This is a genomic window from Bacillus sp. AFS088145 (genome assembly GCF_002564465.1).
Classification (GTDB): domain Bacteria; phylum Bacillota; class Bacilli; order Bacillales; family Bacillaceae_G; genus Gottfriedia.
In genome coordinates this window covers 115343-173013 of record NZ_NUUX01000021.1, presented here as the reverse complement: position 1 = coordinate 173013, position 57671 = coordinate 115343, and the positions used below count along the sequence as shown (strand labels likewise).

Sequence of the window (57671 nt, the reverse complement as noted above, 5' to 3'; positions counted from 1 at the left end):
TCATCGATCATACCTGCAATTGGTAATAGATCAAGTTCATTCCCACCTGTACCATGTAATAATAAAAATGTTGGTTTCGATGGATTACTTCCTCTGTTAAATACGTGCTTCATCGTCATTCTCCTTTCACTTCTCTAACAACAATAGGTTGTAAGTGTTTTTCTATTATTTCACGATGTGGTTCCTGCCACTTTGGTAGCATTAACTGTTCTCCTAAATGGTCTATATCCTCATCAATCATAAATCCTGGTGGATCAGTTGCAATTTCAAATAAAATCCCACCATTTTCACGAAAATAAATTGCATTAAAATAATTTCGATCTTTTACTTCAGTAACTCCATAATGATTGTCATATAACTTATCTTGCCATTTTACATGTTCTTCATCATTACTTGCCCTCCATGCAATATGATGGACAGTTCCTACTCCCATAGCGCCTCTTCCTACTGCTGCTAATTCAATATCGATAATATTTCCGATATCACCGGCAGCTTTAAAACGTAAATAGTTACCCTCTTGACCTAAGCACTCTAATTCCATTACGTTTTCCAACAGTTCAGCTGTTTTATTTGGTGCTCCAGAATATAAAACTGCACCACCAAACCCTTTAATGGCTACATCCTTTGTAACACCATTAAATTCCCAAGTATTTTCCTGGCCAGCTTCCCTTGCTACTAATTCAAGCTGTAAGCCATGAAAGTCTTCAAATTGAAGAAATGTTTCTCCAAATCGACTTACTTTTTTTGTATGAACATTAAATGATGCTAAACGGTTTTCCCAAAATTCCATTGAGTTAGCTGGGATTAAGAACGTTGTGATTCCTACTTGCCCACTTCCCACTTTTCCTCTATATGCATTTGCCCAAGGGAAAAAAGTCATGATCGTACCTGGTTTTGCAGTTTCGTCTCCAAAATAAAAGTGATACGTACCTGGATCATCAAAATTAATTGTTTTTTTCACAAAGCGTAAGCCTAATATCCCAGCGTAGAAATCCATATTTTCTTGTGGATCACCAACTATCGCAGTGATATGATGAATCCCTTTCATTTTCTCCATAAACTCTCCTCCGTTCTAATTCATTTTTTATTTAATTTCCTTAATAAAGTAAGTAATTGTAATTGCTCTTCTTCAGTTAATTTGCTGAATTGAGCTTGTTGAAACTCATCCTGTGTAGGAACGATTTCTTCATACATTTTTTGACCGATCTCTGTTAAAGAGAGATATTTGTTTTTCCATTCTACTTCTCTTTTAATCCATTGTAGCTCTTCCATTTTCTTTAATAGATGAGTCACATTTCCTTTTGTAACAACTAATTTATCGGCTAATTCTTGCTGAGTAAGACGCTTATTTCTCCCAACATGGACTATTACATCAAATTGAGCAGTCGTCAGTCCCCACTTTTTCAATTGATTATTTGATTCTCTAACATTTTTAAGATAAAAACGAGCTAATCGAAACCAAAGTAATACTGCTAAATTTTTTGATTTATTTGCAGAAGCTTCATTATGACTATTTAACATTTTTGCACCTCTTTGATCGATCTTGTTATCAGTTTAATACTAAACTGATAACTTTGCAAGTAGATTGTTTTATCTAAATAAAAACCAATTTTCAAAAATTACTTTCGAATTCATTTCTATTTCATACCTTAAAATACTGTATTACACTACTTCTTCTATCTCTCTTAAATTCCCTTTAATTTCCTTCTTTTATTCTTTTTTTAATTAGTGATGATATAATTATGTTTAATTTTCAATAACTAGAAAGACAGGTAAAATAGATGAAAAAAAGACTACTGAAAATAAGTGCAAGTATTCTAATTTTGTTTCTTATCTTATTTGGATTGTACAAGCTAATGAACGCAAGATCTTTTCAGCTTTTTGGAGGATTAACAAATGAAGTACATACTAACCAAAAAGTAGTCGCTTTAACCTTTGATGACGGTCCAACTAAAAATGTTGATGACATTCTACCACTTTTAGATCAATACAATGCAAAAGCTACTTTTTTTCTAATCGGGAATGAAATTGAAAAGAATCCCGAGGAAACTAAAAAAATTGTGAATGCAGGGCAACAAGTTGGAAACCATACATATTCTCATGACAGAATGGTGCTAAAATCACCTTCATTTATCAAAAATGAAATTGAAAAGACAGATAGACTAATTCGAAAAGCTGGCTATAAAGGAGAAATCGAGTTCCGTCCACCAAATGGGAAAAAAATATTCGGCTTACCGTATTACATGCATAAACATCACCGAGAAACAATTACATGGAATTTAGAGCCAGATACTTTTTACACAAATCCTCAAGACAAAATAAACTATGTAAAGAACAATATTAAACCAGGCTCAATTATTTTAATTCATCCGATGTATGATAAAACTGGTAAAGAATTAGAAACGATTAAGGGTATATTGGATTTATTATCGAAAGATGGATATAAATTTGTGACAGTGAAAGAGCTTCAGAAGTTACAAAAAGACAAGTAGCATTATGCTCCTTGTCTTTTTTATATATTGATTAACGATTTTCTTCTAATAGTCCTGGTTTAATAGATAATTTAGTACTTAAACTAAAGACTACGACTCCTAACACAGTGCCAAATGTATTTAATAATAAATCATCAATGTCGCATGATCGATAATTATATCCAAGAAAAAATCCAGTGGTTCCTTGGATTATTTCAATCCCTAAACTTATAGTAAAGTAAAACCAACTAATATCGTTTTACTTTTCAAGATCTTCGGATAAAGAACTTGCAAAGCAAATCCTAATGGCATAAATAAGAGAATATTTCCGCCAACTTGCTTTAGAGCAATTGAAAATGATCCATATCTTATTGAATCTACAACTACTTTAAAGGGGACAAAATTATTTGTATATCCCATGTGATCCTCAATCATGACTTGAATTAGATATTTTTGATAAGGAAATGGGAACAAAGTAAAATCGACGAGACATATTACTATTTTTTATATAGCACATCTAATCATTTTTGATGTTTTCCATATACAAATGAACTAAATGTAAAAACTTTGAATATTACTTAAAAAAAAATCCAAAATAATACTGGTACTTTTTGAAAACATTTCAAAGGAGACATCTAGATGAAGAAGCAATTACTAAAATTCACATCTCTATTTTTATGTTTTGCACTTGTTTTATCCCCTATTAAATCCAGTGCAGAGCAAGTAGATACACGAGTTCATGGAAGATGCATAAGTAACTCGGCATGTAATTTCAAAGCAGATATGAGAAAGCTTTGGATGGATCATTTAATTTGGACTAGTAAGTATATTGTTAGTGCTGTTGCTGGAATGCCAGATAAGGATGTAGTACTTGCAAGACTCTTAAGAAATCAACAGGATATTGGGAATGCAATTAAACCATTTTATGGTGCTGCCGCTGGAGATCAACTTGCTAAATTACTTACCGACCACATTGTAATCGCTGGTAAGATTATTGATGCTGCGAAAGCAAATGATATGGCAACTTTAAAAACTTTGAACGACACTTGGTTTAAAAATGCAGATGATATTGCAGCACTTTTAAGTAAAGCAAATCAAAATTGGACAAACCAAGCTTTAAAAGACTTACTATATACACATTTAAAAATGGTAACTAATGAAGCTGTAACTAGAATAAAAATGGACTGGGACGGCAATGTAAAAGCATTTGATGCTGGTCTTCAACATATGATTCCTATAGCTGATACAATTTCTTCAGGCATTATTAAGCAATTCCCGAATAAATTTAAATCTTAAACAAACGTTTGATTAATTAGCAAAAAAGATGAATTTAGCGAAACTAAATTCATCTTTTTTCTGCTTATTTTAAATCATGCAATCTTTCCATGATCCGTCTTTTTTTATAAAACATTCTACCAGCCTCGCCAACATCTTCAATAGCTTGTTTATTTACATATGCACCAAATATTAAACCTGCAATTGGAACCATCTGAAATAGCTTTTTCCATCCCATGTTATCACGATATGTATAAAAAACTTCTCTCCAACCTTCAATTTGAGAAAAGGCTTTTTTTCCTTCAATATTTGTTAATTCTTCTAATATCGCCTTTTTACCGACTATATCAGCAGATGTAAATTGTAAGCATTTAATAATGAATACTCTCTCCATTTGATCATTTGGATCATAACCATAAGAAATTGCTATTTCTTGAAGTGTCTTTAATGTAAGTCCTAATAAGATTGGGATATCGATCGCTATCGTAAACATTCCACCAAAACCTGTTGTCGCTCCTTGGACTTTTGCAAATTGTTTACGACTAGCAATAAAATCATTCGAAACACGATCCATTTGCTCAAGACTAAGTTGATTGACCATTTCAATTTCGGTTAGTTCTTCAATAGAAAGCTCCTTACCCATCCTAGTTAGAGTTGAAGGAACACTAACTAAATATTGACCACCAGCATTCACATACTTAGATAGCTCATCTAAAATAATTCCGATCTTATCGTGAACGAACTTAGGTGTAATTTTATCCATGATCATAAATGGAATTCTACCGATTTTCTCCCAAAAAAATACGCTTTTCTGATCCTTCTCCCATTTTTCAATTTCATTAAGCTGCGTTATTAGATACTCTTTCGTTTCCATAAACACTCCTATAATTTTTAATCTAAACATAGTAACTACTAAAACTATAAAGCTTTTTGTGAAAAAAACCAAAAATAAAAAGGGCTATCTCATAAGCCCTTTATGAGTTAAGATATTTCATCTTTCTTACACATGAATATCTTATGAGTTACTAAATCTCTTCTTTTTGCTGTTTTACTTACTCATGAACACCTTATGAGTTACTAAATCTCTTTTTTCCTGCTTATATAAACACAAGGAATCCCATAAAAAGTGGGATCCCCTGTTCTAATGTTTAAAATGTTCCTAGTACTCAACTTAAAAATCTTATTTTTTCAGGATTTCGAAGCATATAAATACTACGATAACGGTCTCCATCTATTTCAAAACAAATTACGGTTGGCTCGTCACCTTCACTTTTAACAATTAAACCAATTTGATTATTGATCAAAACAATATCGGTTTCGGATGGAGAGTTAATTTTCTTCCTAACACCAACAAGGAATGCAACAACATTTTTCTGTAGATTGATTGGGCGAAGAGCAGCTTTCGTTTTGCCACCGGCGTCTGTAATTAGTACGATATCCTCCGTTAAAAGTGATATTAGCATATCTAAATTACCTGTTTCCGCAGCTTCAATAAATCGTTTTGCAATGTCTAGCTCTTGATTTAGATTTCGTTTTTCCACTACATCCTTACTTTGAACTTTGCGCTTAAGTCTGCTGAATATTTTACGGCAATTCAATTCGGTCTTATTTAAAATATTAGCGATTGTCCGGAAGTCAAACTGAAAGGCTTCACGTAATACAAATACTGCTCTTTCGGTTGGATTTAACTGTTCAAGTAAAACTAAAAATGCATAGGTTATCGTTTCATCTAAAATCATCTTTTCCATCGGATCATCATTTAAATCTTCAGGTAGGTTTTGAATAATCGGTTCTGGAAGCCACGGTCCTATATAAACTTCGCGTTTATTTTTTGAGGATTTTAATAGATCCAAGCAACGATTTGTCATTATTTTACATAAGAATGCTTTTATATTATTCGGCTGTTCTTTTTTGATGGATTGATTCATCTTTTGAACTGTGAGAAAAGTATCCTGTACCAAATCCTCCGAATCCTCAACCGATCCTAGCATACTATATCCGATTGAAAATAAAAGTGGCTTATATTGAGAATATAGATAGTCTACTTCCATGAAGTATCTTCTCCTCTATTTTAAAATAGTTGAAGTTCAAGCTTCTCATTTATTAGTTTAGTAGCATTTTTAACACTTGTTAGAGATGCATTCAATAGAAGTTCTGTCTCACCCACCCAGTCTCCTGCAATATAAATGCCTTCCAAGCCAATATCACTATTTGATAAATGATTGTCTAATTTATGAAATGGCTTTTTTATATCGTTAGAAACGATAAGCTTAGGAAGATAGCGTCGTGAAATTACATAGTCTCTCCAACCTGGTTGAAGCAAATCAAGTAAGCTTTCTAGTTCTTCCTCATCTTTTCGAGAATCTGTTTCGTTGACTGAGTTTAAATATTTCATTAGATGAACTACAATTTCGCCTTCTTTATTCGATAATTTAGCTACTGATGAATGATTTGAAAAATACCATGGTTGATCAACACCTAAAGCAAAGTTAAGTTTTGGATTTGGTAAGCCTTTCATTACAAGGTCAAGGCATGCAGCTTTTACTGGAATCATTTGATTACATTTTTGCAAAAATGAATCAGAGATTGGCTCATCTATTAACTTAACTAAATCAATCGGATTAATTGTTGATAACAAACAGCTGGTGTTGATTCTAGTATCATTTTTCAAGATAAGATTTATGTTTGGATAAGAGCCAGTAATTTTAGACACTACTGTACTATTTTGAATCGTAACACCAAGTTGATTCGCCTTTTTAATGAGGTCGTTAACAATTGATTGCCATCCTTCGTTTATATATAATACTTTAGCACTACGAAGCTGACCAATTGCCACTCTTGCACTTATCAATTCAGAATTACTTGTAAACGTAGATACGCGAATAAAAGCTAAAATTAAATTCTTTACTCGACGACTTGTTAGTTTACTATTTAAAAATTCTTCTAAACTAATATGATTGATTTCATCCAAATCCATTTTACGAATATGTCGGTAAAATCGAATAAATTCCATTTTTTCTTTCCATTTTAAATGATTACCTAAAAATAAATTGAATGCCTCGATTATTTTCATTTGATTAGATTGATCGCCAAGAATAAATGCACCACTCAATTTTGGAAGTTTGCCAGAAACAGTAACACCTACTTCATTTAAAATGTCGATACAGTTTGTATATAATGCGTGTGCTCCAAGATTTAAATGTGCATCGCCAATTGTATTCGAAATACCTCTCCCACCTAATTTAGATGCTTTATCCAATAGAAGTACTTTTTTACCTGCTTGAGCTAAGTAGATCGCTGCAGTTAACCCAGCAATCCCTCCACCTAATACAGTAACATCCCATTTTTGATGACCATCTATTTGATTTAAATTCATAATAATCTCTCCCTTTCCTTTTCTTCACTAATTAAGACGAATGAAATACAAAAAATGTGACATATAGTAGAGCAGGACTAGGAAAAATAATTTTTTTTAGGCTTCGGACGGGCTTATTTCATTTCTGTCGAATAGTCATAAGCAGAATCAGATAAAATTACTTTGACAGATAGAGTAATCATTGTTAACATTACTCTATCAGATAGAATAATATTATAGAAGGGGTGAATTGGTGAATTATGGTTAGAAGTGACATCATACGCGGGCATCTGGACTCAATCATATTAAAACTTATTTCTGAGAAAGACCGCTATGGATATGAGATTTCTCAAGAAATTGGGTTACGGACAGATAATCGGTTTCAAATAAAAGAAGCAACTTTATATGCTGTATTTCAGCGCTTAGAAAAAAAGGAATTAGTGGAAGCTTATTTTGGTGATATTACACACGGTGGAAAAAGAAAATATTACAAAATTACTTCATTAGGTAAAGCATATTTAAGTGAATTAGTAAAAGAATGGCAAGAAGTAAAAGAAATTATTGATCTATTCATGGAGGAGATAGAATGAAAAAAATTAGAAATCATATTGAAGAACTATTTAAAGATGTTCCTAAAACTGAACAGTCAGAAATAGTTAAACAAGAGATCATTCAAAACTTAGAAGAAAAAGTCATGTTTTTAATGGAAAATGGTAAGGAAGAAGAAGATGCTATAAACAAAGCAATTGTAGAATTTGGAGACATCGAGGAATTAAAGAGAGAACTTGGTGTTAAAAAACCAGATAGCAAGAAAGCAAATTTTGCAAAACTAAATTTATCCTATTCAATTTGGGGTAGTGGCTTACTAATCGCTTTCTTCTTATTTATTAATTTTTACTACACTCCGAAGACTATATGGTTTGTGTATCCAACGTTTGGTCTATTGTGGTGGCCTCTTTCAATGTATTTCTACTGGCAACGTAAAAAGTGAGGTGAAGAACAGTGAAAAATTATATCGGTTTTGCAACTGCAGGCTGTATTATGACGATGGTCTTTTTTATGCTCGTTAATTTTATTACATCTCCTAGCACGATTTGGTTCATTTACCCATGTTTTTTCATTTTATTTTGGCCAATTAGTTTATATTTCATTGGCAAAAGATCGATGAAGCAATTCTCACTCTTTAGTAGCATCGTACTCCTAGCTTTCTTGTTAACGGAGAACTTAATTCACTCACCTGATTATCTTTGGTTTTTCTATGCTGCTTTTCCAATTATTAGTTGGCCAATTCTCATGTATTTAGGTAAGAATGCAAGAACACGACCGATTGCTCTCCTTGGCAGTATCATTACGATCGCATACTATGGGTTTTTGAATTTTATCGCTTCTCCAGATTATCCTTGGGTCATATATCCGGCATTTGCAATTATTTGGTGGCCGTTATCCATTTATCATGCGAATAGAAATTCTTTTGTAGCATTTTCATTTACAGCTAGCATACTAATTAGTCTTTTCTTTACCATTGTAAATATCATTTCATCCCCAGATACAATTTGGGCTGTATATCCAATTTTTGCAGTTATTTGGTGGCCTCTAAGTATGTATTTTTATGGTTATCAAAAGAAACAAATATAAGCAATAGTTGGTGGACTTCATTCTATAGGGTCCATTTTATTTTTACAAATAAAAAAAGCGATTCTCATAAAGAATCGCTTCTTTGTATAGACAAAGTCCCAAAAACTAGATTTCATCGAGGCGTGAAGCCTGGTATGGAGCGGAGTTACCTTAGTAGGTAATGAGCACCGCTCAACAGCCGAAGCAACGCAGAAAGCGAGCGTTTGGCGGGCATCTGAAACTTATTCTGCTTCAGAAACCAAAGTAAATCGTTCATTAATATGCTGTGGATTTTCAATCTCGTCTAATAATGCAATTGCATAGTCAGCATAACTTACGTAGCTACTACCTTTTTTATTAACAATAAAATTGTCTTTTCCTTTTTGATAAGCCCCAGTACGTTTACCATTCGGATCAAAAAATGCCGCTGGACTAATAAATGTCCATTTAATATCAGTTGTTTTTTGTAAGTCGTGAAGACCTTTAGTCATATTTGATGCAGTAGCATAATATTCTTTTGGAAATTCAGGTGTGTCAACTAATTGAATCGTTTTTTCTTCATCAACATACAAGCTTCCAGCTCCACCAACTACGATTAATCTAGTATCGTTAACACCTTTTAAAGCATTTATTAAAACATTCCCAGCTTCAATATAAAGATTCTCGTGACCTTCTGCTGCTTTAAATGCACTTACAACAACATCAAATTGTTTTAAGTCAGCTGAATTTAAATCTAATAAATCCTTTTCCAATACAGATACTTCATTATTTGTTAATTTAGATGCATTTCTTACAATTGCTGTTACCTCATGTCCTCTTTCTACTGCTTCTTTTAAAATAAGGTTCCCTGCTTTTCCTGTTGCTCCAATAATACCAATTTTCATGTTTTTTCTTCCTCCTTAAATTTTTTAAAGTTGTTTTGAACTCAAAGTCGTAACTAAAATAGTTACAACTAGTTTAAAAAAATATAATTTATAGATGTAACAACAATAGTTACATCATTTACAAAAAAAATTGAATGATATTATCCAATTTTTTTACTTAATACTGTAACTAATTCTTCCATAGTAATTTCATCCAGTATTTTTTCCATTGCTTCTTGTGCTCGATTTAAAATTAGTTCTAGCACTGCTTGAATATTAGCACCGACTGGACAATTTGGGTTCGGTTTCTCATGAAATTGAAAAAGTTCTCCTTCTTCTACAACTTCAACCGCTCTATAAACATCTAAAAGAGTAATTTCATTTAAAGGCTTATGAAGTGAAGCTCCACCGGTTCCTCGACGGACTTGAATTAAGCCAGCATTCTTAAGTTTTCCCATTACTCTTCTAATTACGACCGGATTTGTATTTACACTTCCAGCAATCCATTCGGAAGTACAGAGCGCACTATTCTCAATCGTTACCAAAGATAAAATATGAACAGCAACGGTAAAACGACTACTGATTTTCATAGGATTCAACCTCCGATGTAACTATTATAGTTACAACGCTTATTAATTGTCAATACTATTTATTTTACACAAACTTAAAGGAAAGAAGCTACTAGTAAATAGATTCTTTCTTTACTTAATAAATGATGTAATTCCTAAACTTTTTATTAATAACATCTAAATCCCCTCTTACGCTTACTTTACATTAATCCATATAAAGCTATACCACCAAAAATAATAATAATAATACCTGATAAACGGTTAATTAATGTTAAAGACCGATCATTGATTCGAGATCTAAATAGTCCCACACCACTGCTTAATATTACCCACCACAAACTTGAACCACAAAAAACACCTAATACTAAAATGACGGAAGAAACAATATTGCTATTTGAATTCGAGATTCCTAATCCTGCAAAAATGGCGATAAATGATAGAATCGTCATTGGGTTTGTTAGCGTTAAAAATAAAACGGATAAAAACGCATTAATTATATTTTTCTTTTGCGTATCAGATTGAGTATAACTGGCTTTTGAAATAAGTGTTTTTACACCTAAATAGCAGAGGAAGAAACCACCGATTAACTGAATCCAAAAATGCTGACCAATTAAAAAATTCATAATAACAGTTAATCCAAAGCCTGCAACTAAACCATAAATACCATCAGCAGTAGCAGCCCCAAGACCAGAAACTAAACCAACCATTCTTCCATACGCTAGAGTTCTACGGATACACAGTACTCCAATCGGACCAACAGGTGCAGCAATTGATAAGCCAATTATTAATCCTTTAATATAAAATTCAAGATTCATGTTGCCCTCCCTACTCTATAGAAAATTTATGTTTTTGTAGTGGCAGTCGAAATGTTTCTTTCGTTGTATCCATTACAATTGTTGTTTTTGTTCTTATTACTCCCTTTAACCCTTTTATTTCATGGCTAATTACTCGATCTAAGTCTTTTGTATTTCTACTTCTAATTTTTAGTAAATAATCATCTTCACCCGCAATATGGTGACATTCCTGCACTTCCTCTAATTGATTAACAAGCTCTAAAAAAGGAGCTCGATTTTCGGGTCGCTCAAGCGAAACAGCTACAAACGCAGTTAATTCACTTCCAACTTTTTCTGCATCAACTAGCACACCAAACCCTTTAATCACACCTTGTTCAACTAATCGGTTAACACGTTCAGCAGTAGCCGGAGCTGACAAGCCAACCTCACTAGCTAAATCCGCCCACTTTATTCTAGAATTATCCATTAAACGATTAATAATTTTCAAATCGAAAGTATCCATCCGTTCTAACCTTCTTTTTATAAGTATTTATTTTATTTTACTTACTTTATGAAAGTTTTTCAATATTTCTTAATAAAAAAATCTCTAAATATTAACGTTTTATATACATATTTATTTACCGGTCATAATAAGATGAAAAAAGAAGACAATCTTTATTGAAGGGGGCGTCATTTTGTGAAAAGAGACCCGTTTGAATATCGAAAAAGGCTAAGGGAAAGAGAAAGAGAAAGAGAAAGAGAAAGAGAGTCTAATGAAGAAGTAGAAAAAGTATCAAACGAAGAGGCAGAAGAAAAACAGAAAGAAGAAAAACCTCAAACACATGTACATGAATTTGTAGCTAGTACTAAATTAGCAGAAGAAGATGACGATCGACATAATCATCGATTTGCTGGAGTAACAAGTGAAGTCATTCCCAAAGGAAGACACAGTCATATACACCGAATTGTAGTAAATACAGATTTTCTAGATCACCATCACGAAGTTATTATTGAAACTGGCCCCCCAATACCTGTAGGAAATGGTAAGCATGTTCACTTTGTCAAAGGGATGACAACGATCAATGATGGTCATGAACACGATCTTGAATTCGCAACATTAATTGATAGACCATTAGTATAGAGCTGATTTAATTTTCTTTTTATGTATATTTTATTAGATATAATATACATAAATTTCATTTCTCAATAAATTAGGGTCCTTAAATATAGGGTCCTTTTATCAACAAATTTTAACGATATATCAACTAAAACCTCTACTTTATAAGCAAAAAATACCACCATATCAACGAAGATCACAATTTTAGTGTTCGCATTTTTAATATTGAATACGTTATATAATCAACACGTTGAGAGGACCTTGCATAGAAGGTCCTCTCAACGTGTCCTTTTTATTTACAGCTAGAATGAAATCCTAAGTATTCCGCAATCCTTCAGTATTCATTAACACAATTCTCCATCCATCTGGGTCTTCAAATGTAATACTTTTTCCGAGCCAATAAGGATTCTCAGGTTCAACTTCAATATAACCCATATGATTTAATCGGTTTTTGACAAGATCTATTTCAGCTTTATGAGGATATAAAATACTAAAAGATTATCCTTTGTTGGGGCAGGGCATGGGCTTCCATCAATATGTTGAGTAAATTCTAAATGGTATTCAACATTAGGTAATCCAAACATGATTCCATCGTACCCATCGTGATTTTGAAAACCGCCCACACGTTTTAAGCCTAGCCCCTCTCCATAGAACTTACTTATTTCAGCTAATTGCTTTGTAGGTCTTGCAATTCTAAACTGAACCCAGTTTTTCATTGTCATCACCTGTTCCTTTAATAGTTTGATGCTGCCCATTCTTCATTTAGCTTTTTTGATATTTGTATATAGAGCTTCAATTCTTGAAATAAGCTATCTACTGAATAAGATGTATTTTCTTCTAACGCAGTACCTTCTGATATAAAATCTGAGGGATCAATCACAACTTGTTTCGATAAAACATTTGCATATAATGCTCTTAAAACAATTCTCATATTGTTAAGTGCATTAATGCCACCCTTTCCTCCACCGGCTACAGCCAATATTGCAACTGGCTTATCTTTAAAATGCTTACTACCTAAAAAGTCAAAAGCGTTTTTTAATGCTCCGCTCATTCCACCATGATATTCCGGTGTTGCAATGATCATAGCATCAGCATTTTCTAGCTGTAATCTTAGTTTTTGGATATTTGCTATTTCGGTTTGCTCCTCTTGACCATTGTAAATTGGTAAGACCAGTTCACTTAAATCAATTGTTTTCACATTGTATTTTTTCGAGATAATTGTAGTTAATTTACCTGTACGACCTTCTTTTCTTGGACTACCATTAATCATTATAATATTCATATTTTCCACTCCTTTAATTCGTACCTTTAGTATAGTCAATTAATAAAGTCCGAACTTCAGTCGTTTGATAGAACTTTTCTACACGTTTAGGAGTATATAAAAATGAAAAAAATCTACAACTAAAGTTGTAGATTTCATACAGATAAACGTTCGGTTTCTCGATTACTACGATCTTGATTCATTTTTTGATAAACTTTAATATTTTGATAAACTAATTCAAGTAATTTAGCAGCTATATCCTTTTTCTTTGCAAGTTCTAGTAAATACCCTTGCAAATGATCCCCCTCTACCGATGACCATTTTTCCATATCCCTCTGTAAAGAGGACTTCATATCATATCCAAGAGCATCGATTGATTTCATATGCTCATCCACAATATTTTCAGAAATAGGTGCACCATGAGCTCTCATAATATTAGCGCATTCTTCAAATAACTCACGGATCGTTGCTCTTCCACCGTCACTTTCTCTAATTGGACCGATTGGGGCACGCATAAGTGACGTAACGCCAGACATTACAGTAATAAACAAATATTTATGCCACATATCGCGTTCAATCTGCTTACTTTGGACAAAGTCAGCTTTTGAACCGCTAAATGCGTCAGCAATTGTTTTAATACGATCAGTTTCTTTGCTTAAGAATTCACCAAATACAAGTCTTGCAGCTTTACTTGTTTGAACAACTTCCCCAGCTTCATTCAAAGTTGTTTCGATAAAACATAAACCGCCTATAACCTTTTCGTCACCAAATGCCTGCTTTAAAGGATTTAGATGAGCAATACCATTCAAAAGAGGTAAAATAACAGTTTGATCACCTACGAACGGTTTTACATCCAAAATAGCGTCGCTTAAATGATATGACTTAGTCGAGAAAAGCACGATGTCAAAAATCTCGGCAGGACTCTTTGCAGTAATTAGATTCGGTTGAAATGAAAAATCACCATTCACACTACGAATAACTAAACCATTTTCCTCTAGCTGTTTTTTCCGATTAGCTCGTACTAAAAATGTAACATCTTCTCCTTTTTCTACTAAGCGTCCTCCAAAATAGCCGCCAATTCCTCCAGCTCCTAATACAAGAATTCGCATAACACTCTTCCTTTCTATTAATATCTAATTCATAATCCCATTTCGTACTGCATATAGTGCCAATTGAGTTCGATCTTGAAGCTGAGTCTTGGCTAATATATTCGAAACATGGGTTTTTACAGTTTTTTCTGTAATAAATAATGATGCTGCAATTTCTTTATTACTCTTTCCCCTCGTAATTTCCTTCAATACATCCATTTCTCGCTTAGTTAATTTGTCTTGAAATGACTCATCGTTCTTCGTTTCGATCTTCCCAGTTAATGCAGAAACTAATTGCGTCGTAACCTTCGAATGAAACTGTTTTTCCCCATCGTGTATCTTTCGAATCGCAGAAACGAGCTCATCTGGGTCACTATCCTTTAAATAATATCCGGCTGCACCTGCTTCAATTGCAGGTAAAATATGATCTTGATCATAAAAACTAGTTAAAATCATTACTTTAACTGTTAAGCCCTCTATTTTTATTCTTTTGGTTGCTTCAATTCCATCTAGAACTGGCATCGCTAAATCCATGATGACAATATCAGGTTTTAACTCTTTAACTAATCTTAATGCCTCTTCTCCGTTCGATGCTTCCCCAATAACTTCGATATCATCTTGCGTATTTAAGAAGAAAATAAGTCCTCTCCTAACTACATGATGATCATCAGCAATTACTATTTTAATAGACATAAAACGCTCCTTTTTAAAAAGGGATATTCGTCGTAATTTTTGTTCCTTTATTCAAATCACTTTCAACTAAAAACGACCCTTTTATCGATTCGACTCTTTCCTTCATGCTTTTCAAACCTAATGTTGGAATTTGTACATCCTTTGGGCATATAAAACCGACACCTTGATCTCGAATCGTCATTTTTACTTTCTTTGTACTGATTGATAATTGTAAATATACCGTATTTTGTCCTGAATGTTTTCTACAATTATTAAACGCTTCCTGACCTACACGCCATAACGTTTCTTCTATTTTAGAAGGTAATATCGTTGTTCCTTTTACATTACTAATTACTTTTAAGCCTAGCATTTCACCATAATTAATTAATGCACTAACTATTCCTTTTTCAATACCCTGTGGTCTAAGCTGCCATATTAAGGCTTTCATTTCTGCTTGTGCTTCTTGGGCAATTTGTTGAATATGATTAAATGTATCCTTTGATTTCAGATTGTCGGATACATTTGCACCTGCTTTGGCAGTTACATTAATCGAAAACAATAATTGACTAACTGAGTCGTGTAAGTCCTTTGCAAGACGATTTCTTTCTTGAATCACCTCAAACTCTTTTACCTGTTCTGTTAATTGAATTCGTTTAATTGCTGTTCCAATTTGCAACGCAACTGCACCTAGTAAATTCAATTCTTCCTGATCAAATTTTAATTTATTAGAAGCAGCAACATTTAATAAACCAAAAGATTCTTCACCTGCTTGCAGTGGTACAGTCGCATGATGAGTGACACCATTTGTTTCTCCCCAATTATGAATAACTGAGTCTTCTAATCTTTTACATTCCATAATGTTTGATGCCTTATTGAGTCTTCCGGTATTATATTTATCTACACACCAACAATCTCCATTGCACATTGGCTTAGCCTCTTCGTTCATAAGAGCAGGAGGTAATTCATGTGAAGCGACTAATTCGAAGCCCCCATTTTTATCAATTAAAAAAATCCATCCTGTATCTAGACCCGTAACTTGAATTAATTTGGCTAAGGCACAATTGAGGGTACTGTGTAAATTAGTACCCTCGTTTAATATTTCAGCAATTTCTTTTAATACTTGTAGCTCTAAAAGAAATGATTCTTTTTTCATACTTATGCTAATTCCTTCATTCGACGATCAAGTTGTTCAAGCACCATCGGCCATGCTTGCTCGTGTTGGTCTCTTGATAATTCATCTGGGAATCCTGCATGTGTCAATCTAATAACTGCAGCTCCACTTTCATTTGTTGAAAACTCCACAGTTATTACAGTCTCCGTTTTGGATCCAGAAGTGAACCAAGTAATCTCAACAAGTTGATTGTGCTCAAGCTTTAAAAAGCGACCATAATGTGGATGACGTTTATCCTCAAAATGCGTCTCAAAGAAAAATACAGAATTAACCTCTGCCTTCATAATCACTGAACCAGGCGCAGCAAACCAATCACCAAATCTTTTTGTCCAAGCTTCATACAACACATCTATAGAATTTTCCATTACTCGTTCCACAGTGAGACTATGTGGCCTACTTGATAAATCTGGATAACTAATAATATTCATATTAATCCCTCCAAAAGTTTTATAGTTATTCTTTTTCATTAATTATAGCTAGCATTTGGTGATCTTCCCATTTCCCATTTATACGAACGTTTTTCTTAGCAATTCCCTCTTTATGGAAACCTGCTTTTTCTAATACTCTTATTGAACCAATGTTATGCGGCATTACTCCTGCTTCAATTCGATGCAATTTTAATTCATTAAAGGCATATTCTACAACTAACTTTGCTGCTTCAGTTGTATATCCTTTACCATTTTGTTGTTCATCTAAAGAATAACCAACGAAACAACTTTGTAAGTCTCCTCTTAAAACCTCTGCTAGCATCGTAAAACCTATAAAAGCGTCTGTTTCCTTTAAAAAAATACCAAAGCCATAATACAGATCATTGTCGCTTTTCTCTTTATATGACTTAATGCGATCCTGCTGAGCTTCCAAAGTATAGAAACTCTCGTCTTTTATATATGTAAAAGGTTTAAAAAACTCTCTATTTCGAACTTCGTATGATAAAAAATCCTCTGCATCTGCAACTTCTAAATGTCTTAAATATATATTATTACCAACTAATTTCATCTGTTTCCTACACTCCCTAATTTCCCTGCTTTTTCCTGACCCATTAAACGCCTGTTGCCCATATTATTCTTGGATCAATCTTACGGACTAGACGATACGCTATCGGTTTAAAACCATTTTTTGGCCAGAATCTCGAGGATTCTAAATTCGTTATTCTCCAATCTGTTTCGCAAAGTTTATAGCCTTCTTTGTCAGCAAAAGTAAGTCCATGCTGTAATAAGGCCGTACTAACACCCATTCCACGAAAAGATTCGACCGTTGCTCCTACTACTAAACTAATGCAAAATTCAGGTGTTAATAAATTCTCATCAGATGCTGCCGCTGATTCAAATACTTGGAAACCTACAATCTCTTTTTGATAGAGTGCTAACCATAACGTTGCTGCTTCATCATTAATAATTTCTGCGTAACCTTCCTGATAGTCATCTCTTTCTTCAATAAACCCTGGCGCAAATACCGGTGATTTCGCTTGGTGTTCCATGATCACAGTTGCTAAATCACGTATTCTTTTTTCATCTTCACTAGTAGCCACTCGCATCTGTATATCTTTAAATACTTTATCCGAAGAAACCGACAAATCACGTATACCATGAACCTGCTCAAAGGCAAATCCTAAATGAAGCCAAGCATCTAAAGTAGACCTATTTCCACTTGGTACCATTACGTAATGATTAAACGAACCAAGCTCTACCATTTTCTTGGCAAACACTGCATATAATTCACGATATAATTCTTCATCTTCACTTTCTGCTATAGCCATTCCTGCATATTTAATCCAAGTATGACGTTCCCGATTTTTATCTGTTTGAATAGCGCCAATCATATAGCCAACTAACTCGGAACCATTCATCGCAGCAATACCAAAACTATCCTTTTCATTTAAAAGCGCCTCAATAGCTTTCTTAGCATACGTAGCCTCTTCAAATTTAGATGGTAATTCATGGTTTATACTTCGGTCATACATATGACGGATAGCCAAAAGACTAGCCGCTTCATCTAAATGTATATTTTCGAACGCGATAAATTTCATAACAAACCTCCTTGCAACTTTTACAAGTATAACTACTTAATAATTCTGACTATTTAAATTATCTTTTCATTTACTCATAACTAGTTCCATAAAAAGAGCACTACTTCCTGCTTATAGCTGGATAATGCTCTCTTTCATCAAGTAAAATTCAACAACAATCCCATGTGTATAGCACATTCGTAAAATCCTTTTTTAACAAATCCTCTTTTTTAATAAAGAAGTTCGCTACACCAACGTCGCCAAACATACAATCAATTTTATCATCACTATCAATTTGTAATAACAAGATAGAGTGATTTTCAGTTTTTTTAATATATTCTCTTGGATCTGATTGTGTAAAGTATGGATATCCTCCAATTCGATGACCATCTCCACTAAAATATTCAAAATAAAGCTCACCAAGTTCTTCATAATCGTCATTGTCAATTTCTGCGTCAAACGGTACGTCTAAGTTTATTTTTTCAAAGTCCATTGCTTCAGGGGATATTGGTTGGGCTGTTAATTCAAAATGCATTGCAGCTTCTTTCCCAATTGGAAATTCATCTTCTACAGTTATAAAAGAGAAGTCCTCAATTAAGTTTGTTTCATTTAAACTTTCATGATAGATAACTCTAAAGCTCTTTTGACTAGTTGGATGATCAAAATCTTGCCCATACAGATCATCAATAGCAATATAAAATTGAAGTAATCCTGATGTTGGAAAATTTTCTAATTTTGGTAACTCAGAAAAATTAATCTGAGCAAGTAATTTCATAGGCACATCATTTTCATCCTTTGGATACTCCATACTAACTGGAAAATAAGGGTGCCCTGAAAATTTACTTTCTATTAAAGAAGTCTTTCTTACGATTGGCTCAATTTCAACTGAATCTTTAACAGTAGACTCAATTGTTTCTTTATAAATTTGTAATTCTTTCGGTAAAATTAATTGTTTAACCATGAAGCACCTTCTTTTATATTTGTTAATTAAATCATATCAATTTTCTTAAAATTAACAATTTAATTTAATTAAAAATAAAAACCACTGTCAATTTACAGTGGTTAATCAATTATTGCTTAATGAAATTCTAAAAACTCGACTCTATTCCCAAACGGATCATTTACAAAAAATCGAGTACGACCTTCTATTGGTGGTTCCTCTTTGATTTCAAATTTGAGTTGAAGAAGTTGCTCTCTTAATGCCTCTATGTTTGTAACAATTATACCAGGGTGAGCTTTTTTAGGTGCTATAAAATCTTCTTGAATACTAATATGAATTTCTTGATTACCACAAATAAACCAGCATCCACCTCTGCCTTTTAAATTTTCCGGCTTTGGCAATTCCTTCATACCTAAAATTTCATTATAAAATTTTCTAGCTTCGTCCTCTCCACCCTTTGGACAAACTAATTGAATATGATCAATTCCTTTTATTTCAAATCCCACTGTTAACACCTCTCTCATTATGAAATGATACCTTTAGATTACCAGAACTAATACATAAGAAAAGCATTACTTCTATAGAAGTAACGCTTTTCCTAATATTCTTACATATTATACTAGCTCTAAGCCATTTGTAATAAGATTCTTTAAAGAATCCTCTTTTCTTAATGCTTCCAATTCAGCTTTTAGTGGCTCAACAATTTGCTCTAATTTAGCATTAACTGTTGCAATTTCAAGTAATTCTAAACGTAATAACCAATCACTTTGGTGTTCACGATTAAGCTCATTATGCACAGCAATTAATTTAGAAATACAGTCATCACAGAATGTATTCTTTTCTCTAATTACTCTAACTTCTTTATATAATTTTTCTAATTCAGTTAATGGGGCTGGTGCTTCCATTTTGAACTCTACTTCTTTAATTGAATCACTAAAGTAAGATGTTGGGTCAGCTGCACCAGGGTATGCTGATTCAATTCGAGAACCAACTGCCATATCAAAAGTTCCCCACTCTTTTTTGAATAATTCTTTTCCTTCGTAAGTAACAGTGCAGTCTTCAAATGAGATTAATGCAACTTTGTCTTCATTTTTAATGATATTTACAATCCTACCGGAAGCGCTTACATTGCTTAAGAATTCTAAATCAACAAAGTTCCCTACGACAATACCTAAATTTTCAAGTGCAGCATCGTCACATTCTTCTAATTCAATATTTCCTTTTAGAAGTCCAATTGGCGTACCAAATCCTTTAGCATGGTAGTCTTTTCCGTGACCTTCTAATTGCTTATTCTTTATTGAAAGTGCTGTTTCGCCAGTTGTATTAACGTAAATTGCTTCACCGTTTTCGTCTTTTACGATTGCATGAACAATTCCAGTTACACTTAATCCAGAATTTAATTCAAATGTAGCAACGCTTTTCGATTTAAGAGCTTTATCTAAGCTTTCTGTACCACCTACACGGAATGCCATAGTGCTTGCCAATTCTTCAGCACCTTGCATTAACTCATCGAAATCTTTGCATACAAATAATTGTGCTTGCATTTCAGTTATATTTTTCGGTTGTAATGTAGAAGCTTCAATCGAAAACGGTAGTCTTTCAACTGCATCTGTAAAGCAATGTGTGCTTTCACCTACTGATGATAATAAACCAGCACCGTAAATTTTTGGATTATCTAGTTCACCTATTAGACCATATTCAACTGTTCTCCAGAATACGCGTGAAATTTTTTCAGCTTCTGAAATTCCAACTATTGCTTTTTGTCTTTCTTCAACTAATTTTTGTGCAGCAGCTTTTTCTTCTGGAGTCGATTTTGGATCTTCCATTACAATCGTTAAATTTCTAACTGCTTCAAATAGTTCTTGTTTTTCTTTTGTAGCAAATGCCTTTGCACCAATTGAACCAATTTTTTGTACGTATTCTCTAAATACAGGATCAAATAATATTGGCGCATGTCCTGCAGCCTCATGAATAATATCTGGAGCAGGTGTATATTCTATATTCGTGATTTGTCTAATTTCAGTTGCGATTGGTAAAATACCATTTGCTAACAGTTCAAAAAATGCAGCGCCTGGAATTAATCCATTAACGATCCCTGCGCCCCAATCGATTTTTGAAAGGCACTCGTTCATTTCAGCTACATTTGGAATTTTTTCCGTTTCAATTCCTGACATCTTTAGTCCATCGACAAATGCAGAATGTGCTTTATCTTTTAATGCGTGATGATTTTGTCTCATTACATAGCGCCATACAGCATGATCAATCGGCGTGTAAAGATCATAATTTTGCTCCGATAAGTATTGTTTCAAATGAGGTGGTATTATTTTTGTTTCAAAAGCTGCTTCTTTCATGTCATCAATTCCCCTTTTTAAAATTATTTCACTTAAAAATCTATTACTCTACTTTCTTAAAAATACCCGTTCTATCTATATCTTGCTAAAAGCTTTTTTGAGCATTTTTAAGCAAGTTTCCATCATTTAACCATTTCTACTTTTTCCAAATTACTCCTTCTTTCTACAAAATCTTTTTTTATTCGGTATACATAGTCATAATCAACCAAACACATCACCCCTTTCAAACATGAAATGTGGAAGGCGTTTGCTAAAGCCCCGACAAGCATAAGACAAAGGCCGATAAAGGTTGGTTTTTACCTTTATTGGACTTTGGCTTATGACCTCGAGGGGCTAACGCCTGGAACTAGACAACTCAAAAAAAAGACAAGCATATATTTCACCTTAGTTCTTCTCACACTAGTAGCTTATTCCGTTACATCTATACATGAATCCAAGTTTTTTGAACATAAAAAAATCCCTACTGTTTGCACAGTAGGGACGAACTTTAAATTCGCGGTACCACCCTAGTTATTAGCTGTTTTACTAAAACTTACTAATATCTTCATTTCATAACGGCTCTTCACCGTCTTCCCCTCACAATTTTGTTTCGAAGAAGATGCTCGTGGATTGTAATTCATGTCGTTTTATGTACTGATTTGCAGCAACCATCAGCTCTCTGTTACAGGGAAAACTTCACTACTTTAGTTCCATTCATTGCTTATTATTTAATTAAATTATTTTCTTAAAATAAAAAAGTCCCTACTGTTTGCACAGTAGGGACGAAATAGTCTATTCGCGGTACCACCCTAAATTATTAGTATTAAAAACAATACTAATATCTTCATTTCATAACGGCTCTTCACCGTCTTCCCCTCACAATTCGTTTCGAGGAAGATGCTCTAGGATCGTAATTCATGTGTTTTATGTACTGGTTTGCAGCAACCACCAGCTCTCTGTTACAGGGAAAACTCCACTACTAAAATTCCTATCATTGCTTTTCGCGATTCAATTAATACATACTTTATTCCTATTTTCCGGAAATGTCAACACTAATACATATTATTTTTTTTTGAAGTTTTTATTATTTTAATATAATTAAAACCCTTACCTATAGAAATATTTAATTAGAAATATATACTTTAGACTCACAAACTAAATGTTAATTACGTATCTCGATTTTATAGTAGTAACACACTTTTTCTGTCTAGCCTAAACAAGGATTTGGCAATCAATAAAACGAAAAAATCTATTATCTAGGTTATTTACTAGTACCATAATCTTATTCATGCCAATGCTATTTTCGCTCTTTAATATTTACTTAATTTCCCATTGAAAATTTACACATATTCTATTTAGCTTCATCTTTTTGAAAGAAAAGAAGATAATGTTATATTAATAAAATTTACCCCTGGCATATTTACTAACTTCTCTAATAAATATCTAGATCTGTTTCCTTTTATTGAGTTAACTAACATATGGTATTGGTGTTTGAGTAAACATACTGCAATTTAAAATTACATGCTCAAAATGGGTCGATTAGTTTACATAGTTTTTTCAGATTTAAAAATTAATACATTTCTTTTGAATATTGAATACTTTGGAAATATTTGGTTTTGTATACTTAATTACTGAGGAATATTTATCCAATTATATATTAGAGTGAATGTTGCCTGTGATGAAAAAGATAATATAACAAAATCACCTATTCTTAAATTGGGGAGTAATAAAATATTAGGAATGATAGTAGTTTTACCAGTTGCAATTTTAATGATTGCTGGAATTATTTATGGTGTAATCAAATCAATTAAAAGAACTCGCTCTTAATTAAATTATGCAGAAAAAAATAATAGATTTAAAAGGAGAGTAATCGTATTCGAATTACTCTTTTTTTATCTATTCTTGCTCATCAAATCTTTTCGATTATTTCCCTTCATTTAAAACTTCTGAAAATTAATGATTTTATACCCTTTATATTTAATCATATTGACAATCTTCTTATATAAAATATAATTAATTTATAATATGTTAACTAACAAGTAAAATAAGTTAACATAATGAGAGGGAGATTTTGTAATGCAACAAGAAAGATTAAAAATGCTTATTAATTCAGCTTTATTTGCAGCAATTATTGGTATTCTATCTCAAGTATCTATTCCTTTGCCCTTTTCTCCTGTTCCAATCACAGGACAAACATTAGCAATTGGCTTAGCGGCTACGATTTTAGGTAAAAAATACGGAACAATCTCGTTACTTCTTTATTTAGCACTTGGCGCAATCGGAATCCCGGTTTTCGCAGGTGGTGCTGCGGGGTTTGGCGTACTAGTCGGTTCAACAGGTGGTTATTTAATTGGATTTATTCCAACTATTTTCATCATCGCTTACTATATTGAAAAAACTAAGTTCACAGTCTTAAATGCAATGATTGCAAACACAATCGGAATGTTTGTAACGTTAATTTTTGGTACTGTGTGGTTAAAAATTGCAGCTTCTCTAAGCTGGCACGATGCAATGGCTTTCGGTTTTTATCCTTTCATTATTCTTGGATTAGTTAAAGCCTATGTAGCATCTGCATTAGGCGTTATTATCGGAAAACGTTTAGCAAAAGCTAATTTATTAAAACGTGATGAAATTTCAGCGTAATACAAAAAGAGCTCACTCTTATGATGTGAACTCTTTTTTTTAAATGATATTTCATTGAACATCAACAGCTTTAACGACTGATCGATCTCCTTTTTGTTGGACTGTAACAATATACTTAGATCCGCTTCGATTGTATTTGTCCATTTGGCTTTCGGGAATGTAAAAACGACTTAGATTATGGTTGATTACAATTTCATTTTCTTCTCCAATATATGTGTACTGAATAGTTGCTTTAATATATTTTGTATGTTTTGGACGATGATCCGTTACATAATCTAATTGATAAATATCGTTTTGTCCCTTTTGAAAGACAATATAAACGTTTTCCCCTTCTTTCGGTTTACCATTACCTTTCCAATTCTTCATTGTTATAGAGTCAAAGTCATACGAAAGGGCTGCATAATGTCCTAATAAAGGTTCTACTGGGTCCAAACTCTGTGAATTTATTTTAAACGTATCGGCTGATTGCTTAAAGTACATTATGTTTCCAAGTAAAGCTAGTAATAAAACAAATTGAATGATTGAAAGCAAAAGTAATTTCTTCTTATTTTGCATGTTCATCACCTCTTGCTTTTTTCGATTGGGTATAGACGAAATATAATACTACTGCAAGGATAATAAACACTATTGATTTACTTATAAATGAAATGGCAAATCCTGTATAAATTCCAATTACGAGTGAAGCAAATGTTATAAAACCAATAATAATGCTTCCCTTTTCCTGGCCTGATACACCTTTAAATAAACGTATACATGAATAAGCAAATAATATTAATACACCTACGATCATATTGGCTAATTGATCTTTTACCCCTAATATTGGTAATACGAATATAAACAAGAAGATCCAAAGATAATTATTAAACAGTATATTGTCCTTCCACTTCTTGTACACAGTATAGATTGCTAATAAAAGGATTAATAGAATGATCGTATCAAACAGTGGCACTGCAATCGGCTTTAAAAATCCATGTGAAAATTCCTTTTGTAACTCGTGGATTACATCATATGATCCTCCAAATAATGAAGTGAAAAATGTGAATAGCCATATAAATATAGTAAATACAGGTAAAATAACATAATTAATCATCCCACGTTCATTTAAATACCAAAGAATAAACACTACTAGAATAATCGGCGTCATATATTGGCGATCTGAAAATGTCTGGAAAAACATAATGACAATATAGCCTAGAAATGTGTAATTAAAGCTAGCATTCCATCGATTCTTCATTATTTTCAAGAAATAAATGGAGCAAAGTAGCAATGGAATTTGAAGAAGATAAACATGGGACGTTTCTATTCCTGCACTATAACTTAAACTAAAAAATCCGATTCCTAAGAAAAGATAATAGAACATGTTATGTTTCAATACATAATAGTAGAGGAACGCGAGCATTGTCCAAGTGATCAAAAATACTGGACTGTCACTAGTAAATTGATACATTTGTACAATTAAAACAAATGCACATGCATACCCAATCACGTTAATAAAATTTAAACAATGTCCAAACAATTCTTTACCCTTTTGATAGCTTATAAAAGCAACTGCATGGAAAACTAATAGTGTTACAAAAATAATAACTAACCTCATAGTTTGACTAAATTCGTTCCAGTTACTACCCACAAGTGCTAATATTGAAAATGCTACAAGTAATGCAATTAAAAATGGCACAATATCTCCTAAAAATGATTGTTTTTCAGCTTTAGCTCGATGCCTTTCATACTCAACTATTCGATTTAATGATTCTTCATCTAGTAAGTTATGATTGTGCCATTCTTTTAGCTTCTGATCTATTTTACTCATGTAATCCCCCCTTTTAGTAGCAGTTTATAAAACTACTTCCATTACTATTATAATTTCTTAATAAAACATAAATTACTTTTAAATCTAAAATTTTAGGAGAATATGTTTAAATCTATATTTGATGGTTAATCAAACGTTTGTTTAAATTGTAAATTCTTCCACTAAGAGTTAAATATGCCCACCTGAATTTTCATTTGGATATTTTTGAAGTATGTCTTCTAATTAATCATTTCATTTTACATCGATACAAAAAACAGCCCTATCTATAGGGCTGTTTCATCATCTTTTATACAGGATAAACACCATGCTTTTTCGTAGCAGGAGTTTCATATGATTCTGAGTAATAAGCAAAACGCTTAATTAGCTCTGTACGTAGCTCTTCTGGCTGAATGACTACATCTACTACTAGCTCAGATGCTAAGCGGTAAATATCGATATCTTCAGCATACTCTTTACGTTTTTCTTGGATAAAGGCAGCTTGTTCTTCTTTTGGTAAGCTTGCAATTTTCTTTGCATACACTGCGTTTACTGCTGCTTCAGGACCCATTACAGCGATTTGAGCAGATGGGAATGCAATGACACAGTCTGTTTCAAATGCAGGGCCTGCCATTGCGTAAAGTCCAGCACCGTATGCTTTACGAACGATAACTGAGATTTTTGGAACAGATGCATTACTCATGCTATAAAGCATTTTTGCACCATGGCGGATAATCCCTGCACGCTCTACTTTTGTACCAATCATGAAACCAGGTACGTCCATTAAGAATAATAAAGGAATATGGTAAGCATCACATAAATTAATAAATTTAGCTGCTTTATCCGCTGAATCATGGAATAATACGCCACCTTTAACTCTCGGTTGGTTTGCGATAATTCCTACGCTACGTCCATCTAATCTAGCAAAACCAGTTACTAGTTCAGGTGCAAATAGCTTTTTAATTTCAAAGAATGAATCTTCATCAACTACTCGGTCAATAAATTCATAAATAGAAAATGGTACGTTTTGATTGCTTGGTATAATTTCTGCTAAAGACTTCTCCTTTTGAACAGGATTTTTAGCCTCAACAACAGGAGCCCCTTGCTTGAAATTAGTTGGTAAGTAAGATAAATAATCTTTTAACTTAGCAATTGCTTCTTCTTCTGACTCACACAATACATCTCCGCAGCCTGAAACTGAACAGTGCATTCTAGCTCCACCCATTTCTTCGAGTGACACTTTTTCACCAATTACCATTTCAGCCATACGAGGTGAACCTAAGTACATTGAAGAATTACCTTCAATCATAAATACAGAATCACAGAATGCAGGAATATAAGCTCCACCTGCTGCAGATGGTCCAAATAATAAGCAGATTTGAGGTACTTGACCTGATAGCTTAATTTGGTTGTGGAATATACGTCCAGCACCACGTCTACCTGGGAACATAAATACTTGGTCCGTAATACGTGCTCCTGCAGAGTCCACTAAATAAATTAAAGGTACAAGCATTTTTAAACATGTTTCTTGAATGCGGATGATTTTTTCTACTGTTTTTTCGCCCCATGAACCTGCTTTTACAGTTGAATCATTCGCCATTACACATACGGTACGGCCATTAATTTTACCGATTCCTGTTACGATGCCATCTGCTGGAAATTCGTCATTCATACAGTTCGCAAAGAAACCATCTTCCACAAAACTGTCTTTATCTAAAAGTTGATTAATTCTTTCTCTTGCAAAGAGTTTACCAATTTTTGCATTGCTCTCATGATATTTTTCTTTCCCACCAGAAAGTATTTGTTCTTTTCGAGCTTGATATGTTGCTTCGTTTGACATGCAATTACTCTCCTTTATATTGCGGCTTACGCTTTTCTTGAAATGCTACTAAACCTTCCATACGGTCGTTTGTATGCAGTAAAGTTTCATATTCATAAGTTTCTAATCTTAGCCCTAAATCTAAAGGAAGATCGAAACCGCGTTGAATTGCCTTTTTTGCTGCACGGATTGCAAGAGGACCTTTACTTGCGATTGTTTCGCATAGTTCAAGCGCCTTATTTTGTAATTCATCTATTTCAACAACATGTTCTAGAATGCCGTAGCCTTCAGCCTCATGTGCATTTAAACGTTTGCCAGTAAAGATTAGTTCCTTCGCTCTTCCAAGTCCAATTAATCGTGGAAGTCTTTGTGTACCACCAGCACCTGGAATAATCGCTAAAGATGTTTCTGGTAAACCAACGATTGCTTCTTTATGCGCAATTCTTAAATCACATGCTAAAGCAAGTTCAAGTCCTCCACCTAGGGCAACTCCATTGATTGCTGCTATTGTTGGCATAGGTAATCTTTCAACTTTTTCAAAAAGTGTCCCGATTTTTTCAACAGTTTCTCGAGCCTCACTCTCAGTCATGCCTCTTCTTTCTTTTAAATCAGCACCACTACAGAAGTAAGATGAACCACTACCAGTAAATATAACAGCACGTACAGATGATTTCTTTAACTCATCCATTTGGCTATGAAGAGCATCTAGTAACTCACGTGATAATGAATTAGCTGCATTTGTACGATTTAATGTAAGAATTCTAATATGACCGATATCACTTACTAATAAACTTGATTCCATTTAAATACTCTCCTTTGAACCATTCCATACGGAAAATAGCTTACTAACTGGTGTTAAGTTCATTTGTTCAGAGATATATGAAGTAGCCTGATGAAGTTTCTTTTCATCCACATTAGTTGTAATACCTAAATTATGAAGTAGTGAAACAACATCTTCAGTAGCTACATTTCCACTAGCTCCTGGTGCATATGGACAACCACCTAGTCCACCATTTGATGAATCAAATTTTTCAATTCCGAATAGTAAAGAAGTATATAAATTTGAAACAGCACGACCATATGTATCATGGAAGTGCATTGCAATTCGATTAACTGGTACTTCTTTAACTAGATTTTCTAAAAATTGATTTACCTGAAGCGGATTAGCAATTCCAATTGTATCGCCTAGAGAAATTTCATCTATTCCACACTCAAGTAATTGGTTTGCAAGTTGGATCACCTTCATTTGGTCTACAGCACCCTCATATGGGCAACCAAATACAGTTGAAATATATGCTCTTGTAGTCTTTTTATTATTTTTACATTCTGTAATCATTGAGCGAATATCGCTCATTGAATGCTCGATACTCGCGTTTTTATTTTTTAAATTATGTGTTTCGCTAGCAGATACAAAGAAATTAATTTCATCTGCATCTACTTCAAATGCACTCATTAACCCTCTTTTATTAGGAACAAGAGCTGCATAAGTAACCCCATCTTTTTTCTTAAGCCTTGTAAATAGCTCTACCGAGTCACTTAATTGAGGAATCCAGTCTGGTCTCACAAACGAAGAAACTTCAATATAAGATAAACCACTCTCTACTAATAAATTGATCCACTCAAGCTTCTTTTCAGTGGAAACAAACTGTTTTTCATTTTGCAAGCCATCACGTGGACCTACTTCTCTTATAAAAGCCGATTGAGGTAGCTTCATCACTAATAACTCCTAACCTAGTTTTTCAACTTGAATTAAAGAGTCGCCCTCGTTTACAAAATCGCCTTCGTTAACGAACACATTTACGACTTTACATTTATAAGGAGCAGCATGAGGAATTTCCATTTTCATTGATTCTAAGATTACATAATCTTGATCACTACTAATTTCGTCCCCTACAGATACAAGACATTTCCATACGCTTCCAGCCATCATTGCAGTTAAGTTTTCCATTTTTAATTACCTCATTTCACTTTTTGATATTCACTAATAAAACTTGTTGTATAGTCGCCTTCTTGGAATGCATTCGTTGAAAGAATATCAATCAAAAACGGCAGATTTGTTTTAATACCTTCAATTTCTACCTTTTTAAGATAATTGTGCAGTTGAATTACTGCTTCTTTTCTTGTATTAGCCGTAACAATCACTTTCGCTAAAAGTGGATCATAAAACGGTGATACAACCCATCCATCATAAAGATGCGTATCAATTCGTACACCAATCTCCTCTGGGAAGTTACAGTGTTGAATTGTTCCTGGTGATGGGAAGAAAGTTTTAGGATCCTCAGCATATACCCTTACTTCGATAGAGTGACCATTCATTTCTACATGAGTAGGACGAATTGGAAGTGTTTCACCAAATGTGATACGGAACTGCCATTCAACTAGGTCAATTCCTGTAATTCCTTCCGTTACACCGTGCTCAACTTGTAATCTAGTATTCATTTCTAAGAAATAAATATTTTCTTTTTCATCAACTAAAAATTCAATTGTCCCCACGTTTACATATTTCATTTGGTTAGCAATCGTAAGGGCATATTCTTCAAGTTTCTTTCTACCTTGTGGAGAAAGGAACGGTGATGGTGCTTCCTCAACAACTTTTTGGTTTCTTCTTTGAATTGAACAATCCCTTTCAAATAAGAAAACAGCGTTGCCATGAGTATCAGCAGCGATTTGTGCTTCAATATGTCTAGGTTTAATAATCGCTTTTTCAATGAATACATCATCATTCGCAAAAAATTGAAGTGCTCTCGTTTGTGTTGTTAAAAATTCTTTTTCTAGCTGTGCCTCGTTTTCGATTAACTTCATACCAATACCGCCGCCACCACTAGAAGCTTTTAACATAACAGGATAGCCAATTTGTTCTGCTATTTCTCTTGCTTCTTCAACCGATTGAATTGGATGAGAATTTCCTTTAATTAATGGAATGTTTAATTGCTCCATTATTTGTCTAGCTCTAATTTTTTCGCCCATCATCTCTAAATGCTCTGGCGTAGGACCAACAAATAAAATACCTGCTTCTTTACATTTTCTAGCAAAATCACTATTTTCTGATAGGAAGCCATATCCAGGATGAATTGCAGTTACATTATTTTCTTTTGCAATTTGTATAATTAAATCTGCGTTTAAATACGTGTCTTTCGTATGATTTCCTTTTAAAGAAAAAGCTTCATCACTTAACTTAACATGCAAACTTTCTTTATCAGCATCTGAATAAACTGCTACAGTTTGATAACGAAGCTTTTTACATGTTTCGATAATTCTACATGCGATTTCCCCGCGGTTTGCAATAAGTATTTTGATCATATTCTCTCTCCTTATCGGCATCCTAATTGACGTGCAATTACCATACGTTGAATTTCTGACGTACCTTCACCAATTTCAAGTAACTTAGCATCACGTACTAAACGCTCGATGCCATACTCTTTCATATAGCCATATCCACCATGAATTTGTAATGATTCATTCGCAATTTTGGAAGCGATTTCAGATGCGTATAACTTAGCGAATGCCGCTTCTTTTGTAAACGGTTTTCCATTGTCTTTTAACCATGCAGCTTTATGCACCATATTTCTCGCTAACTCAATTCCCATTGCCATATCAGCTAATTTAAATTGAATAGCTTGGAAACTAGATAAAGGTTGTTTAAATTGTTTACGTTCTTTCGCATATACTAATGCTTTATCAAAAGCTTTTTGTGCAATACCTACTGCAAGTGCTGCAATTGAAATCCTACCACCATCTAATGTATATAAGAATTGGCCAAAACCTTTATCAGGATTGCCAAGAATATTTTCTTTTGGAACACGTACGCCATCTAATACAATTTGAGTCGTATTAGAAGCACGAACACCCATCTTGTCATAAGGATCTGTAATTGTTAATCCTTCTGAGTCAGTTGGTACGATAAACGCACAAATATTTTTCTTTCCTTTTTCATCAATAGAAGTATAAGCAGTTACGATAATTGTGTTAGAATACTGAGCATTTGTGATCCAGCATTTTTCACCAGTAATCACATACTCATCACCTTCTAAAACTGCTTTTGTTTGTGTTCCACCAGCATCAGAACCTGCATTTGGCTCAGTTAAACCGAAAGCTCCAAGTGTTTTTCCTTGCGCCATTGGAACTAAGTATTTTTGCTTTTGTTCCTCTGTACCAAAATAGTAAATTGGAGAGGCACCTAATGAACATGTTGCAGCAAAACTTAAACCTGTTCCTCCACATGCACGCCCTATTTCCTCTACAGCTAACGCATAACTAATTGTATCGCCACCGCTACCGCCATATTCTTCCGGGAACGGAATTCCTAATAAACCTAATTCACCCATTTTTTTGAACGTTTCAATTGGGAATTTGCTATCACGATCAAGTTCCTCTGCAAAAGGCTCAATTTCCTTCGCTGCGAAATCTCGTACCATTTCTTGAATCATTTGCTGTTCTTTAGATAATAAAAAATCCATGTGTTAGTCACTCTCCTTTTAATATTTAGGTACGTTTAAAAAAACGTAAGAATGTCTCCAACTGCAGCATATAGCAGTGGAGTCTCATATTTCGTGTATAAGAAATAAATATTTTAGTCTTACAATTGATAATATTCGCTATTTTCTACCATTTCCCTTTAATCTATGTTCGACAAATTGAGACAAGAGAGGAAATGATAGGAAAATTTGAGGAGTGGTGGGAAGATAGTTGAAGTGCTACTGAACGGTGGACTTCAAGTAAGTATTAGGGGGTTGCAAATGAGTTCTGATTCACTGCAAATAAGAAGTCCGTACGTGAAATAAACGAGGTTACGTTGCAAATAAACGGCGTGCTGCAAATAAAAATGGCAAATCTGCAATTAAAGTTACGATATCTGCAATTAAAAATATCAAAACTACAATTAAATTTGTTAAAAATGCAATTAAAATGATAAATTACCTATACGAGTTGGGGTATTAAACACTAAAAATCGCACGATCCTTTCATACGGAAAACTAGCCAATTGTTCAAATTCTTTTTAAATCAATTAAAGAATTGATATGAATCTATGATTTATAAATAGATGCATGACAATCATGTTTTCCTCTTAAAAAACAAAAATCACTTCATTTTTTAATGAAGTGACTTATTTCTAGTTAGTAATTATTCCTTTAATGGAACAATAACAGAACCCATTAAATACTTTTGTCCACTACTATTCTTCTGAACTACTAAAACTTCATAGGAACCAGCCTCTTTGGTTGAACTAGTTGCAGAGTATTTAAAGTATAAAGTATTACTCTTTTCTTTAAATGTGGGAATTTCTACCACACTAAATCCTTTTAACTTTTTATATGCCGAATTTAACTCATACTTTGTTTTTTGAGAATTTTTCCTACTAAGATTAGCATCCATTTCAAATTTAAAATTATCTTCACCTGTGTTATAACTTTCTAAGTACCACCGGTAATCATTTTCTATATTATTTGCCAGATCGACCAATTCAAAATGATAATCGCCTGTTTTTAATTTTAAAAGTCTACCATTATTATTACTTAATTCGATACTATTAAAGAAAGGTATATACTCACGTAATTCAAATGTAAATATACCATTATCATGAATTGATGTATCAATTACTTTCGTTTTTTTACTAACTAATACATTATCACGAAATAATCTAACATTTGTAATCGGTGCTTTATTGTAATTATCGTAGAAATATAAAGTTATTCTTTTCGTATACTCATTTTTATTAAAGAATAAATAATTTTTTTCTTTTTTAATTTCTCCTTCTAATTTAGCAACAGCAGAAAGCATGGGATGCGTAGGGTGATTATTTTTCGGGGAGTTGCATGCTGTAAATATAGCAATGAGTGTAGCGGTTAGTATAAATAAACAAAGCTGTTTTTTCAATAATATTCCTCACTTCTTTTTTTCCTAATTTAAATTTCAAAATTAAAAGAATAAACTATTTGCGAGGATATCTGAAAAACCATTTATACGTTCCGTCACGATCATTCGCCCTGCTGTACAAAGTCTTTTTTGAGCCAAGTAAAGGTTTGTATGTGTATTTGTACTTTTCTACTTTAATTTTATTAGCACTCCATAATTCATAGATATAACCTTTTTGTGCAGTAAATTCTACAGTTGATGTTTTTCCCCAACTCTTACCAAATGTTCCTCCCAGATTTGCTTCGGCAATTTTTTTGATTCCAAATTCAGTAGAACCGGAAAGGGTATATGTAGAATTTGAAGTAGAAGATAATGTAACTGTCGCTTGTGCATTTACAGTTTCAAATGCATCTTTATCCCATCCATTATATTTATATGAGTATGCGTAATAATTCCACTTTGTATCTTTCCAGGGACCTAAAAGTTCAGAACTGCCAAATTCATTAGTCGATCCATAAGTAACACTAGGACGACTATTTGAAGGAACAACTGCTGCCAGTGCAGATAGTGGGCCGAATGTAGAAAAAATAATTCCATATGATAAAATTAATCCAAGTCTTTTTTTCTTAAATTGTTTCACTAAAATTCTACCTCCTTCTATATTTATTTCGGTATGTTTCAATAGTAATTAACAAATATTTTTGTATAATTTGTTACAGATGATATTCAATAAACAACATTGAAACGTTAATTTACATTAGTTAAGGACGGTTTAGAATATAGTAATTGTTACTATGTTTGAATGAGTATGTATAAAATACAAAAAGGGCACCTATCCATCAAATAACGATGAAAAAGACACCCTAAACATAATTTTATTACTTATTAACAAGCATACTCAAATGCTCAGCAGCCGATTTAATATCTTCTTTCCCTAATATCGCAGAAACAATCGCAACACCATCAATATTTGTTTCCATTAATTCAGAAACGTTTTTTTCATTAATTCCACCGATGCCTACGATTGGAATTTTTACTGCTTCACGTATTCTTCGTAACTCATCTAGTGCTAAATATTTTGCATCTAGTTTGGTACTCGTCGGATACACTGAACCAATACCAACATAATCCGCACCTTGTTCCTGTGCAATCATAGCTTCTTCTAATGTTGATGCAGAAACGCCAATGATCATGTCTTCTCCAACAATCTTTCTAGCTACGGTTAAAGGTAAGTCTTCTTGTCCGATGTGTAATCCATCCGCTTTAATTGCCAAAGCGATATCTAAACGGTCATTAATAATCAATGGAACGTTATATTTTGAAGTTACTTCTTTTACTTGCATAGCAATTTTGTAAAAGTCTAGACTACTACAATTCTTTTCTCTTATTTGTACGATTGTTGTTCCACCTTTAATTGCTTCCTCAACAGATTGAACTAATTCTCTTGATCCTAATACATCTCGATCCGTTACTAAATAAAGCTTATAATCTATTTTACTTTTAATTATAGCCATTCGATTTTCACCCCTGTTAGAAGTGTATCAACAGAAGCTTTAGATACTTCATCAAATAAGTTTACTTTAAATGTGCCAATTCCTTGTCCTTCAGTTAGGCGAGCCTTAGCAAACTCTCCACATAGGCCCATTGTAGTAATACCGGAAACAGCTGCTAGGAAATAATCATTCGTTGCACCAGCATAAGTTCCAATTAATGATGTACTCATACATCCAGTTCCAGTTACATCAGCCAGCATTTTATCTCCATTTGAAATGGTACATACTCGGTCTTGTTCTGCAATAATATCTACCGCACCTGTAATGGCAACTACTGAGCCTAATTTCGCTGAAAGAGATTTCGCAATTTCAATACCGTCTTCTTCGCCGGCTACAGAATCAACACCTTTAATTTGAACATTTAAGCCAGCAATCATTTTAATCTCTGACATATTTCCACGAACTACAGCAAAACGTACTTCTTTCAATAATTTAGCTGCCGTTTCTGTACGTAGAGTTGTTGCTCCTACACCAACAGGATCTAATATTACTGGTACGCCTAATTGATTAGCTTTTTTACCAGCTTTAATCATTGATTGAATTGTTCTTTCATTTAATGTTCCAATATTAATAACAAGTGCTGAAGCAAAAGATACCATTTCTTCTACTTCGGCTAAATCATCGGCCATAACTGGTGATCCACCTAGAGCTAAAACCATATTTGCACAGTCATTTACAGTTACATAATTTGTAATGTGATGAACTAAAGGCTTTTTCTCTTTCACGCTTTCAAGAATTTGACTCATTTCATTCATAGTTAACATTTTTTTCTCCCCCGATTCGCTTTGGAACAAGCTTATTAATAACAAACTGGACAACTATATAAATCACACAAATTAAAATCATACTTGGAACAGTAGCCCCAAGGAAGAAATCTAATTGGACAAACTTGCGATAAATGAAAACTCCTAAAATCCATGTAATAAATGCAAGCCAATCTATTTTCAACGATTTTCTTATATTTGTTCTTTTTAGAATAAAGTAATCTGTTAATAAAACTGCGTACAACGGTGCAAAAAATGAACCTATTGTATATAAGAATCCTTCATATTTCTCGATTGGGAAAATAACAGCCAATATTGTTCCAATGGCGGTAACGATAAGAGCTATCTGTTTTCCATTTAACTTCGGAAAAATGGTTGTAACTGATATTCCAGCAGAATAAGCATCCATGAAAGTCGTTGTAACAGTCGCTAAGACAACGATACCGACTGCAAATAATCCTAGATTTGCACTCATTAAAACAGCAACCGGGTCTACTTCATTAAATGCTAATGCTGCGCCTAATCCAATAATATACATCCAAGAGCTACCAAACATATAACCTATAAAACTACCAATTGCACCATCCTTTGTTGTCTTCGCAAATCGAGTATAATCACTAATTAAGGGAATCCAAGATAATGGCATAATCACCGACAATTCAACTGCTTCTCCAAAAGATAATCCAGAAGTGCTTGGTTGAGTTAAGATTTTATCACTTTTAAAAATGACAAAACAAAGCACAATTGTTAAAACAAATAGTAAACCAACCGCTAAACTATTAAGTTTTTTAGAAGCATTTTGTCCAAAGTACAACCAGATTGCGATTAATACTCCAATTACTAAACACCAAACCCATAGGTGGTCAAACCGATAATCTTTTATTGTAACTAAATTGATTGAGCGAGCTCCAGTTAAAATCATAATTGCTGTCCAGCCTAGTAACTGTAGAACATTCAAAATCGAAAACAAATAGCTACCATAGTTACCAAATGAAATTTTTGTAGATTCCATGGCTGACAATCTTTGCTGTGAACCAATGACTCCACCTAAAATAAGCAATAATGTTCCAAGTAAATGCCCTACTAAAATGGCCGTCAAACCTTTCTTAAAACCTAGTGGTGCTACTAGAGCACCAGTCATAATTTCTGCTACAGAAACTGCCGCACCAAACCAAAGTGTTGTAAAGTTCCACTTCGTCATTTTTGCATTTTGATTAGACATATTGAACTCCTGCCTTTTCATACAATGAGTAGAAATGATGTACAGGACCTACACCTTTTCCGATTGAAAAGGAATGTTGGATTGCTAATGTTATATAGTTTTTCGCTTCTCTAATTGCCTCATTTAATTCAAGTTCATTTGCTAAATTAGATGTAATGGCTGAAGATAAAGTACAACCTGTACCATGGGTATTAATTGTATTGATTCTCACGCTATTAAAGCTTGTGAGCTCCTCACCATTAAAACAAATATCAGTAGCTTCCCCTTCTAGATGACCACCCTTTACAAGGACGTTCTTAGCACCTAACGAGTGAATTTGAATAGCAGCTTCTTTCATCTCTTCAATCGTTGTAATTTTTCTACCAGTAATAACTTCTGCTTCAGGAAGATTTGGCGTAATAACAGTTGCTAACGGAATCAACTCTTGAATTAAAACTTCCTTTGCATCCGGACTTAATAAGTCAAATCCACTTTTTGAAACCATAACTGGATCAACTACGATTTGCTTTGGTTTATATTGCTTTAGTTTCTCAGCAATGACTTTAATCGTCTCTATTTGAGATACCATTCCAATTTTTACAGCATCGACTTCAATATCAGTAAAAATTGCATCTAACTGACTAGCAATCATCTCTGGTGTCATATCTTGTACTGCAAACACTCCTTGCGTATTTTGAGCTGTTACTGCCGTGATAACACTCATTCCAAAAACACGATGAGCTGAAAAAGTCTTCAAATCCGCTTGAATACCTGCACCACCACTTGAATCAGACCCTGCTATTGTTAATACTTTCTTCAATTTTCTTCCCCCTATTTCATGAATAGAACTCTTTGATCTTACAGATAGAAGATGAAACTTGATTTTAAATACAAAAAAGCACAAATCCCATAAGGACTTGTGCTCGAACAAATCAATGTTATGAATACAAAATATGCATTCTACCGTTCACTTTCCTACGCTGGCATTATCCAGATCAGGTTAAAGGGTCAAAGACTTCACGTGTCTTAATCTCAGCCGAACATTTACGGCACCCCTAGTACTATTCAATTATTTAAGTTGATTACTTTATCATCTTAATGAATCCTTCTACTTTATTCAAGTATTTAGACAGATTACTTTAAATTTAATCTTTTCTAGTTAACGCTATATTTCTATTTTCGAATAATTTGTATCACAATTTGAACTACAAGTTTTTGCGATTGAGCAAGAACCACATTTACCTTTTTTTGTTTTCTTTACATAGCGTAAAAGTGTCCACCCTGCATATCCAAAAATAAGAGCCCCTATTATAATATTGACAATCATAAGTAGATACCCCTTTCTTTAGTAGCCTAAGAGACTTCCAACTTGATAGATAATTAGCGCTAATATATACGCTATAACTAATGCATATCCAACTGAGAAATACGTCCATTTAGTTGAACCTGTCTCTTTACGAATTGTCGCAACAGTTGCAAGACAGGGTACATACAATAAGACAAATACCATAAAGCTAAAAGCAGAAAGTGCAGAAAACTGTGTAGACAATATTCCTTGTAAAGAATGTGCATTTGGCACATGATAGATAATATTCATGGCAGAAACGACAACCTCTTTCGCTAAAAATCCTGTTAGTAAAGAAGCACCTGCTTGCCATGTCCCGAAACCTAAAGGTGCAAGTATTGGTGTAAGTATTCCCCCAATCATTGCTAAAAAGCTATCATCCATCGAAACACCTAAACCACTTGGTCCCATATAAGATAATAACCAAATTACTACAGAACCACCAAAAATAAACGTACCTGCTTTTCGAATAAACCCTTTACCTTTATCCCATGTGCTTCTAAACAAAGCTTTACCTTGTGGCATACGGTACGGTGGGAGTTCTACGACAAATAATGAAAACTCACCCTTTAATATAGTAGATGAAAAGATCTTAGCTAATACTAATGCAACTACTATTCCGAGTATATACAGTGAAAAAACAACTATTGCTTGATTTTTCGCAAAAAACGCGCCAACGAAAAGTGCATATACTGGTAAACGCGCCGAACAAGACATTAATGGTGTTAACAAAATGGTGAGTAATCTCTCTCTAGGCTGTTCAATCGTTCTAGCAGCCATAACTCCAGGTACATTACAACCAAACCCTATAATCATAGGTATAAATGCCTTTCCTGTTAAACCAACCATTTCCATCGAGCGATCCATTACTAAAGCCGCTCGAGACATATATCCAAAATCTTCAAGGAATGATATTAGTAAAAACAAAATAAAAATTTGTGGAACAAAGACTAAAACTCCACCAACCCCGGCAACAATACCGTCAAGAATAACTGCTTTTATAAAACCTGATGCATGTATTGCATTTAAGCCGTTTGTTAGCCAGTCTGTTACAGGTCCTGATAAAAAACCATCTAATGCGTCAGATAAGGGTAACCCCAACCAATCAAAAGTAAGCTTAAACATTAAAAACATTGTCACTAGGAAAATAGGAATACCCAAAATTGGGTGTGTAACAAATCGATCAATGCGATCAGTTAAAGTAACTGCTTCATTAGATTCTTTCTCTACAGATCTACCAATTAAATTTGAAATCACTTCTTTTCTTACAGAATAAATCCATTTTGAAGGTGACACACCATGTTCACTGTTTAATTGTTCCTCTGTTATGTTAATTACTTGGTCAATTTTACTAAAATCGTAGGATGAAGCTATAAATTCTATTACCTCTTTATTGCCCTCTAAGATTTGTATTGCAGTCCATCTTTTAGGAATAGATAAAGTTGAAGGTAATAGAGTCATAATATTTTTAATACCGTCTTCAATAATTATTCCATAATCAATTACAAACTCAACTTCAGATTGAGGAATTGTCTCTATTAATTCATTTACCTCGTTTATTCCCTTACCCGATCTAGCATCAATTGGAATAACTGGTACTTGTAATATCTTTGAGATACTAGAAGGATCAACTGAAATTCCTCTCCTTTTAGCAACATCGACCATATTTAGACCAATAATCATTGATTTATTAAACTCTAGAAGTTGAAGAGTGAGCATTAAATTTCTCTCTAATTGAGCAGCGTCAACAATATTAATCATCCCATCAAATGTTTCATTTACAAAAAAATGTGAAACAACGGCCTCATCTTTTGAAAGAGGGCTTAGAGAATAGATACCTGGTAAATCAATTAGATTTCCAAGTTTATTTTTAATAGTCCCTACCTTTTTTTCAACGGTAACCCCACTCCAATTTCCTACGTATTGGTATGTACCTGTTAAATTATTAAATAGAGAAGTTTTTCCTGTATTTGGATTTCCAATAAGCGCTATATTTAACATATTTTTTCTACCTTTATCCCTGATGCATCTAGAAATCGAATGCCAAGTGATTGTCCGCAATTTTCAATCATACAAGGTCCCTTGAACGGCATTGTACATTGTAAGCAGACCATAGACCCTTCACTTATCCCTAGATCTAAAAGACGTCTCTTCACTGCCTCACCTAGTGATGACAAATCTGTTATTTTAGCTTTTTCGCCTTTTTTTAATTCTGAAAGTAACATAAGTGATTCCTCCGGATCAAAACTTATTATATATAAACAATCAATAATGATAATCCTTATCAATATCTTTATCTTAAGTTAAGTCAAGTTAATTGTCTACCTGCTTTTATGAAAAGGTTACCTTTAGAAAAAACCCCAAAAATTGAGTGAATAAAACCAAGAAAAAACCTACAAAGATCATTCAATGTAGGTTTTTTTGGAAAACAATGATTAATTAATTGTTTATTATTTTAGATCTTTAACTTCTTTTAATACACTTTCTAATTCGTCACCAGCTTGGTTAAGTGTATCTGCATTCAATGGGGTTACTTTTACTCCTGCTTCAATAATATGAAGTGGCGTTTCAACTTTTTCATAAAGTGATTTGTCTTTATCTTTTACCGAGTCTTCGAATTTTTCCCATGATTTTTCAAGTGCTTCTCCGCTATCTTTCGCTTTTGCTTCATCATTATTCGAAATTTGTGTTTTTAATTCTGAAATCGTTTTGATCATATCATCAGAACCAGTTTTAATTGCATCGTCTGTTTTCGTTCCACATGCAGATAAAGTTAAAGATAGTCCTAAAGCCATTGCTGCGACTAGTTTTTTGTTAGATAACATTTTTCGTTCCCCCCGAATTTTCACTACTTTTTTTATTGTTTTTATTTGAGAATCTATTATAAATCACTGCAATACAAGCTATTAATAACAAGATCATTTGGGGTATAAAGCTCTCCCAAGTTGAATAAATCGCAAAGAAATCAATTGTTGGAATAGGAGCCTGCGTCGCCGGAAGTAATCCAGATAGCTGTAAACCATGAATTCCCATACCCGCAAATTTAAAGCATAAATAGAACATTAAAATACTTGAGACAAGGAAAAACGGTCTCATTGGAATTTTCAGGCCAACCTTTAAGATTAAATAGCTTAGTATTGCTAAAATTGCGAATCCTAACCCAATTCCTATTAATAAAGTTGATAGCTTAATTGAAGATGCCATTCCAATAAAGAATAGTACAGTTTCAGTTCCCTCACGGAAAACTGCTAAAAACGCAAGAATTGATAAAGATAATAAACTACCCGTATTTAATGCTTTATCACTCTTAGTTTTAATATATTGTTGCCATTGCTTCGTATTAGATTTGCTATGTAACCAGTAACTCATATATAAGAGCATGACAGCAGCAAATACTCCAGTCCAGCCTGCGATTAAGAAGTTATTACTTCCAAAAGCACCTGCTGAGAATAAAATGTTTACGATAACACCTAGTATGATACTGACACCTAATCCGGCTCCAACACCAAACCAGATCCACTTACTTTTCTTTTCTTGTCCAGACTTTTTAATAAAACCTAATAATGCTACAACTACTAGTAATGCTTCTAAGCCTTCTCTAAGTAAAATTGTTATAGCATCTAACATTGTATAACTAGTTTTAGACGCTAATGGTAATAGATAATCACGCATATCTGTAATTGTTTTTGTAGCCGCTTTTACATCAGGCGTTTTAGCAGTTAGCATTGCATATGAAGTAACCATATCTCTTTCAGCGTCAGTGTAAACTGTTTGAGATTGTGTTAATACAACACCTTCAATATTGATCCAAGATTTTCTAAACTGATCAATCTCCGAAGTTGCTCCTGATACATTATTATCTTTTAAATCTGATAACGCTTTGTTTAATATTTCGATTAAATCTTCAACACTACCAGTACTTTTTGAATCTAATTTTGAACTAGCGAACTGATGAGAAATAAACTTTTCATTTACATCTTCTAATTCTTTAAGTGCAGTAACAAGTGCACTTTGATTCACTGTCTTTTGAGCTAGGTTATACTGAACCATTCCCATAGCTTCCTCGATTTTGCCATACGCATCAATCGATCTATTTTTTATTCCATCCTCTTTATCAAGCCACTCGTCGTTGAATTTTTTATATTCCTGCTCAGCAGATTTAAAATCTCCTTTTTGAGCAGATTGGATTGCACTTTCTACAAAAGAATTTGCATGTGTTAAATCCTCTTCAGGGCTTGCAGCAAAGGTTTTGAACGGTAAAACTAATAATAGTAAAGCTGTTAAAGTTACATTAATAAGAGCCTGCTTCATCGTTGATTTTCCCCTTAAATATAATGATAATCATTATCACCTCTTGATAATAAAGCTATTTCAGATTTTAGTCAATTATATTTTTATTAACTATTTTTAATATGACATTCCTTCATTTACAAAATCATACTGTCTAATTAAAGAATCACGGTCTACATAAATTCGTTCAGGATGTGGATGACTTAGAAAATTATGATGTGAGATTGCCCAGCCATACGCTCCCGCATAGCTAAACAGCAAAATGTCGCCTACCCGTAATTTAGAAATGATGACTTCTCTAGCTAATACATCATTTGGTGTACAAAGTTCTCCGGCTACTGTAATCTTTTCATCGATTACTTCAGGTCTTTCAAAAGAATATGGCCACTTTCCTACTGGGATGACGGTAAATGGATGGCTTTGCTTCCAAGCTGCAGGAAGTCTTAAATGATGACTTCCACCTCGTAGAATACAAAAATACTCACCATGATTTTGTTTAATATCTAGGACTTCCGCTGCATAATAGCCACACGAAGAAGTAAGATATCGACCGCACTCAAATAAAGTATTCCAACTTTTATCATTATGTTTTTCGAGTACTTTTTCCAATTGTTCCGTAAAATCTTCCCAATCAAATTGCTTATCTACCTGTAAGTAATTTATTCCAATTCCCCCACCGACATTTACGTATGTGATGTCTAAGTTCCACTTATTACTCCACTCTTTTGTTAATCCATAGCAATGATCTACAAAAGATGCATGTGATTTTGAATCCGTATTATTCGACATAGCATGGTAATGAAAACCTTCTAATTTCAAGTTTGGTAATCCCTCTATCAAGGAAATCGCCTTATCTATTTCTGTCTCATCAATACCAAATTGTGTTGGCACTCCAGCCATTTTTAGTTTAGCTGACGGTACAGAATGACGTAAATTAACTCGTAATAATATTGAAACAGAGACATGTTTTTGCATTGCTATATAATTAACAAGTTTTATTTCATGTAAGCTTTCAACATGAAGTAAGGTTACTCCATACTCTATTGCCATTTCGATTTCATGACGTGTTTTTCCAGGGCCACCGAATAGAATTGGTATATTACAATCAATATTCCTTACCTTTTCAATTTCTCCTAACGAGGCTACTTCAAAACCATTCACAATAGGTGCCAATGCTTTAAGAATCATTTCATCTGAATTTGCTTTTATTGCATAAAATAATCGACAGCTTGAAGGAAGAGTTGTCATTAATGAATTTACATGATTTCGTAATTTTGTTAGGTCATAAAGATATGCACAAAATGGACGATCTTGCTCTCGACTTTGTGTTTGCACAATATTTGCAATCATTTTCTTACACTCCTATGAATAATAAAGTTATACTTTTAAGATTTCTCTTCTTTTCAACACAATCATTAAAGTAGTTAAGATGCAACCAAGCCCCATTACACTTCCCGCCCAGAGAATTCCCAAACTTGATGCTATTGCTCCAATTAATAATGCACCTAATGGAATAAATCCACGATCCATTAAAGCAATACTCATAATTCTTCCCCTGAGATGATCTGGAACCTGCTTTTGCAGTGTAATTCGACTCAACGTTCTGTATGTTTGACTCGTTAAACCAACAAGGAACATTGCCAAACCTGCAACTAGATAATTATTTGTTCCAATAAATAATAGCAATGATAGACCAAATCCAATATTTGAATAAATTAGCCATTTACCCGTTTCGATAATCTCTTTCCCAATAGATAACCAGCTTGTCCCAATTATTGCACCAATGGAAGAAATCGATAATAAAACACCAAATCCTTCAGGACCGAGATGCAATAACTCTTTAGCAAACAGTGGCATCATTGTCGTATATGGAAAACCAAATACCATTGGAACAATTGCTAATATAAGCAATGATTGGACTGATGGCTTCTTCCTTACAAAATCGACAGCTTCTTTTATTGTTATTTTTTCATCTTTATCTTTATATTTAATCAATTGGTAGTCTGCCCGAATAATTGCTAAAGAGATTAAGACAGCAAATGTACCCCAAGCATTGATATAAAATAAATTTGCTATATTTATAATACCTAACAAGATACCAGCAATTGCAGGTCCAATAATTCGCGATAGATTAATAATCATTGTATTAACTGCAAGTGCGCTCGCCATTGAACTTTCCGGTACAAGGTTTGGTATAAGCGCATTTCGAATTGGTGGATCCATAGCTGCAAGCATCGAGCGTATCGCCACAATTAGTGCAAACAGCCAAAATGACGGACCTTTTGCGACAAGAAATCCGATCACAAATGTTAACAGCATCATTCCAACTTGAAGCCATATTAACAATTTTCGACGATCAAACCTGTCAGCCATTATTCCCGCTGGAACACTCAATAAAAATGTTGGAACTAATCTACAAGCGTTCATAATGCCTAAATGAATTGGAGAATTTGTAAATTGCAAGACAGCCCAATTTAATGCAACTAAATCCATCCAATCTCCAACTCTTGAAATTAAGCTTCCTGTCATAAAAATATTGAAGGATTTTGATTGAAAAGCAAAACGTGAATTTTTTTTATTCTGTACTTCAATTTGTGCCATTGTCATTTCGTTCCTTTTTACTTAAATTCATGAAGAGGATTTGGAACAATTGCGTAAGAATATCCTTTCTTCGCAGGATCTAGTCGCATTTTTGTAAGTGCCTTATGCTCAACTTTCATTTGATAAAGAGCTTCACGGTCACATGCCACATTTTCTGTTAACGTCGGGTCTGCCTTTAATTTGTCAAAAACTTTATTACAGATTCGATGGATTTCTTGCCATAGTTCTCTTTCATTAATACCGAACTCATTACAAACTTGTAAAATTAACTCTCCTAAATGGTTTTGAAATACCGTATAAAATAATTTATTGTGCACTTCTTTCAAGTCATCTGTCGCCGTTATCGAACCGGCGTAAAGCTCTACATGTAAATTGTTTTTCTTAAGCCTTTCTTTATAAATTCGTAGACCACCCCAATCACGGAAAAGCATCCGGACAGGTTGACCGTTCTTAAATACCATCACACTATTTTGCAAATGTCCCTCTAAACCGATGCCATATTTAACTAATAGTGTTAAAAATCCAGGTAACGCAATATTTACATATTCTGAAACAAATTGATAAGCAGCCTGTGTAATTGATTCATTTGTCGTTTTAGCATACTGTTCAATTAATTCCGAGACGATGATCTTTTCTGAAATTGGTGATTCTGAAAATAGAGAACTTCCGACAATTGCAACTTCATCATTGAAAGTAAATGACTCAATATTTTCGCGTAATACTGCAGATAAATTCCTATTTTTTTGCTTGTCATTTTTTTTTTTGAAATTGTAACCAGCAATCTCATAAACTGGTACAAACTGTTTACTTAATACTTGCTCAATTTCCATAATGGACTTTATTAATCTAGTAACAATCGTAGAATTATTCGTTGTATTTGCAGAAATTGTACGAACAGTTGAGGTCATTTGACTGTTAACTGCAACTTTAATTGCATAGTTCATGCTCCCTTGGTTCCCGAGTGGTACAACAGTTCGGAAAGAAGATGTTGATCCACAAGGAACGTGAAATGATTGGATTGGAACAATAGTCTGATCATTCAATTCTTGCTTATAAACTACAGAAATAGCGTTTTCTAGTTGCCATGGATGCACTGGAACGATTACATATTCTTCTAAACGATGGCCTTGTAGCTGAAATTGTTGCTCAACTACATTTCTTAATTCAGGGTAAACCTTAAATAGTAATTTATTTGCATCTTCTTCTAATTCATCTTTCACACACCATTCAACACGTTCTTTTAAAATGCCGACAAATTGAATTGCAGCTACTCCATCAAACTCAGGTGCATATTGAAAAACATCCTCAGCTTTCATATCGATTTTCGTCTTTGTACCTGGATGAAGATTATGCCCTTCAACCGAAAGTTGTTCAAAAAATAAGCTACTGTCGAATGCTGAATTTAATTTTTTCTCAAACAGAACCCAGTCTAAAACATTCGTAATCTTAAATTCTGAAGCTCTCTTTTGAAGCTCTTTTTTCTTTTGATCCCAATACGCGTAGGATAATGCAAGATTCGCACTTCCATTAATTAGTTCCTTTGCAAGCTGCTCCCAAGCAAATTTTTCACTTTCGTATTGGAACTCTTTTTTGTGACGAACAATTTCCAACAGTTCAACCGAGTGATTTATTGGTGTTACTTCTTTCTCAGTAACAAATAATATTTCACCGTCGACCTCAATTCGATTAAACGCATAAGTACGACTTACCGGAATAACCAAACATTCATCCTCATTTAGAGAATATAGTTTATAAGTTTTGCCTGATTGTAGGTTATAAGATTGAATCTGTTGAATAACCATTCTCCAAAAACTTGTAATAGCTGGTACATTTAGTGCATAGATCGAGTCAATAACGTATAAATCATGTGAGTTTGTAGAAAAATTAAGTATGTTTTCTCTTAACATTGAACCTACGAGACGGTTTAAAATACCACGTCTTCCTTTTTCCAGGTTTACCATATAATTTGGAATTAGATTTGGCATATTGCCTACTAAAAAAGTAAGATTCGCAGCTTCATCTCCCAATAGTTCTCCGTTACGTAGTTTTTCAAATGATTCATATAAAAAATCTTTTTCTAATAATACTTGGCTTAAACTTGCGCTCATTCTCCGATTTCTCCTTTCCAGTACTTCATTGGATTTGGAACTTTCATAAATGAATAAGCAGTACTATCTCCTTGTAATCGCATCGTTGCTAAAGCTTTTAAGTTAATCATTGGTTGGAAAAATGCTTTTTCATCCAATGATGCTTGTACTTTAATCAAGGGATCCTTTTTTAATTCCTTGAATATCTCTCTACTAATGTTAACAATTTCTTCCCATAGCTCTCCTTCATCGAACTCTAATGTACGTACTATACAAGTTATTAGCTCAGCAAAATGATTCTGCATAACTGAATACGAAATTATATTATGTAACTGGCTTTCCTCATCTGTAACAATAGATGAACCAGGATAAAATTCTGCTTCAAAACCTTGTTTCCACATTCTTGACGGAAGTATTCGAATTCCACCAAAATCTCTCACTAAAATGCGTACTAGCTCACCTTCTCTAAAGACCGTGACACTATTTTGCATATGACCTTCCAGACTAATTCCATAACGTACCATCATTGTTAAAAAGCCAGGTAATGACGTTCTTGCATATTTACGAATAAATAGTTTAGCAGCATCGTTCATATCATCTAAACGATTTACACTAGCTAATTCTTCAATTAACTCGATTACAATTGGCTTTTTACTTATTGGGGATTTTGAAATTAATGACGCTGCCGCCATTGGAATTTCATCCTCAAGTAGGACATAGTTTTCGGGATTTTCTCTTAAAATAGAAGCTAAATTTGCTTGAAGTTTCCATTGCTCTTCCTCAGAAACATTTAAACTTTCGTGCTTAAAATGAGTTCCCGCTCGTTCTTCTAGCACAATAAATCTCCCATCAAATCCATATTCTTTTTCTTGAATTGCTTTAAATATTTTTGAAAGCATTGGACCATTTACGACAGAATTAGGTGATACTGTACGTATGGCACTTGTTGTTTGCACGTTAACTGCCGTTTTTATATGATGTTTTTTCTCTCCTAAATTTTGAATCGGAGCTAAAGAACGAAATGACACTAATGATTGAGTTGGAATTACAAAATCACTGATTGGAATTATTTTTCCTTGCTTAAACTCTTTTTCATAGAATACATTCAGTGTATTTTCAAATTGCCATGGATGAACTGGTATCAATTCAAAATCACTAAGCTGTAAACCTTTATTATGTAAAACCGCTTCAACAGCAGGCTGTAAACTTTCATACTCTTTATATAGCCAATTTGTAATAGTAGTTTGATCAAAAGATGTCGTTCGACAAAGGTCTTTTGATACTGCAATAACGACTACTTCTGGTTTGCCACCCCATTCTGGTGAGTATTGAATTACCTCTTCTACACTAAGGCCAAACTTTGTTTTTGCACCAGGGTGTAAAGGATGCCCTTCAACTACACATTGTTCAAAAAATGCAAGTGGACTAAATTTTTTGTCCTGTTTCTTTTGATGTAGAGCCCATTCTATTGAAGAATGAACCGAAAATTGTTTAGCCTTTTCCGCTAATTCATGATGATTTAACGTAGCACCAGTTAAAGCCAACGTTAGATTAGCAACACCGTTTTGAATTTCGTGTTTAAATTGTTCATACTGCTCTGTAGTTGCATCCTCCAACATACCTTCATTCTTTAATAACTCAATCAGTTCAACAGGATGCATTAGTTCGTTATACAATGTTTTGTCAATTACAATTACATCACCAGTTAGATCGAATCTTCCAAGTGAGTGTAATTTGCAAACAGAAACTTGCAGAAGTCTTCCACTAGGTAGATTTACGTTAATTTTTGACACTTCGCCATTTATCCAAGTAATTCTTTCATCTGGTATTAATTTTTCTCTTATAAACGCTTGGAAAAGACGTTGAAAAATTCCTCTTCTTCCTGCTTTCACATTAGAAAGATAGCCTACCAATAATTCAGGTTTTTCGCTTTTAAGATAATCCAAAGTTTTTAACTCTTCCTGATCTAAGTGATCATAATTTGTTAATCCATCTTTGTTCTGAATATTAATCATTTCTACACATCCTCTAATGATTTTCATTTAAGTCCAAACAGATGATAATGATAATTATTATCAACAAAAACACATTTATTATATTAAGTGATAATGATTATCAGTGTCAATAATTTTTATTCCAATATTTTCTAATTTATGCAAAATAAAAAAGCAAAAAGTATATAACTTTTTGCTTTAAGTGTGTAAACTAAATTCAAAAATCAACGATCCGATTGAGTGAAAAACTTTGCTTTTTAAGGGGGTCTTAGTTAAATGAAGTAGCTAAAACCTTCTGTTCAATATTTAAAATCTTATAAAGTTCATCAAGTTTTTGAATTTCATAGGTTGGAATTATATCTGATTCATTTGAAAACATTTTTGGATTGACCCAGCAAGTATCAATTCCTGACCCTGCCCCACCAATTATATCCGCGCTAAATGAATCTCCAATTATCAATGTCTTATCTAATTCAAAATTTGGAATTCGATCAAATACATATTGGAAGTATTCATTCATCGGTTTTTGATAACCAGTATCCTCAGAAACGAAAATGTCTTTAAAGAAAGGATAAATACCCGCCGCATTCAAACGTTTATATTGTGTCTTTGAAACTCCGTTTGTGACAATATATAATTCGAACTCATGCTGAAGACTTGTAAGTAATTCATATGCACCTTCAACTAATTGATTTCCCTCTCCTAAATAACTTTGGTAAGATTGTTCCAGCAGAAAACCGTCAACTTCAATACCAAACTCTTTAAATAAGGTTGAAAAACGTATGTTAACCACATCATCCCGACTTATTTTACCTTCTTCAAATGACTTCCAAAGTCCATGGTTAATCTCTTTATACCTTGATTTGATTTCATCTGTTAATGGTATATTTTGATCTATAAATAGAGATTGTAATGCTACTTTTTCCGCTGCACCAAAATCTAATAATGTATCATCTACATCTAATAATAATGTTTTGTATGTTTTCATAACATTTCCCCATCTCTATTTATTTAATTCATATTTTACTAGATTGATTTTTAACTAGCTTAATACGTTTCAAACTTATTCCGCTTAATTTAAAAATTAATATACCACTTATAATAAGCAAAACACCAATTAGATGCTTAGGAGAAAACGGAACTTTCTCAAGACCTAGCCATCCCATAGAATCAAATAACATTGCAAAAAATAATTGAGATGTGAGAACAATTGATATCGCATAAGTTGGTCCAAGAATTTTAGTACTATTCGTTAAGCAGAAAACAACACCTACACCGACTATTCCGCTAATCCAATACCAATTTTTCATATTATGCAAAACAAATAATTCCTTACCTTCAAATAAAAGCCCCATTCCGAAAGAAGCTAAAAAGCCCATTCCTAATACAAATGTAGTTGTTACCCATATTCCCGCCCGTTCATTAACTTTACTATTGAATATATTTTGTAAACCAATTAGTGATCCTGCTATTAAAGATAATATTAATCCATAAAGCATAAATTGCACCTCCCAAAAATTTCTGTATGATTCCTAAAACTATCATTCGTATATATTATTACTTGCAAGAATACTCAAACCGGCTCGATCTTTAATAAGGATACTCCCTTTTTTTCGCTCTACTAGGTCATCCTTACAGAACTGTTGAATAACTCGATTAACATGTCGATAACTCGTTCCGATTAGATTTGCTGCGTCTTTAAGATTGATTGGATTTAAATTATCGTTTTGTAAAGAATTCGCTTCATGGTATGAAACCGATAATAAGTAACTTGCTAGTCTAACTTCTACTGGATACATTAAATTAAAGCTCATTGAATTCGACTTAATAAGAAACTTTTCCGTTATGATGTCTAATAAGAATTGAAGAAACGGTGCATAGTCTTTACCAAATTTTTTTAGCCAGCGATAATCTACAGCAATCATCTCAACCGCAGATATGGCTTCAACCGTATTTATATAGTTAGAGCCTCTTACATATTCAATGTCGCCAATTAATTCAAGAGGCGTCTTAAATGATAGAATTAATGTTTTACCCTCCGCTGAAGAAGTATAAACTTTGATTTTCCCTTTTACTAAAATAAACAAATTTTTTGGTGAGTCTCCTTGAGAACAAATAAGGTCTCCTTGCATGAATTGTTTAAGAGTCATATGAGCTTTTAAATCCTCATTAAAAACTGCTTCAATATTATGTTCAGCTAAAAAATGATTAATTTGTTCAATATCACTAGTGATTTTCAAGTTAACTTCACCTCCTGTAAATTTACTTTTAAGAACCTAACACAATCACACCGATCAACATCATACCAATTCCAATAAATTGTGACGGACTAATAGTAAGCTTTTTGACTCCGAACCAGCCTCTACTATCAATGATAAATGTTAAACTTAGCTGTGCGATTAAAAGAACAGAAATTGAAAATGTCACACCAATAATATGAATTGATGTCACATTACAAAAGATAACAAATGCTCCAAGTGCCCCACTTAATAAATAAATTGGATTCACTTTTTTAACTTCAGCTAATTTTTTATCTTTTATTAAAAGTAGTATGAATAAAGCTACAATAAAACCTGTAAACTGTGTAATTGTAGCTGCTTGCCACGTGCCAATATCACTACTAATTTGCGAATTTGCAACTCCCTGTAGTGTAATGAATGCTCCGCCGATAATTGCTAATAAAATTCCTTTCATATTTTTCTCTCCTGACATTTTGATTTCTTCATTATTAAACGATATTGGATGGTTGTTTGGGAAGGACATATGTCCTAAAGAGAAAAAGCGCGTACTTTGCAATTGTGGAAAACTTTTTTAAATCATATAAATTTCTGTGGATAGTTTGTAGTTATATTTTTTGGGAGTGAATTTTTTGTGGATATTCCGCTATTATGTGGAAAACTTCCCATAAAAATGTGGAGAACTGTAAAATTAGTGGATAGTTTGTAGTTGAGTTTTTTTAGGAACACTCCTTTATTTGTGGATACTTTTGGATCATTTTGAAATATTGAGGATCTGAAAATAAATTTCGATAATCGCAATTAAACGATAACTATACCCATACCGCTTACCGTATTTATGATGAAATCCACTAAAAACAGATGATATTATTTATCCTAATCAATCTTTTCATCTAAAAAGCTTAACACAGACTAATTATTAACTAGATTCCGTTATATTTCAGAGCTTAGCAAGGCTAAGATCAATAATATACCCCAAAAATTACATAAAAAAATCAGGCCACTAATTAATATAGCCTGATTCGCTTTTTATTAAATTACTTCTTCACTTACTAAACTTGATTCCATTAAAAGTTTTATTTCATTGATCTTATTTTGATTAAATAAATCAACAATTTTACTACCAACAATGACTCCATCACAATCTTGGCTTAATTCCTTTACTTGTTCTGGGGTAGATACACCGAATCCAGCTATGACAGGTTTATTACTAATTTCTTTAACACTTTTTAAAAAGGATGATAGGCTGTCTTCTAGCTCATTTCGAACACCAGTAATCCCTTTTACTGTTACTGTGTATAAGAAACCTCTTCCTTTTTCAGCAATTTTAATGATTCGATCTTTTGGCGTAGCCATTGTGACTAAACGAATTAGTTCTACTCCAAAGTCTTCAAGTTGATGAATGATAATTTCTTCTTCTTCGATTGGTAGATCAGGAATAATACAGCCGTCTACTCCTGCTTGCTGAAGGTCAGATACGAACCTGTCAATTCCATAAGCTAAAATGGGATTCATATATGTCATGACGATTAAAGGTACAGAGATTAATTTACGAACTTCTTTTATTTTTTCAATTACAGCTTGTAATGTTGTACCAGCTTGTAATGCTCGAATTCCTGCTTTTTGAATTACTGGTCCGTCTGCTACTGGGTCTGAGAATGGAATACCTATTTCGATTGCCGATGCGCCAAATTTTTCTAGTAAAGCAAGTCTTCCCCCTAATACTTCAAGACCACCATCTCCTGCCATTACATAAGGAATAAATAGCTTTTCACCTTTTTTAAGTCGTTCTGAAAATTGGAATTCAATTCGATTCATTATTATTTCCCCTCCTTTAATCTCTCACGAACGGTATGAACATCTTTATCGCCTCTGCCAGATAAACAAATGACTAAATTTTCATCTTTCTGCATCGTTGCTGCTAGCTTTATTGCATAAGCCACTGCATGTGCACTTTCCAATGCTGGGATTATTCCCTCTAATCTTGCTAGTAATTGGAATGCTTCAAGTGCTTCTTCATCTGTGATTGATTCATATTTTACTCGCTCAATATCTTTCAAATAGCAATGCTCAGGACCTACCCCTGGGTAGTCAAGTCCTGCAGAAATTGAATGGGCTTCTTGTATTTGACCATCTTCATCTTGAAGTAAATACATTAATGCACCGTGTAATACCCCTGGTACGCCTTTAGTTAAAGATGCTGCTTGCTTATCTGTATTGATTCCATGCCCAGCTGCCTCTACTCCAAATAACTTTACACTTTCGTCCGTTATAAATGAATGGAACATACCAATTGCATTACTTCCCCCGCCAATACAAGCTACTACCGCATCAGGTAGTTTGCCTTCCTTCGCTAAAAATTGTTGTCTTGTTTCTTTTCCAATTACACTTTGGAAATCTCGTACCATCATAGGAAAAGGGTGTGGCCCCATTACTGATCCTAATAAATAATGAGTGTCATCTACATTTGCAACCCAGTAACGAAGGGCTTCATTTACTGCATCCTTTAATGTCGCACTTCCGGATTCAACACTAATCACTTTTGCGCCTAGTAATTCCATTCGGAAAACATTCAGTTCTTGTCTTCGAACATCCTCAGCACCCATGAAAATAACACATTCTAAATTTAATAAAGCACAAATTGTTGCAGTTGCTACACCATGTTGTCCCGCTCCTGTTTCAGCAACGATTTTTCGTTTACCCATTCGAATCGCAAGTAATGCCTGACCTATTGCGTTGTTAATTTTGTGGGCACCAGTATGATTTAAATCCTCACGCTTTAAATAAATATTAGCTCCGTTAGCATGCTTAGTTAAATTTTCTGCAAAGTAAAGAGGTGTTTGGCGACCGACATAATCCTTTAACAAGCTTTCAATTTCCTCATTAAACGCTGGATCATCTTTAATAGTTGAATAAGCCTCTTCTAATTCTGTTATGGCTTGAACAAGCGTTTCAGGTATATATTTCCCTCCATACATACCGAAATGACCTTTTACATCTGGAAGTGTGTACGTAGACATTTAAATTCCTCCTAATTTAACTTTTTTTATAAAACTTTTTATTTTTTCTTCATCTTTTTTCCCGTTCGTTTCGACTCCACTACTTACATCAACCATTATTGGTTTTACGAGGCTAGTTGCATGTATTACATTCTCAATTGTCAATCCACCAGCTAAAATCAAGTTATCTGTTTTCCTTGATTTAACAAGGCCCCAGTTAAATGTTGTTCCATTTCCGCCACGATATTTTCCACTCGGGCTATCTACTAAAATATAATCACAATCATATTCTGCGATTTTTTCAACGTCCTTTTCCGATTGAACTCGTAATGCTTTGATTACTGGAAAGGATAATGAACGACAAAATTCTGGCGTTTCATCTCCATGTAGCTGAAGATGTGTTAAACCAACTTCCTCGTAGATTGATTCTAATGTCTCCTTTGTTTCATTTACAAAAACGCCAATCTTCAACACCGAATCTGGCAGTGACTCAATGATTTTTTTCGCCTCAGAAACTTCAATTTGACGCTTACTTTCTGCAAATACAAATCCAATGGCATCAGCTCCTGCATTTATTGCACATTTAGCTGTTTTTAAATCGGTTATGCCACAAATTTTCACTTTCACTGCTTAGCCTCCTTTAGTATAGGAACCATCAGCTCGCTCATGTTTGATGATAATTCATTGCTCCTCATTAATGCCTCTCCGACTAAAATTCCGTTTGCCCCAACATCTCTTACGCGTTTTGCATCATACTGATTGAAAATTCCACTTTCACTAATAATGAAACCTCCATCTGCTTGAATAAGTGGTGCTAGCCTTTCTGTCACACCCAGATTCACTTCAAATGTTTTTAAGTTTCGGTTATTAATTCCGTATAGATCGGGCCTAATTTTTAGTGCTTTTTCTAAATCTTCCTCGTCATGTACTTCCATCAATACTTCGAGATTTTGCTGCTTCGCATATTGATATAAATTAGTTAGTTTTGTAAAAGGTAATGCAGCAGCAATTAGTAAAATAATGTTTGCTCCATGCTCTTTTGCGATATCTATTTGAACTGGATCGATAATAAAATCCTTGCATAATATCGGAATATTAACGGAATCACGCACGATTTTCAGATCTTTAAAGGAACCTTTGAAGAAAGTCGTATCAGTTAAAACAGATATTGCTGCTGCTCCATTTTTTTCATATTTTTTTGCTTGTTCTGCGGGATTAAGATTTGTATTAATATCACCTTTTGATGGTGATGCTCGTTTAAACTCTGCAATAATCGTTAAATGGTCTGCAACTTTTAATTTTTCAATTAATGATAAATTCTTTGCTTGGTCCGTTATTTTCTGGCTAATCGCTCTTAAACTTTTAATTTCGATTTGTTTTTGAGAAATGATTCGATCTAAAATGGTTTCCATTTAAATAACCTCTCTTTTTAGTTTGCTAGTTTTTTCAACTAGTTTTTGTAATTTCTCATAAGCTGCACCAGAATCGATGCTCTCTTCAGCCTTCCTAATACCATCTGTAATTTGATTGACAATCCCTGAAGTATAAATTGCTAAACCAGCATTTAATAAAACCGTATCTCTAAAGGCTCCTTTTTCTCCTTTTAATACTCGAAGAAGAATATCTGCATTCCTCTTTGCATCTCCACCTTTGATTTCTGTATTTGGATAATAAGTTAATCCAACTTCTTCTGGATGAAGTGTCATCTTTTTCATCTCATTATTTTCTAGTAGGACGATATGATTCTCACCAGCTAACGATGCTTCATCTAAATGCCCTGCACCGTTTAATACAATCGCTCGTTTACGTCCTAATTTATTTAGCACTTCTGCAAAAACTTCTAAATAATCTCTTCTGTAAATTCCTAATAGTTGGGTCTCTAATTCAACTGGATTTGTTAAAGGTCCAATTAAGTTAAAAATGGTCGGAATTTGCAGCTCACGTCTAACCTTCATAACTTTTTTCAATCTTGGATGTACATATGGAGCAAATAAAAAGGTAATGCCTATTTCATCTAAAAGCTCCTCGGAAGCTTGTGTTGGGATCGATAACTCCACACCTAATTGTTCTAATACATCGGCGCTACCTGTTTTGCTAGACATGCTACGATTTCCATGCTTTGCAATTGGAATTCCACTTCCCGCAATAACAAATGCTGATGTTGTACTCACATTAAAGCTCGATGAGTTATCTCCACCTGTCCCGCAATTATCAATGACATTATGAAACTTCCTAGTAAATCCTACCGTATGATTTCGAATTGCATTTACTAGTCCTGCGATTTCGTTTACTGTTTCACCTTTTGTTCTTAAAGCAACTAGAAATGCTGCGATTTCACTATCTGATATTTGATCATCCTGTAAAATCCTACCGACAGCTACTTGCATTTCTTCTACTGTAAACGACTCTCGATTAGCTAAGCGTTGAAGGTACTCTTTCATCTTTTAATTCCTCCCTTATTTCATTTAAAAAGTTTAATAAAAGTTGTTTTCCGTATTCTGTTCCAATAGATTCCGGATGAAATTGCATACCGTAGATTGGATATTTTCGGTGTTTAATAGCCATGATTTCTTGATCGTCCATAGAGAATGCTAAAGTTTCAAATAATGGCGGTATCGTTTCTTTTTCAATTACCAGTGAATGGTATCGCATAACTTCTAACGGTTGGGACATATAGGCAAATAAATTACTGCCATCATGCCTAATTTTCGATGTTTTTCCATGTTTGATTTGTCCTGCTTTAATAACTTTTGCGCCGAATGCATAACCGATTGCTTGGTGCCCTAAGCAAATGCCTAGTATTGGGACAGTCTTATGAAAAGCTTGAATGAGTTCATTCGTTTCCTGCTTCTCTTCGGGCTTACCTGGCCCTGGAGAAAGAATAATTGCTTTTGGATTCATTTGTTTTATTTCATCTATCGAAATTTTGTCATATCTAGCGATTTTCATTTCTTCGCCAAGCTCTCCCAAAAACTGATAAAGATTGTAAGTAAAAGAA

General features: G+C 33.6%; 62 protein-coding genes, 1 pseudogene, 1 riboswitch and 2 other annotated features (2 of these 66 running past the window's edge). Of the genes and pseudogenes, 7 read left to right on the top strand and 56 right to left on the bottom strand.

All coding sequences use genetic code 11. From position 1 onward, the window contains the following. The 3 genes in view from COI44_RS13970 to COI44_RS13960 are tightly spaced (at most 20 nt apart) and all read right to left on the bottom strand, a layout consistent with a single transcriptional unit that may run on beyond the window. Window positions 1-113, bottom strand: partial view of an alpha/beta hydrolase gene (locus COI44_RS13970; protein WP_098428510.1) — the 5' portion only. It extends 493 nt beyond the left edge of the window; only the first 113 of its 606 coding nucleotides appear in the window; its start codon is at window positions 111-113; the stop codon falls past the left edge of the window. Window positions 114-115: 2 nt separating this feature from the next. Then, a complete protein-coding gene (locus COI44_RS13965; RefSeq protein WP_098428509.1) occupies window positions 116-1057 on the bottom strand; it encodes a ring-cleaving dioxygenase in 942 nt (313 codons plus the stop codon). A gap of 20 nt (window positions 1058-1077) precedes the next feature. Then, a complete protein-coding gene (locus COI44_RS13960) occupies window positions 1078-1521 on the bottom strand; it encodes a MarR family winged helix-turn-helix transcriptional regulator (RefSeq protein ID WP_098428508.1) in 444 nt (147 codons plus the stop codon). A gap of 260 nt (window positions 1522-1781) precedes the next feature. Between COI44_RS13960 and COI44_RS13955 the strand changes: the two genes are divergently transcribed. Continuing rightward, window positions 1782-2492: a polysaccharide deacetylase family protein gene (locus COI44_RS13955; RefSeq protein WP_098428507.1), complete on the top strand. Its 711-nt coding sequence runs from the start codon at window positions 1782-1784 to the stop codon at window positions 2490-2492. A gap of 31 nt (window positions 2493-2523) precedes the next feature. Here COI44_RS13955 and COI44_RS24860 read toward each other — a convergent pair whose 3' ends face one another. Both COI44_RS24860 and COI44_RS13945 read right to left on the bottom strand, forming a co-directional pair. Next, the gene (locus COI44_RS24860; RefSeq protein ID WP_353616017.1) at window positions 2524-2682 is read right to left on the bottom strand and encodes a VanZ family protein; all 159 of its coding nucleotides are present in this window, start codon (window positions 2680-2682) and stop codon (window positions 2524-2526) included. A 17-nt stretch (window positions 2683-2699) separates the two neighbouring features. Further along, the gene (locus COI44_RS13945; RefSeq protein WP_286163932.1) at window positions 2700-2966 is read right to left on the bottom strand and encodes a VanZ family protein; all 267 of its coding nucleotides are present in this window, start codon (window positions 2964-2966) and stop codon (window positions 2700-2702) included. A gap of 144 nt (window positions 2967-3110) precedes the next feature. Here COI44_RS13945 and COI44_RS13940 point away from each other — a divergent pair, with 144 nt between their 5' ends. Beyond that, window positions 3111-3767 (top strand): glycosyltransferase, encoded by a 657-nt coding sequence (locus COI44_RS13940; RefSeq protein WP_098428505.1) that lies wholly within the window; start codon window positions 3111-3113, stop codon window positions 3765-3767. Window positions 3768-3831: 64 nt separating this feature from the next. Here the strand turns inward: COI44_RS13940 and COI44_RS13935 are convergent, their stop codons facing one another. The 3 genes from COI44_RS13935 to COI44_RS13925 all read right to left on the bottom strand — a co-directional run bounded on the left by COI44_RS13935 (window position 3832) and on the right by COI44_RS13925 (window position 7122). Then, entirely contained in the window at window positions 3832-4620 is a 789-nt protein-coding gene (locus COI44_RS13935; RefSeq protein WP_098428504.1) for an EcsC family protein, read from the bottom strand. Window positions 4621-4912: 292 nt separating this feature from the next. Beyond that, the gene (sigJ, locus tag COI44_RS13930; protein ID WP_098428503.1) at window positions 4913-5797 is read right to left on the bottom strand and encodes an RNA polymerase sigma factor SigJ; all 885 of its coding nucleotides are present in this window, start codon (window positions 5795-5797) and stop codon (window positions 4913-4915) included. 20 nt (window positions 5798-5817) lie between these two features. Further along, window positions 5818-7122, bottom strand: a complete 1305-nt coding sequence (locus tag COI44_RS13925) for an FAD-dependent oxidoreductase (protein ID WP_098428502.1) — start codon at window positions 7120-7122, stop codon at window positions 5818-5820. Window positions 7123-7361: 239 nt separating this feature from the next. Here COI44_RS13925 and COI44_RS13920 point away from each other — a divergent pair, with 239 nt between their 5' ends. The 3 genes from COI44_RS13920 to COI44_RS13910 are packed head-to-tail and all read left to right on the top strand — an operon-like array spanning window position 7362 to window position 8736. Then, window positions 7362-7691, top strand: coding sequence for a PadR family transcriptional regulator (locus tag COI44_RS13920; RefSeq protein ID WP_097973583.1), 330 nt, complete (start codon window positions 7362-7364; stop codon window positions 7689-7691). Beyond that, on the top strand, window positions 7688-8092 hold the full coding sequence (locus COI44_RS13915; RefSeq protein ID WP_098428501.1) for a permease prefix domain 1-containing protein: 405 nt from the start codon (window positions 7688-7690) through the stop codon (window positions 8090-8092). The genes COI44_RS13920 and COI44_RS13915 overlap by 4 nt, the downstream gene beginning before the upstream one ends. 11 nt (window positions 8093-8103) lie before the next feature. Beyond that, a complete protein-coding gene (locus tag COI44_RS13910) occupies window positions 8104-8736 on the top strand; it encodes a hypothetical protein (RefSeq protein WP_098428500.1) in 633 nt (210 codons plus the stop codon). 221 nt (window positions 8737-8957) lie between these two features. On the opposite strand, the gene COI44_RS13905 is transcribed toward COI44_RS13910, so the two are convergent. The 4 genes from COI44_RS13905 to COI44_RS13890 form a co-directional block, all read right to left on the bottom strand. Beyond that, window positions 8958-9599 (bottom strand): NAD(P)-dependent oxidoreductase, encoded by a 642-nt coding sequence (locus COI44_RS13905; RefSeq protein ID WP_098428499.1) that lies wholly within the window; start codon window positions 9597-9599, stop codon window positions 8958-8960. 140 nt (window positions 9600-9739) lie between these two features. Further along, window positions 9740-10168, bottom strand: a complete 429-nt coding sequence (locus COI44_RS13900; RefSeq protein WP_098428498.1) for an Rrf2 family transcriptional regulator — start codon at window positions 10166-10168, stop codon at window positions 9740-9742. A 179-nt stretch (window positions 10169-10347) separates the two neighbouring features. Further along, the gene (locus tag COI44_RS13895; protein ID WP_098428497.1) at window positions 10348-10962 is read right to left on the bottom strand and encodes a LysE family translocator; all 615 of its coding nucleotides are present in this window, start codon (window positions 10960-10962) and stop codon (window positions 10348-10350) included. Between the two features lie 10 nt (window positions 10963-10972). After that, window positions 10973-11443, bottom strand: a complete 471-nt coding sequence (locus tag COI44_RS13890) for an Lrp/AsnC family transcriptional regulator (RefSeq protein ID WP_098428496.1) — start codon at window positions 11441-11443, stop codon at window positions 10973-10975. A 174-nt stretch (window positions 11444-11617) separates the two neighbouring features. Here COI44_RS13890 and COI44_RS13885 point away from each other — a divergent pair, with 174 nt between their 5' ends. Then, window positions 11618-12061 (top strand): YmaF family protein, encoded by a 444-nt coding sequence (locus COI44_RS13885; protein WP_098428495.1) that lies wholly within the window; start codon window positions 11618-11620, stop codon window positions 12059-12061. 291 nt (window positions 12062-12352) lie between these two features. Here the strand turns inward: COI44_RS13885 and COI44_RS13880 are convergent. The 11 genes and pseudogenes from COI44_RS13880 to COI44_RS13830 all read right to left on the bottom strand — a co-directional run bounded on the left by COI44_RS13880 (window position 12353) and on the right by COI44_RS13830 (window position 21525). Beyond that, window positions 12353-12753: pseudogene (locus tag COI44_RS13880) on the bottom strand (VOC family protein). Between the two features lie 17 nt (window positions 12754-12770). Then, window positions 12771-13319 carry an NADPH-dependent FMN reductase gene (locus COI44_RS13875; protein WP_098428494.1) on the bottom strand — a complete coding sequence of 183 codons (549 nt, stop codon included), beginning with the start codon at window positions 13317-13319 and terminating at the stop codon, window positions 12771-12773. 134 nt (window positions 13320-13453) lie between these two features. Beyond that, on the bottom strand, window positions 13454-14407 hold the full coding sequence (gene panE / locus COI44_RS13870; RefSeq protein ID WP_098428493.1) for a 2-dehydropantoate 2-reductase: 954 nt from the start codon (window positions 14405-14407) through the stop codon (window positions 13454-13456). 24 nt (window positions 14408-14431) lie between these two features. Further along, a complete protein-coding gene (locus COI44_RS13865; RefSeq protein ID WP_098428492.1) occupies window positions 14432-15079 on the bottom strand; it encodes a response regulator in 648 nt (215 codons plus the stop codon). Window positions 15080-15092: 13 nt separating this feature from the next. Next, a complete protein-coding gene (locus COI44_RS13860; RefSeq protein WP_098428491.1) occupies window positions 15093-16211 on the bottom strand; it encodes a GAF domain-containing sensor histidine kinase in 1119 nt (372 codons plus the stop codon). Between the two features lie 2 nt (window positions 16212-16213). Beyond that, entirely contained in the window at window positions 16214-16657 is a 444-nt protein-coding gene (locus COI44_RS13855; RefSeq protein WP_098428490.1) for an SRPBCC family protein, read from the bottom strand. Between the two features lie 25 nt (window positions 16658-16682). Beyond that, window positions 16683-17225 carry a GNAT family N-acetyltransferase gene (locus COI44_RS13850; protein WP_098428489.1) on the bottom strand — a complete coding sequence of 181 codons (543 nt, stop codon included), beginning with the start codon at window positions 17223-17225 and terminating at the stop codon, window positions 16683-16685. 43 nt (window positions 17226-17268) lie between these two features. Then, window positions 17269-18255: a GNAT family N-acetyltransferase gene (locus tag COI44_RS13845; RefSeq protein WP_098428488.1), complete on the bottom strand. Its 987-nt coding sequence runs from the start codon at window positions 18253-18255 to the stop codon at window positions 17269-17271. A 148-nt stretch (window positions 18256-18403) separates the two neighbouring features. After that, window positions 18404-19195, bottom strand: a complete 792-nt coding sequence (locus COI44_RS13840) for a YwqG family protein (protein ID WP_098428487.1) — start codon at window positions 19193-19195, stop codon at window positions 18404-18406. Between the two features lie 116 nt (window positions 19196-19311). Continuing rightward, entirely contained in the window at window positions 19312-19680 is a 369-nt protein-coding gene (locus COI44_RS13835) for a VOC family protein (RefSeq protein ID WP_098428486.1), read from the bottom strand. A 108-nt stretch (window positions 19681-19788) separates the two neighbouring features. Further along, window positions 19789-21525, bottom strand: a complete 1737-nt coding sequence (locus tag COI44_RS13830) for an aromatic amino acid hydroxylase (protein ID WP_098428485.1) — start codon at window positions 21523-21525, stop codon at window positions 19789-19791. A 473-nt stretch (window positions 21526-21998) separates the two neighbouring features. Next, window positions 21999-22231, bottom strand: a binding site (T-box leader). A 48-nt stretch (window positions 22232-22279) separates the two neighbouring features. After that, window positions 22280-22508, bottom strand: a binding site (T-box leader). 1072 nt (window positions 22509-23580) lie between these two features. Between COI44_RS13830 and COI44_RS13825 the strand changes: the two genes are divergently transcribed. Beyond that, window positions 23581-24147: a biotin transporter BioY gene (locus tag COI44_RS13825; RefSeq protein WP_069034947.1), complete on the top strand. Its 567-nt coding sequence runs from the start codon at window positions 23581-23583 to the stop codon at window positions 24145-24147. 51 nt (window positions 24148-24198) lie between these two features. Here the strand turns inward: COI44_RS13825 and COI44_RS13820 are convergent, their stop codons facing one another. The 33 genes from COI44_RS13820 to COI44_RS13660 form a co-directional block, all read right to left on the bottom strand. Further along, window positions 24199-24702 (bottom strand): GDYXXLXY domain-containing protein, encoded by a 504-nt coding sequence (locus COI44_RS13820; protein ID WP_179887125.1) that lies wholly within the window; start codon window positions 24700-24702, stop codon window positions 24199-24201. Further along, entirely contained in the window at window positions 24692-25954 is a 1263-nt protein-coding gene (locus tag COI44_RS13815; protein WP_098428483.1) for a DUF2157 domain-containing protein, read from the bottom strand. The genes COI44_RS13820 and COI44_RS13815 overlap by 11 nt, the downstream gene beginning before the upstream one ends. Before the next feature lie 286 nt (window positions 25955-26240). Continuing rightward, complete coding sequence (locus COI44_RS13810) at window positions 26241-27770, bottom strand: acyl-CoA carboxylase subunit beta (RefSeq protein WP_098428482.1); 1530 nt, start codon at window positions 27768-27770, stop codon at window positions 26241-26243. Window positions 27771-27774: 4 nt separating this feature from the next. Continuing rightward, window positions 27775-28551 carry an enoyl-CoA hydratase-related protein gene (locus COI44_RS13805; protein WP_098428481.1) on the bottom strand — a complete coding sequence of 259 codons (777 nt, stop codon included), beginning with the start codon at window positions 28549-28551 and terminating at the stop codon, window positions 27775-27777. After that, on the bottom strand, window positions 28552-29463 hold the full coding sequence (locus COI44_RS13800; RefSeq protein ID WP_098428480.1) for a hydroxymethylglutaryl-CoA lyase: 912 nt from the start codon (window positions 29461-29463) through the stop codon (window positions 28552-28554). 12 nt (window positions 29464-29475) lie between these two features. Continuing rightward, window positions 29476-29697, bottom strand: a complete 222-nt coding sequence (locus tag COI44_RS13795; protein WP_025568303.1) for an acetyl-CoA carboxylase biotin carboxyl carrier protein subunit — start codon at window positions 29695-29697, stop codon at window positions 29476-29478. 11 nt (window positions 29698-29708) lie between these two features. After that, window positions 29709-31049: an acetyl-CoA carboxylase biotin carboxylase subunit gene (locus COI44_RS13790; RefSeq protein WP_098428479.1), complete on the bottom strand. Its 1341-nt coding sequence runs from the start codon at window positions 31047-31049 to the stop codon at window positions 29709-29711. A gap of 11 nt (window positions 31050-31060) precedes the next feature. Further along, on the bottom strand, window positions 31061-32206 hold the full coding sequence (locus tag COI44_RS13785) for an acyl-CoA dehydrogenase family protein (protein ID WP_097975124.1): 1146 nt from the start codon (window positions 32204-32206) through the stop codon (window positions 31061-31063). Between the two features lie 664 nt (window positions 32207-32870). Continuing rightward, window positions 32871-33623, bottom strand: a complete 753-nt coding sequence (locus COI44_RS13780) for a hypothetical protein (protein ID WP_098428478.1) — start codon at window positions 33621-33623, stop codon at window positions 32871-32873. Between the two features lie 55 nt (window positions 33624-33678). Next, window positions 33679-34242 (bottom strand): hypothetical protein, encoded by a 564-nt coding sequence (locus COI44_RS13775; protein WP_098428477.1) that lies wholly within the window; start codon window positions 34240-34242, stop codon window positions 33679-33681. A gap of 238 nt (window positions 34243-34480) precedes the next feature. Further along, window positions 34481-35116, bottom strand: coding sequence for a thiamine phosphate synthase (gene thiE / locus COI44_RS13770; RefSeq protein WP_179887124.1), 636 nt, complete (start codon window positions 35114-35116; stop codon window positions 34481-34483). Continuing rightward, a complete protein-coding gene (gene thiM, locus COI44_RS13765; protein ID WP_098428476.1) occupies window positions 35107-35919 on the bottom strand; it encodes a hydroxyethylthiazole kinase in 813 nt (270 codons plus the stop codon). The genes thiE and thiM overlap by 10 nt, the downstream gene beginning before the upstream one ends. Continuing rightward, window positions 35903-37141 (bottom strand): putative hydroxymethylpyrimidine transporter CytX, encoded by a 1239-nt coding sequence (gene cytX, locus COI44_RS13760; RefSeq protein ID WP_098428475.1) that lies wholly within the window; start codon window positions 37139-37141, stop codon window positions 35903-35905. The genes thiM and cytX overlap by 17 nt, the downstream gene beginning before the upstream one ends. After that, window positions 37134-37940 (bottom strand): bifunctional hydroxymethylpyrimidine kinase/phosphomethylpyrimidine kinase, encoded by an 807-nt coding sequence (thiD, locus tag COI44_RS13755; protein ID WP_098428474.1) that lies wholly within the window; start codon window positions 37938-37940, stop codon window positions 37134-37136. Before thiD ends, cytX begins: the two co-directional genes overlap by 8 nt. 135 nt (window positions 37941-38075) lie before the next feature. Then, window positions 38076-38187: riboswitch (TPP riboswitch) on the bottom strand. A 98-nt stretch (window positions 38188-38285) separates the two neighbouring features. After that, on the bottom strand, window positions 38286-38447 hold the full coding sequence (locus COI44_RS13750) for a FeoB-associated Cys-rich membrane protein (protein WP_098233419.1): 162 nt from the start codon (window positions 38445-38447) through the stop codon (window positions 38286-38288). 18 nt (window positions 38448-38465) lie between these two features. Further along, the gene (gene feoB, locus COI44_RS13745; RefSeq protein WP_098428473.1) at window positions 38466-40466 is read right to left on the bottom strand and encodes a ferrous iron transport protein B; all 2001 of its coding nucleotides are present in this window, start codon (window positions 40464-40466) and stop codon (window positions 38466-38468) included. Continuing rightward, the gene (locus COI44_RS13740; RefSeq protein ID WP_097975109.1) at window positions 40460-40690 is read right to left on the bottom strand and encodes a FeoA family protein; all 231 of its coding nucleotides are present in this window, start codon (window positions 40688-40690) and stop codon (window positions 40460-40462) included. The genes feoB and COI44_RS13740 overlap by 7 nt, the downstream gene beginning before the upstream one ends. Before the next feature lie 225 nt (window positions 40691-40915). Further along, a complete protein-coding gene (locus COI44_RS13735; RefSeq protein ID WP_098428472.1) occupies window positions 40916-41290 on the bottom strand; it encodes a hypothetical protein in 375 nt (124 codons plus the stop codon). Next, the gene (locus tag COI44_RS13730) at window positions 41280-42776 is read right to left on the bottom strand and encodes an FTR1 family iron permease (RefSeq protein ID WP_098428471.1); all 1497 of its coding nucleotides are present in this window, start codon (window positions 42774-42776) and stop codon (window positions 41280-41282) included. Before COI44_RS13730 ends, COI44_RS13735 begins: the two co-directional genes overlap by 11 nt. Window positions 42777-42872: 96 nt before the next feature. After that, a complete protein-coding gene (locus COI44_RS13725) occupies window positions 42873-44105 on the bottom strand; it encodes a type III PLP-dependent enzyme (RefSeq protein ID WP_098428470.1) in 1233 nt (410 codons plus the stop codon). A 27-nt stretch (window positions 44106-44132) separates the two neighbouring features. After that, entirely contained in the window at window positions 44133-45362 is a 1230-nt protein-coding gene (locus COI44_RS13720; RefSeq protein ID WP_286163913.1) for an MFS transporter, read from the bottom strand. A gap of 11 nt (window positions 45363-45373) precedes the next feature. Continuing rightward, a complete protein-coding gene (locus COI44_RS13715; RefSeq protein ID WP_098428468.1) occupies window positions 45374-47464 on the bottom strand; it encodes an IucA/IucC family protein in 2091 nt (696 codons plus the stop codon). Beyond that, entirely contained in the window at window positions 47461-49458 is a 1998-nt protein-coding gene (locus tag COI44_RS13710) for an IucA/IucC family protein (protein ID WP_179887123.1), read from the bottom strand. Before COI44_RS13710 ends, COI44_RS13715 begins: the two co-directional genes overlap by 4 nt. Before the next feature lie 247 nt (window positions 49459-49705). Then, a complete protein-coding gene (locus tag COI44_RS13705; RefSeq protein ID WP_098428466.1) occupies window positions 49706-50425 on the bottom strand; it encodes a YjjG family noncanonical pyrimidine nucleotidase in 720 nt (239 codons plus the stop codon). Between the two features lie 28 nt (window positions 50426-50453). After that, window positions 50454-50936: a DMT family transporter gene (locus tag COI44_RS13700; protein ID WP_098428465.1), complete on the bottom strand. Its 483-nt coding sequence runs from the start codon at window positions 50934-50936 to the stop codon at window positions 50454-50456. 42 nt (window positions 50937-50978) lie between these two features. Next, window positions 50979-51677, bottom strand: a complete 699-nt coding sequence (locus COI44_RS13695) for a Crp/Fnr family transcriptional regulator (protein ID WP_098428464.1) — start codon at window positions 51675-51677, stop codon at window positions 50979-50981. A 28-nt stretch (window positions 51678-51705) separates the two neighbouring features. After that, on the bottom strand, window positions 51706-52131 hold the full coding sequence (locus COI44_RS13690; protein ID WP_098428463.1) for a DMT family transporter: 426 nt from the start codon (window positions 52129-52131) through the stop codon (window positions 51706-51708). Between the two features lie 575 nt (window positions 52132-52706). Next, window positions 52707-53492: a tryptophan synthase subunit alpha gene (trpA, locus tag COI44_RS13685; RefSeq protein WP_098428462.1), complete on the bottom strand. Its 786-nt coding sequence runs from the start codon at window positions 53490-53492 to the stop codon at window positions 52707-52709. 2 nt (window positions 53493-53494) lie between these two features. After that, window positions 53495-54694, bottom strand: a complete 1200-nt coding sequence (gene trpB, locus COI44_RS13680) for a tryptophan synthase subunit beta (RefSeq protein WP_098428461.1) — start codon at window positions 54692-54694, stop codon at window positions 53495-53497. Next, complete coding sequence (locus COI44_RS13675) at window positions 54695-55300, bottom strand: phosphoribosylanthranilate isomerase (protein ID WP_098428460.1); 606 nt, start codon at window positions 55298-55300, stop codon at window positions 54695-54697. Continuing rightward, window positions 55297-56085 (bottom strand): indole-3-glycerol phosphate synthase TrpC, encoded by a 789-nt coding sequence (gene trpC / locus COI44_RS13670; protein WP_098428459.1) that lies wholly within the window; start codon window positions 56083-56085, stop codon window positions 55297-55299. The genes COI44_RS13675 and trpC overlap by 4 nt, the downstream gene beginning before the upstream one ends. Then, the gene (gene trpD, locus COI44_RS13665) at window positions 56086-57114 is read right to left on the bottom strand and encodes an anthranilate phosphoribosyltransferase (RefSeq protein WP_098428458.1); all 1029 of its coding nucleotides are present in this window, start codon (window positions 57112-57114) and stop codon (window positions 56086-56088) included. It abuts the gene before it with no gap. Then, window positions 57086-57671, bottom strand: the 3' portion of a protein-coding gene (locus tag COI44_RS13660; RefSeq protein ID WP_098428457.1) for an anthranilate synthase component II. The gene runs 26 nt beyond the window's last position; the window shows 586 of its 612 coding nt (coding positions 27-612); its start codon lies beyond the right edge, outside the window — the gene reads right to left on this strand; the stop codon is at window positions 57086-57088. The genes trpD and COI44_RS13660 overlap by 29 nt, the downstream gene beginning before the upstream one ends.

Coding starts and splice junctions, on each gene's coding strand:
- COI44_RS13860 (WP_098428491.1), bottom strand. CDS start 16,211: ATGAAAAAAGAATCATTTCTTTTAGAGCTACAAGTATTAAAAGAAATT.
- COI44_RS13830 (WP_098428485.1), bottom strand. CDS start 21,525: ATGAAAGAAGCAGCTTTTGAAACAAAAATAATACCACCTCATTTGAAA.
- COI44_RS13875 (WP_098428494.1), bottom strand. CDS start 13,319: ATGAATATTATAATGATTAATGGTAGTCCAAGAAAAGAAGGTCGTACA.
- COI44_RS13690 (WP_098428463.1), bottom strand. CDS start 52,131: ATGAAAGGAATTTTATTAGCAATTATCGGCGGAGCATTCATTACACTA.
- COI44_RS13715 (WP_098428468.1), bottom strand. CDS start 47,464: ATGAGCGCAAGTTTAAGCCAAGTATTATTAGAAAAAGATTTTTTATAT.
- COI44_RS13730 (WP_098428471.1), bottom strand. CDS start 42,776: ATGAAGCAGGCTCTTATTAATGTAACTTTAACAGCTTTACTATTATTA.
- COI44_RS13810 (WP_098428482.1), bottom strand. CDS start 27,770: ATGTCAAACGAAGCAACATATCAAGCTCGAAAAGAACAAATACTTTCT.
- trpD (WP_098428458.1), bottom strand. CDS start 57,114: ATGAAAGAGTACCTTCAACGCTTAGCTAATCGAGAGTCGTTTACAGTA.
- COI44_RS13825 (WP_069034947.1), top strand. CDS start 23,581: ATGCAACAAGAAAGATTAAAAATGCTTATTAATTCAGCTTTATTTGCA.
- COI44_RS13915 (WP_098428501.1), top strand. CDS start 7,688: ATGAAAAAAATTAGAAATCATATTGAAGAACTATTTAAAGATGTTCCT.
- COI44_RS13965 (WP_098428509.1), bottom strand. CDS start 1,057: ATGGAGAAAATGAAAGGGATTCATCATATCACTGCGATAGTTGGTGAT.
- COI44_RS13855 (WP_098428490.1), bottom strand. CDS start 16,657: ATGAATATTATTAGTTATCCAGATTTATCAAGTAGGCCACATAGTCTC.
- COI44_RS13800 (WP_098428480.1), bottom strand. CDS start 29,463: ATGAAGCTACCTCAATCGGCTTTTATAAGAGAAGTAGGTCCACGTGAT.
- COI44_RS13720 (WP_286163913.1), bottom strand. CDS start 45,362: ATGACAATGGCACAAATTGAAGTACAGAATAAAAAAAATTCACGTTTT.
- trpA (WP_098428462.1), bottom strand. CDS start 53,492: ATGAATCGAATTGAATTCCAATTTTCAGAACGACTTAAAAAAGGTGAA.
- COI44_RS13845 (WP_098428488.1), bottom strand. CDS start 18,255: ATGAAATTTATCGCGTTCGAAAATATACATTTAGATGAAGCGGCTAGT.
- COI44_RS13935 (WP_098428504.1), bottom strand. CDS start 4,620: ATGGAAACGAAAGAGTATCTAATAACGCAGCTTAATGAAATTGAAAAA.
- trpB (WP_098428461.1), bottom strand. CDS start 54,694: ATGTCTACGTACACACTTCCAGATGTAAAAGGTCATTTCGGTATGTAT.
- COI44_RS13925 (WP_098428502.1), bottom strand. CDS start 7,122: ATGAATTTAAATCAAATAGATGGTCATCAAAAATGGGATGTTACTGTA.
- COI44_RS13795 (WP_025568303.1), bottom strand. CDS start 29,697: ATGGAAAACTTAACTGCAATGATGGCTGGAAGCGTATGGAAATGTCTT.
- COI44_RS13840 (WP_098428487.1), bottom strand. CDS start 19,195: ATGGTTAAACAATTAATTTTACCGAAAGAATTACAAATTTATAAAGAA.
- panE (WP_098428493.1), bottom strand. CDS start 14,407: ATGCGAATTCTTGTATTAGGAGCTGGAGGAATTGGCGGCTATTTTGGA.
- thiM (WP_098428476.1), bottom strand. CDS start 35,919: ATGTTAACTATGAATGAAATGAGTCAAATTCTTGAAAGCGTGAAAGAG.
- COI44_RS13865 (WP_098428492.1), bottom strand. CDS start 15,079: ATGTCTATTAAAATAGTAATTGCTGATGATCATCATGTAGTTAGGAGA.
- COI44_RS13710 (WP_179887123.1), bottom strand. CDS start 49,458: ATGATTAATATTCAGAACAAAGATGGATTAACAAATTATGATCACTTA.
- trpC (WP_098428459.1), bottom strand. CDS start 56,085: ATGGAAACCATTTTAGATCGAATCATTTCTCAAAAACAAATCGAAATT.
- cytX (WP_098428475.1), bottom strand. CDS start 37,141: ATGTCTAATCAAAATGCAAAAATGACGAAGTGGAACTTTACAACACTT.
- COI44_RS13960 (WP_098428508.1), bottom strand. CDS start 1,521: ATGTTAAATAGTCATAATGAAGCTTCTGCAAATAAATCAAAAAATTTA.
- COI44_RS13790 (WP_098428479.1), bottom strand. CDS start 31,049: ATGATCAAAATACTTATTGCAAACCGCGGGGAAATCGCATGTAGAATT.
- COI44_RS13700 (WP_098428465.1), bottom strand. CDS start 50,936: ATGCTTTATGGATTAATATTATCTTTAATAGCAGGATCACTAATTGGT.
- COI44_RS13890 (WP_098428496.1), bottom strand. CDS start 11,443: ATGGATACTTTCGATTTGAAAATTATTAATCGTTTAATGGATAATTCT.
- COI44_RS13815 (WP_098428483.1), bottom strand. CDS start 25,954: ATGAGTAAAATAGATCAGAAGCTAAAAGAATGGCACAATCATAACTTA.
- COI44_RS13785 (WP_097975124.1), bottom strand. CDS start 32,206: ATGGATTTTTTATTATCTAAAGAACAGCAAATGATTCAAGAAATGGTA.
- COI44_RS13735 (WP_098428472.1), bottom strand. CDS start 41,290: ATGTTATCTAACAAAAAACTAGTCGCAGCAATGGCTTTAGGACTATCT.
- thiE (WP_179887124.1), bottom strand. CDS start 35,116: ATGGCTATAATTAAAAGTAAAATAGATTATAAGCTTTATTTAGTAACG.
- COI44_RS13725 (WP_098428470.1), bottom strand. CDS start 44,105: ATGATTGCAAATATTGTGCAAACACAAAGTCGAGAGCAAGATCGTCCA.
- COI44_RS13740 (WP_097975109.1), bottom strand. CDS start 40,690: ATGTTACTTTCAGAATTAAAAAAAGGCGAAAAAGCTAAAATAACAGAT.
- COI44_RS13805 (WP_098428481.1), bottom strand. CDS start 28,551: ATGGAATCAAGTTTATTAGTAAGTGATATCGGTCATATTAGAATTCTT.
- COI44_RS13940 (WP_098428505.1), top strand. CDS start 3,111: ATGAAGAAGCAATTACTAAAATTCACATCTCTATTTTTATGTTTTGCA.
- COI44_RS13895 (WP_098428497.1), bottom strand. CDS start 10,962: ATGAATCTTGAATTTTATATTAAAGGATTAATAATTGGCTTATCAATT.
- COI44_RS13920 (WP_097973583.1), top strand. CDS start 7,362: ATGGTTAGAAGTGACATCATACGCGGGCATCTGGACTCAATCATATTA.
- COI44_RS13955 (WP_098428507.1), top strand. CDS start 1,782: ATGAAAAAAAGACTACTGAAAATAAGTGCAAGTATTCTAATTTTGTTT.
- COI44_RS13750 (WP_098233419.1), bottom strand. CDS start 38,447: ATGATTGTCAATATTATAATAGGGGCTCTTATTTTTGGATATGCAGGG.
- COI44_RS13900 (WP_098428498.1), bottom strand. CDS start 10,168: ATGAAAATCAGTAGTCGTTTTACCGTTGCTGTTCATATTTTATCTTTG.
- feoB (WP_098428473.1), bottom strand. CDS start 40,466: ATGTTAAATATAGCGCTTATTGGAAATCCAAATACAGGAAAAACTTCT.
- COI44_RS13705 (WP_098428466.1), bottom strand. CDS start 50,425: ATGAAAACATACAAAACATTATTATTAGATGTAGATGATACATTATTA.
- COI44_RS13905 (WP_098428499.1), bottom strand. CDS start 9,599: ATGAAAATTGGTATTATTGGAGCAACAGGAAAAGCAGGGAACCTTATT.
- COI44_RS13820 (WP_179887125.1), bottom strand. CDS start 24,702: ATGCAAAATAAGAAGAAATTACTTTTGCTTTCAATCATTCAATTTGTT.
- sigJ (WP_098428503.1), bottom strand. CDS start 5,797: ATGGAAGTAGACTATCTATATTCTCAATATAAGCCACTTTTATTTTCA.
- COI44_RS13850 (WP_098428489.1), bottom strand. CDS start 17,225: ATGAAATTAGTTGGTAATAATATATATTTAAGACATTTAGAAGTTGCA.